36 protein-coding genes and 1 riboswitch (1 of these 37 running past the window's edge) are annotated in these 57,671 nt (G+C 42.9%); of the genes, 3 read left to right on the forward strand and 33 right to left on the reverse strand.

All coding sequences use genetic code 11. The features are described 5' to 3' along the window. The 10 genes from OCV88_RS15070 to OCV88_RS15115 form a co-directional block, all read right to left on the reverse strand. The coding region (locus tag OCV88_RS15070; RefSeq protein ID WP_262591454.1) for a PD-(D/E)XK nuclease family transposase at positions 1-404 on the reverse strand (404 nt) is incomplete at its 3' end. 239 nt (positions 405-643) lie between these two features. After that, positions 644-10,579, reverse strand: coding sequence for a Cna B-type domain-containing protein (locus OCV88_RS15075; RefSeq protein WP_158426271.1), 9,936 nt, complete (start codon positions 10,577-10,579; stop codon positions 644-646). Positions 10,580-10,975: 396 nt separating this feature from the next. Next, on the reverse strand, positions 10,976-11,797 hold the full coding sequence (locus tag OCV88_RS15080; RefSeq protein WP_158426272.1) for a response regulator: 822 nt from the start codon (positions 11,795-11,797) through the stop codon (positions 10,976-10,978). Next, positions 11,778-13,571, reverse strand: a complete 1,794-nt coding sequence (locus OCV88_RS15085) for a sensor histidine kinase (RefSeq protein ID WP_262591456.1) — start codon at positions 13,569-13,571, stop codon at positions 11,778-11,780. Before OCV88_RS15085 ends, OCV88_RS15080 begins: the two co-directional genes overlap by 20 nt. 349 nt (positions 13,572-13,920) lie before the next feature. Beyond that, positions 13,921-14,775, reverse strand: a complete 855-nt coding sequence (locus OCV88_RS15090) for a tyrosine-type recombinase/integrase (protein WP_262591458.1) — start codon at positions 14,773-14,775, stop codon at positions 13,921-13,923. 181 nt (positions 14,776-14,956) lie between these two features. After that, complete coding sequence (locus OCV88_RS15095; protein WP_158426274.1) at positions 14,957-15,937, reverse strand: helix-turn-helix domain-containing protein; 981 nt, start codon at positions 15,935-15,937, stop codon at positions 14,957-14,959. Positions 15,938-16,076: 139 nt separating this feature from the next. Beyond that, a complete protein-coding gene (pdxR, locus tag OCV88_RS15100; RefSeq protein ID WP_158426275.1) occupies positions 16,077-17,507 on the reverse strand; it encodes a MocR-like pyridoxine biosynthesis transcription factor PdxR in 1,431 nt (476 codons plus the stop codon). Between the two features lie 86 nt (positions 17,508-17,593). Beyond that, positions 17,594-19,264, reverse strand: a complete 1,671-nt coding sequence (locus OCV88_RS15105) for a glutamine--tRNA ligase/YqeY domain fusion protein (protein ID WP_262591460.1) — start codon at positions 19,262-19,264, stop codon at positions 17,594-17,596. Positions 19,265-19,340: 76 nt separating this feature from the next. Beyond that, on the reverse strand, positions 19,341-20,186 hold the full coding sequence (locus OCV88_RS15110; protein ID WP_158426277.1) for a rhomboid family protein: 846 nt from the start codon (positions 20,184-20,186) through the stop codon (positions 19,341-19,343). A 151-nt stretch (positions 20,187-20,337) separates the two neighbouring features. Beyond that, positions 20,338-20,583 (reverse strand): LysM peptidoglycan-binding domain-containing protein, encoded by a 246-nt coding sequence (locus OCV88_RS15115; RefSeq protein ID WP_262591461.1) that lies wholly within the window; start codon positions 20,581-20,583, stop codon positions 20,338-20,340. A 169-nt stretch (positions 20,584-20,752) separates the two neighbouring features. Here OCV88_RS15115 and OCV88_RS15120 point away from each other — a divergent pair, with 169 nt between their 5' ends. Then, positions 20,753-25,015 carry a 2-hydroxyacyl-CoA dehydratase gene (locus OCV88_RS15120; RefSeq protein WP_158426278.1) on the forward strand — a complete coding sequence of 1,421 codons (4,263 nt, stop codon included), beginning with the start codon at positions 20,753-20,755 and terminating at the stop codon, positions 25,013-25,015. A 69-nt stretch (positions 25,016-25,084) separates the two neighbouring features. On the opposite strand, the gene OCV88_RS15125 is transcribed toward OCV88_RS15120, so the two are convergent. After that, positions 25,085-26,104, reverse strand: a complete 1,020-nt coding sequence (locus OCV88_RS15125) for an acyltransferase family protein (protein WP_262591462.1) — start codon at positions 26,102-26,104, stop codon at positions 25,085-25,087. 21 nt (positions 26,105-26,125) lie between these two features. Then, positions 26,126-27,304: an aldo/keto reductase gene (locus tag OCV88_RS15130; protein ID WP_158426280.1), complete on the reverse strand. Its 1,179-nt coding sequence runs from the start codon at positions 27,302-27,304 to the stop codon at positions 26,126-26,128. Between the two features lie 260 nt (positions 27,305-27,564). Between OCV88_RS15130 and htpG the strand changes: the two genes are divergently transcribed. After that, positions 27,565-29,625 (forward strand): molecular chaperone HtpG, encoded by a 2,061-nt coding sequence (gene htpG / locus OCV88_RS15135; protein WP_158426281.1) that lies wholly within the window; start codon positions 27,565-27,567, stop codon positions 29,623-29,625. 100 nt (positions 29,626-29,725) lie between these two features. Here the strand turns inward: htpG and OCV88_RS15140 are convergent, their stop codons facing one another. The 6 genes from OCV88_RS15140 to OCV88_RS15165 all read right to left on the reverse strand — a co-directional run bounded on the left by OCV88_RS15140 (position 29,726) and on the right by OCV88_RS15165 (position 35,353). Further along, positions 29,726-30,883 carry a Gfo/Idh/MocA family protein gene (locus OCV88_RS15140; RefSeq protein ID WP_158426282.1) on the reverse strand — a complete coding sequence of 386 codons (1,158 nt, stop codon included), beginning with the start codon at positions 30,881-30,883 and terminating at the stop codon, positions 29,726-29,728. A gap of 28 nt (positions 30,884-30,911) precedes the next feature. Continuing rightward, complete coding sequence (locus OCV88_RS15145; protein WP_158426283.1) at positions 30,912-31,901, reverse strand: sugar phosphate isomerase/epimerase family protein; 990 nt, start codon at positions 31,899-31,901, stop codon at positions 30,912-30,914. A 68-nt stretch (positions 31,902-31,969) separates the two neighbouring features. After that, positions 31,970-32,734 (reverse strand): TIM barrel protein, encoded by a 765-nt coding sequence (locus OCV88_RS15150; RefSeq protein ID WP_158426284.1) that lies wholly within the window; start codon positions 32,732-32,734, stop codon positions 31,970-31,972. 30 nt (positions 32,735-32,764) lie between these two features. Next, positions 32,765-33,697, reverse strand: coding sequence for a sugar phosphate isomerase/epimerase family protein (locus OCV88_RS15155; RefSeq protein WP_262591464.1), 933 nt, complete (start codon positions 33,695-33,697; stop codon positions 32,765-32,767). Positions 33,698-33,713: 16 nt separating this feature from the next. After that, positions 33,714-34,685: a sugar phosphate isomerase/epimerase family protein gene (locus OCV88_RS15160; protein ID WP_158426286.1), complete on the reverse strand. Its 972-nt coding sequence runs from the start codon at positions 34,683-34,685 to the stop codon at positions 33,714-33,716. Beyond that, positions 34,682-35,353 carry a nuclear transport factor 2 family protein gene (locus OCV88_RS15165; RefSeq protein WP_158426287.1) on the reverse strand — a complete coding sequence of 224 codons (672 nt, stop codon included), beginning with the start codon at positions 35,351-35,353 and terminating at the stop codon, positions 34,682-34,684. The genes OCV88_RS15160 and OCV88_RS15165 overlap by 4 nt, the downstream gene beginning before the upstream one ends. A gap of 265 nt (positions 35,354-35,618) precedes the next feature. On the opposite strand from OCV88_RS15165, the gene OCV88_RS15170 reads away from it, so the two are divergent. Beyond that, positions 35,619-36,629, forward strand: a complete 1,011-nt coding sequence (locus OCV88_RS15170; protein WP_262591465.1) for a LacI family DNA-binding transcriptional regulator — start codon at positions 35,619-35,621, stop codon at positions 36,627-36,629. 152 nt (positions 36,630-36,781) lie between these two features. Here the strand turns inward: OCV88_RS15170 and OCV88_RS15175 are convergent, their stop codons facing one another. The 15 genes from OCV88_RS15175 to fliB all read right to left on the reverse strand — a co-directional run. Then, the gene (locus OCV88_RS15175; RefSeq protein WP_158426289.1) at positions 36,782-37,681 is read right to left on the reverse strand and encodes a DAPG hydrolase family protein; all 900 of its coding nucleotides are present in this window, start codon (positions 37,679-37,681) and stop codon (positions 36,782-36,784) included. Positions 37,682-37,696: 15 nt separating this feature from the next. Next, positions 37,697-38,176, reverse strand: a complete 480-nt coding sequence (locus OCV88_RS15180; protein WP_158426290.1) for a VOC family protein — start codon at positions 38,174-38,176, stop codon at positions 37,697-37,699. A gap of 60 nt (positions 38,177-38,236) precedes the next feature. Then, positions 38,237-39,205, reverse strand: coding sequence for a sugar phosphate isomerase/epimerase family protein (locus tag OCV88_RS15185; RefSeq protein ID WP_158426291.1), 969 nt, complete (start codon positions 39,203-39,205; stop codon positions 38,237-38,239). A gap of 14 nt (positions 39,206-39,219) precedes the next feature. After that, entirely contained in the window at positions 39,220-39,636 is a 417-nt protein-coding gene (locus tag OCV88_RS15190) for a C-glycoside deglycosidase beta subunit domain-containing protein (RefSeq protein ID WP_158426292.1), read from the reverse strand. Between the two features lie 22 nt (positions 39,637-39,658). Continuing rightward, complete coding sequence (locus tag OCV88_RS15195; RefSeq protein ID WP_158426293.1) at positions 39,659-41,386, reverse strand: CocE/NonD family hydrolase; 1,728 nt, start codon at positions 41,384-41,386, stop codon at positions 39,659-39,661. Between the two features lie 5 nt (positions 41,387-41,391). Continuing rightward, the gene (locus OCV88_RS15200) at positions 41,392-42,402 is read right to left on the reverse strand and encodes an ABC transporter permease (RefSeq protein ID WP_158426294.1); all 1,011 of its coding nucleotides are present in this window, start codon (positions 42,400-42,402) and stop codon (positions 41,392-41,394) included. A gap of 82 nt (positions 42,403-42,484) precedes the next feature. Further along, positions 42,485-43,501 (reverse strand): sugar ABC transporter substrate-binding protein, encoded by a 1,017-nt coding sequence (locus OCV88_RS15205; protein ID WP_158426295.1) that lies wholly within the window; start codon positions 43,499-43,501, stop codon positions 42,485-42,487. A 23-nt stretch (positions 43,502-43,524) separates the two neighbouring features. Continuing rightward, a complete protein-coding gene (locus tag OCV88_RS15210; RefSeq protein ID WP_158426296.1) occupies positions 43,525-45,072 on the reverse strand; it encodes a sugar ABC transporter ATP-binding protein in 1,548 nt (515 codons plus the stop codon). Positions 45,073-45,518: 446 nt separating this feature from the next. Then, a complete protein-coding gene (locus tag OCV88_RS15215; RefSeq protein WP_262591467.1) occupies positions 45,519-46,490 on the reverse strand; it encodes a peptidyl-prolyl cis-trans isomerase in 972 nt (323 codons plus the stop codon). A gap of 31 nt (positions 46,491-46,521) precedes the next feature. Next, entirely contained in the window at positions 46,522-46,785 is a 264-nt protein-coding gene (locus OCV88_RS15220) for a glyoxalase (RefSeq protein WP_158426299.1), read from the reverse strand. A gap of 91 nt (positions 46,786-46,876) precedes the next feature. Beyond that, positions 46,877-47,503: a Maf family protein gene (locus tag OCV88_RS15225; RefSeq protein ID WP_158426300.1), complete on the reverse strand. Its 627-nt coding sequence runs from the start codon at positions 47,501-47,503 to the stop codon at positions 46,877-46,879. Positions 47,504-47,540: 37 nt separating this feature from the next. Next, positions 47,541-51,134 (reverse strand): helicase-exonuclease AddAB subunit AddA, encoded by a 3,594-nt coding sequence (gene addA, locus OCV88_RS15230; RefSeq protein ID WP_158426301.1) that lies wholly within the window; start codon positions 51,132-51,134, stop codon positions 47,541-47,543. Further along, the gene (addB, locus tag OCV88_RS15235; RefSeq protein WP_158426302.1) at positions 51,125-54,583 is read right to left on the reverse strand and encodes a helicase-exonuclease AddAB subunit AddB; all 3,459 of its coding nucleotides are present in this window, start codon (positions 54,581-54,583) and stop codon (positions 51,125-51,127) included. Before addB ends, addA begins: the two co-directional genes overlap by 10 nt. A 375-nt stretch (positions 54,584-54,958) precedes the next feature. Next, the gene (locus OCV88_RS15240; RefSeq protein ID WP_158426303.1) at positions 54,959-56,377 is read right to left on the reverse strand and encodes an alanine/glycine:cation symporter family protein; all 1,419 of its coding nucleotides are present in this window, start codon (positions 56,375-56,377) and stop codon (positions 54,959-54,961) included. 215 nt (positions 56,378-56,592) lie between these two features. Next, a riboswitch (glycine riboswitch) is annotated at positions 56,593-56,686 on the reverse strand. A gap of 165 nt (positions 56,687-56,851) precedes the next feature. Further along, positions 56,852-57,671, reverse strand: the 3' portion of a protein-coding gene (gene fliB, locus OCV88_RS15245; protein ID WP_158426304.1) for a flagellin lysine-N-methylase. 335 nt of this gene lie beyond the right edge of the window; only the last 820 of its 1,155 coding nucleotides appear in the window; its start codon lies off the right edge, out of view; its stop codon occupies positions 56,852-56,854.

A 57,671-nucleotide genomic window follows, 5' to 3' on the forward strand; every position in this document is an offset into this window, starting at 1 on the left:
GTATACTGATACTTCCCCGCCCCAAACAGGTCAAAAGGTGTAATCATAATTACATACAGCTGATTTAATTTTCTAAAATCAATTTCTCCCGGTTCCAGCAGTTTACTGTCAATCATTCCCTGATAATATCTGCTTCGCCTCGGCAGATTTCCGGTATTTTCCTTTTGGGCCTCTGTATTATATACGACCCCCTCCTCATCCTGGCTCCAGACATCCAGCTTTACAAACCGCTTCAGCGGAGTGGTTCGTATTTCCTTCTCAGACTGCGGGCAGTCCTTTAAATGAACATCTCTTCCAAGAATAATTTCCAGTAAAATCTGCAGATTTCCCGGGTTTTCCATGGCCTCTGCGAATAAAAAGCGATCAAACAGTGTCAATTGTCCCAATGGTTTACTTGGTTTCAAATAACTTCTCCTTTCATTATAAAGAGATTTCAAAAAACTGTAAAGAAAATCTCCTGTTTCTTTTTCATCTTTTATACTTTGATAGATTTTGAGGTGGTTACTTACGGATGTGTAGTAGAAAAAATAGAACTAAAATAAGAAATGTATAATTACTAATATCGTCTTTCATTATACACCATATCAAAAAAAATACAACAGCCCCCGAAACTTTCGTTCCGAGGGCTGCCCGCTATTTCAGATTATCTTGTTTTTCTGCGTCTTAACGCAATGGTAACTACTGCTGCTCCCAGAGCGATGACTGCCGCTGCTGTAAATCCTGCAGCATTTGCCTCATCACCTGTTTTCACAGTTGTTGTCTGTTCCGGTTCCTCCGGCTCTGCCGGTGTTTCCGGTTCTTCTGGTTCTACCGGTGTTTCCGGTTCCTCCGGCTGAGGAATCTTACTCTCATCCAGCTTGTTTGTAAGGTCATAACCATTCAAAATTGTTTCATAGTTTTCAACACTTACTTCTTCAATGGTATAAGTAAGAAGCTCACCGGTTTCCATATTATATTTTGGAAGATCTTTGAATTCATAAGTCCAGTTTCCATCCTGGTCTGCCGTTACTTCTGCAGTTGCTGCGATTTCTGTACCGCACAGCAGATTCACTGTAATAGATTCCGGACGCATACCATACTGATTATCATTATCAACCCAGGTCTTTGTACCGCTGATTGTTACAGCAGTTTTAGTCTCCTCTTTCAGTGAATTAATCAGATTATATCCGTCTAAAACGGCTTCATAATCTGTCTCTTCAATTGGAGTTTCTCCGATCAGAGTTTCTTTGATGGTATAGGTATACATTTTTCCTGATTCATCATACTTATCAAGTGTTCCAAAATCATATTTCCAGTCATTTTCAGCACTCAGTACTTTTGTATAGGCGTCGCCTTCCATCTTTACAGCATCGCTGCCGGGCAGACTTCTCCAAAGCTCAACGGTTACTGATTCCGGACGGTTTTCAGGTGAAATATTCTTCCACTCTTTTGTTCCGCTTACATCCGTTTTACCTTCCAGTGTGTTAGTGATAGTAAATCCGTCAATGGATTTTCTGTAGGAATCGCTTCCCTCTAAAGTTACATCTTTCTCATCCACTGTATACGTATAGATTTTACCATTTTCATCGGCAGCCGGCACATCAAATTTGGCCTGCCACAAGGATCCGGTGATTTCCTGTTCCTTATACACATTTCCATTCTGGAGCAGGGTAACCGTAATGCTTTCCGGTCTGAGTCCTTCTGCATCCTGGTTATCATTCCATGCTTTTTGAACAGTAATAGTTGTATTTCCGGGATCATATACGTTTGTCAGCACAAATCCTGTTTCCACAGATCCTTCTGTTGATTTCAAAGTGTAATTTTCAATCTTATCTTCTGTTACAGCATACTGATAGAGATTTCCTTCTTCATCATACATCGGATAGGTATCTGCAAAAGCTTTCATCCAGTCGTTGCTGTTTTCACCAGCAGTACTCTGTACATCCTCCTGGTCTTCTGCCTCCTGATCTTTTGCTGCATTATCCGCAGGTTTTTGAGCATCTGCTTTTGTAAGTGTCAGACCCTCTACAACTGTTCCATTCTGTGTAAGAGAAACTTTTAAGGTCTCCGGTCTTTGATTCTGACTGTTTTCATCATCCATCCAGTGCTTGGTAACCTTAATAGGATTTACATCCGGGTGATACTCGCCGGTTAATGTGTTAGTAATATTGTAACCGTTCTCAGAATAAGCTACTTTATAGGTATTTCCATTATAAGTAATCTGATTGGATGATTCACCCTTCTCTTTTACAGAATACTGGTATAAGTTACCGTCCTTATCATACTTACTCTGATCAGCAAAGGTAAAGGACCAGTCTGTAGACGTTCCTACTTTCTGCTTTGTTACATATTCACTTTCGCCTGCGGCTTCTCTATAAAGCTCTACTGTAATCTCATCCGGGCGTTCCTCATCTTTTGCAGCATCTTTCCAGATCTTTTCACCGCTGATATCTACAGTTCCGGTAAGTGTATTGGTAATTGCAAGGCCATTTTCTGATACTTTATAATCACCGGCTGTCTGTGTTGTTTGATCAACAGCTTTGCCGTCTACACTATTTTCCTGAACCGTATATACATGTTCTATGATACCTCCAGCTGTGTATTTCTCCAGATCCTTAAAGGTATAAGTCCATGTATTGCCTTTTACTTCCACACCTTCTGTATCGGCTGTCAGTTTCACAATCTTATCTGCCAGTGGTTTTCCATCCTGTACAAGCTGTACCTGAATTTCAGGAATATTGCTTCCGGCAACACCTTCCCATGTTTTTGTGATAGTTGCTGCAGTTGTCAATACTGCTGTATCATCAGTGAGTTTATTGGTAATCTCATTTCCTGCATCATTCACACTCACTTCATAGGAACCTGCTTTTCCGTTTTCCACGTTTACAGAAACACCATTCTGTGTAATTTTTGTTTCTTCTACACTGTAATGATATTTTGTTACGCCATCTTCCTGATATTCCGGCAGATCTTTAAATGTGTGAGACCAGTTATCCTGAATATCTTCTTTTGTAAAGGTATACTCTGCATATACAGCATTATCCTGCTTCAACTGCACTGTAATACTGTCCGGAAGATCTTCTGTCAGTTCACTGCCCTTAGCATCTGTCCACTTCTTAGTAACAGTAAAGGAAGTTGCCGCCTTCTCTGTATCAGATGCATAGCGGTTCTCAATCACTGTAGCATCTTTATCCTGCTGAGTATATGTGGTAAAGAAGTCTCCTGTTCTTCCACCTTCTACTTTTGCTGAACCGATTTTTGTTTCCTTAGCAGTATACGTATATGGTGTGATTCCATTGTCGGCATATTTACGTAAATTTTCATAAGTATATGCCCACTGGGTATCATTTACACCGTTATCTGCAGTGAGAACTACTTCACTTCCTGCATCTTTATTGTCCTGCATTAACTGTATTGTAATGCTTTCCGGTATATTCGCCAAAGTAACATCTGCCCAGTTTTTAGTTACAGGATAATTGATAAGTGCTTTATCATCCTCCTGCTTTAAGGTATTGGTGATGGTAAGGCCATCCAGTTTTACATTATAATCTCCAACAGTTCCCACAGAGCTGTCTGTATCAGAATATGCAGCATCTGCTGTTGTACTGCCGGCTGTCACACTCAGTTCTTTTACCGTATACTGATATTTGTCTACATCCGGAGAATAAACCGGCAGATCCTCAAAAGTATAAGTCCATACATTGGCATCGGCATCAGATGTATTCTCAGCCTTTGTGATGTCAACAGGATCTCCATATTCTATTCCATCTTGATATAACTGAACCTGAATGCTGTCCGGAAGATTGTTTACTTCCACGTCTTTCCAGGTCTTGGTGATGGTGATATCCTCAGCATTTTCAGTAAATTTGTTGGTAATTGTTCCACCAGAAACCGTTACAGCATAATCTCCTGCCTTGCCCTTTACAACATCTGCCGCGCCTACTTTTGTCTCTTCTACAGAATAAGTATATGGCGTAATTCCATCATCCTCATATTTGCGGAGATTTGTAAAGGTATGTTTCCAGTCCTGTATATCATCCGCTGTAAAAGTATACTCTGTTCCATATGCAGTATCGTTCTGATACAGCTGAACAGTGATGTCATCCGGAAGGGTTGTTCCGGCAGGTACATCCCAGATTTTTTCTACTGGAAACTCGGTTGTCTGATCTCTGTCACCTTCAGCCTTTAATGTATTTGTAATATCCATACCGGATAAAGCTACTGTATAATCTCCAACTGTACCGGTTACCGCATCCTGATAAACTACAGATGCTGTCTCCTGGCCTGAGGTAATACTTACTTCCTTTACAGTATATACATACTCATTTCCATCGGAATCATATTTAGGAAGTGTCACTCCGTCAAAATCAAAGCTCCATAAAGCAGCATCCGCCTGCTCTTCTTTGTTTACACTGATTTTTACTTCCTTTTGAGCCGTATCTTCTGCCGGTTCAAGAGTTCCTCCATTTACAGACCGGTAAAGAGCCACACTGATGCTGTCCGGAATGTTACTTTCTTCCACATCCGCCCAGGTCTTTGTTCCTGCAAGGTCTGCTCCATCTACCGTTCCTTCCAGCGTGTTTGTAATATGCAGTCCGGAATTATCATACGTTACCTTATAATCGGTATCAGCAACAGCATTCTGACCAATCTTTGTCTCAACTACATAGTACTCATACTTCTCATCATTCTGATCATAAATGGGAAGATCCTTGAATGTATAATTCCATATGCTGCCAGTCTTGTTCCATTCCAGTTCCAGATTCTGTCCATACAGATCGGTTGTTACAGTTTCGTCCTGATCACCGGCTTTTCTGTGAAGCTCAATGGTAATATCAGAGGGAATGTTGTTACCGGTTACCTTTTCCCAGGTTTTCGTTCCTGTCAGATCCTGAATTAAAGTTACATACGTATTGGTAGCTGTATAGGTGAATGTGCCTCCTGTTCCCTGATTATCACTGATCTCTGATACTATTTTGTAGGTTTCGGTTTCGGAAATCGGATCTTCTTTTACTGTATAGGTGATCACTTCTCCCTCTGCGTTATATTTGGGGAGAGCACCGCTTGTTACAGTAGATTCAGGAGCAGATGCCGGAATGATAAGATGATCAACTGCCGTTGACGGATTTTCTCCATACACATCGAAGTTTACATCCTCAATGGTATAGCTGTCCGGATTGTCCACCCAGTCTTTTGTAACGGAAACCGTGGTACTATCTGTTAATGTATTCGTAACGGTAAAGTCATTTCCTGCCCCGTCATCTGTTACCACAGACTGATACAATCCTGCTTTACCATCCGTTACCGGCTGATCACCAACCATTGTCTCTGTTACCGTATAATCTACCTTCATTCCATTCTGGTACTCCGGCAGATCATCCCAGGTATAAGTCCAAGTTCCGTCTGACAAGATCTGCTCTGCAGTAATGCCAAGGTCTGCTAAATCTACTTTAGCTCCATCCGTTGTAACTGCACTTAATTCAACAGTCACAGTATCAGGACGCTGATCTGCAAGAGCTGCATCTTTCCACACTTTTGTTACAGTCTTACTAATTTCTCCATCAGCAAGCGTATTCGTAAATGAGTACGCTATATTGCCAGCCGTATCTGTATCAGAATCTACCGTATAAGTATAGCCATCGGCCCATTCTACTGGATCATCACCAAGCTGACTAAATTCTTTTACGGAATAATTAATTTTCTGTCCCTGACCATTATATTTTGGAAGATCCGTCCAGTTTCCTGATAAGACATCATCAGTAAATGTAAGGGGACTCTTTGCCGCAGGCGACTGCTGTCCGCCATCTGCCTGACTGTACAATACCATATACAGGTTATCCGGTCTCTTCTGAGCAGCATCATTATCATCTACCCATGTCTTATCTACAGACACATCCACTGTAGTATCTGTACTCAGCTGATTGGTGACAATAAAGTTCTTATCATCATCCGGATCAGCCTGAACCGTTGTTTTGTAAGAATCACCTGGAAGTGTTCCCATGGTCTCTTCTACAGTATAAGCTATCTTTTCACCTGTATCAGGATTATAAACCGGAAGATTCTCCCAGAGTGCCTGAGTTGTTCCATTCCAGATCTCCGGAGTGCCATCCGGGGTGATTACTCTTTCTCCTCCGGATACCGCTGTGCCGTCCGCTTGCAGTGTAAATGTAATCTGATCCGGCCTGGTTGTGTAAGCATTATTGTTATCAATCCAAACTTTTTCGGCCGTTCTTTCAGTCACGCCCAAATCATTGGTAATTGTAAACTGATAATCTGCTGTACTTTCAGTTGACACTTTATACACTTCTGTATCCGATACCTGAATCAGTCCAGTATCCTCATCAACCGGATATTCTTTATATCCGCCTGAAGCAGATGCATCCGGAACAAGCAGCGTTTCTTTTACTGTATATACAATTGGTTCATAGTTACCGGTATCAGGATCTTGTGTAAGCAGCGGAAGATGCCATTCATCATTCTCCCATGTGTAACTCCAGGGCTCGGTCTCTGTGCCGTCTAAAATAACACTGGCTTCTTTCTCTGAAAGATACTTCATGGTAAATGTAACGGTTTTACTGTCGTCTGTTTCTGTACGCTCTGCTTTTGCTGCAGGCAGTATATGTTCCTCAAACTGACCGCTTCCATCCGCTTTTGCTATAGAATATACAGTTTTTGCATCCGAAATACCAAGCTTGCCGCCATAGGTATCTGACACGGTAATCCGCACTTCTACTTTGTCAGCATAACTGCCGCTGCCCGGCGTACCAACAGAACCATAGGTAAATGTGTATTCCTTTGACTTAGAACCTGCAAAGTCTGTAAGGGGGACATCCTGTGTACCCAGATCGTTTCCGCCATATTGTACCTGCAGTACTGCATCTGAACTTTCATCAGCCTGTGTCAACGTGGCAACAACCTGATTCTGCGCATCTACCTGAGCGGAATCTTTCACCACCTGTCCATTGGCCAGAAGCTCTACCTTTAACTTATAGTCTTCGGGAGCATCTGCCGGCTCTCCGTCTTTTGTCCATTCTTTTGTTACACTTGGAGAAAATGTTGCATTTGGAACATTTGTTAATGCAAACGTTACAACTGTATCTGTTTCGGTTCTTTCTACAGTGCCATCTAAAACCCAGCCGCTGGTACCGCTGATTTCTTTTACCGTATAATTTACTTCTACCGGAACAGGATTATTCAGTTCTGTGTAATCCAAGACAATATTTCCGCCGGAGTCTGTCAGATATCTTGGCAGAGATGTTTCACCCCAGGTATGAGAAAAGAGATTTCCCTGATTTAACTCAACGGTTGTAAACGCTCCGCTGCCCTCCTGGGAAGTAATGGTATCTCCATTCTGGTCTACATAAGAATAAGTCTGATAAAGCCCCACTTCGATCTTGGCACTGGAAAGTCCGGCATTATCGTTTGGAATCACATTTCCATTTCCATCCAGCCAGGTCTTATTCACAGTAATGGATTTTCCATATGTATTATCTGCAATCTGAACGGCTACCCGGCCATTGTTGCCAAGATATGCGTCTAATGCCCCAGCTGTTAGTTCTGATGTAAAATATCCCGAATCTGTATGAGTCTTATTGTTTTCATTCTTGGTATCATCTGGGTTATCTATCACAATTGTATAGGAAACATCATACCAGTAAGATCCGTCCTCCTTGACTTCCGGAGTAGTAGATAAATGCATATCTACAGATTTCTGATTCTGACCTGCCGCTTCCCAGTAACTGCTTTCAAGCACCCCATATTTGATTCCGGAATCCGTTCTCTGTGTTTCCACAATAAATTCGAAGTTAACTTCTATACCTTCTTCAGCTTCATTGGTTATTCCGTCAACCAGCACTTTAAAGGTTCCTTCTGCAGGCCGGTTTGCTTCCCCGCTTTCTGTTACAGTTCCCCAGGTACTTCCATCAGAAAACAAAATACCAGTGGCCGAATGTTCAGCTCCGTCTGCAGAATGATACACAAAATAATCTTTGAAGTTAGCTTCTGTAAGCTCATTCTCATTCTCAGGCTGGACAACCTCAAAAGATCCCACATAGGATTTTGTCATCGTCCCTTTATCTAGTTCTTTCTCCTGATACTGCTGGGTCCCTTCTGTATACTTGTAATATACATTGCTGTAATATGTGTTCTTTCCCACTACAATCTCATACGTTCCGTCACTCTGAGCCTCAACATTGATTCTCTTTCCATTGAGATCTTCCACATAAAGCTGACCATCATCATCTGTCTTTAATTCCATATAAACAGAGATAATTTCCTGACCTGTATTTTCTACGGTCTGTTTCGTGGTAATTGGAACATTATTAGCTGTAGCTGTAGTATTGCTCAGGCTAGCAGTCTTACCATTTACAGTTACAGAATCAATTTCATAAGAATAGCTTCCACTTCCCCAGTTTCTATGGCGGGACACATCAAATGATATTACAGCATTTGCTATCATTTCACTTCCGTTATCTGCTTTTCCTGTAACCAGAATAGTTGTACTGCCTTGATAACTACCAGAACTACCGGTTAAATCTGCAGAATATGTCCTTCCATCGTATGAAAAACTTACTCTGCTATTATTTGCTGACAGATTTGTCAGGGTAACATCCGCCGTACCATTTACAGTCACCGTCTGCGTTTTGCTGGCTTCCATATCTACTTTCAGATATTTTGCACTTCCTTCAATCACCTCTGAGGTATACCCGGTTTTATAGTAATAGGGGTTTTCCAAAGAAGGATTAAATTCAACGGTTGTCTTTGCCTGCTTATTCTTAAAATCATAAAGATTGGTGTAGAATGCATAATCATGAAACTCAGCTGCATCTTTATCCAACAGATTTCCAGCCTCATCAATCTTTAATCCGTCAGAGGAAAGATCCGCAGTTTCCTCAAGCCCCACTTCATAGAGCATACGAATAGGCTCAAGATTAGAATCATTATAATCATTGGCACGGCTGTACATCGGAAGCAGCGCACTTGGGAAGCTCCAGGTCACCTTCCAGTAACCTTTCTGGCCGTTTACCGTCAGATCACTATCAAATTCTGCCTGAAAATCCACATCATACAAGTCATAGCTTTTACCATCTTCTGTAACAACAGGACCTGTAACGCTGTCTCCGTCCTGATTTGTTCCATTAAATCTGTATGAGCCGTCCGTCTGTTTTTCGAAAACATAGTTCACACCCCTATAGCGGAGATACTGCTTTTCACCTTTTAATTCCATCTTGTATCCAAGATAATCTGAAAAAGTGATCTTGCTTCCTGCTGCCGCACCGCCGCCGGATTCACTCACCGGGTTATTGACACTGGTTGTTACCTGTGGCTCCACTTCCATGTCTGCAAGAATATCCGCAAAAATCTGTTTTAACTGCTCTTCTGTAATAGAACCGCCAAAATACTTATCTGCGTAATTATAATTACTGCCATATGTGGAATCCCGTGCCAGAATCTGTTTTATACTCGTTACAGTACTATCCCTATCTGCATCCGTTGTGGAGGGCTCCAGGGTAAAATGAGTCCATTCACTGTTCGTTATGCCAAGACCAATGGTATAAAACTTAGATATAGCTGTCTCATCTGTATAATCGGAAAAGATCTCACTGTATCTGTCCCCATAAATCTCTTTATATTCTTGATTGAGCTTGTCCTTGGCATAATTGGCAGTCAGCATTGTGTAAGCACCTACTTCTGCATCCTTGGCAGGTCTGCCATTACCTGCTGTACCAGTATAACTGCTGCCATTCAAATTCTGATATCCATCATAAGCATATCCTGCAGCTCCATCCGTCAATAATACTAGAATGGGGATTCTTGCAACATCTTCGGATTTAGAAGCTTTATCCAGCATATCCATTCCTTTATAGATACCTGCCTGGGTAGGTGTCCCGCCGGTTACGCTTTTACTGCTGGTTACATTGTTTCCCTGGCTGTTTTGGACATAATAACCACTATTATTACTACGTCTTGCAGACCGGATAGAGCTGCTGCTGTACTGCAGATACTCTCCGTCAGACGATGTTGTATAATGGTCAAGACTGAACAGTTCTGTCGCATTGCTGGTCGAACCGCTGCTGCCACTGTAAGCTACAATTCCGATCCGGTTATTCTCATTTTCCATCAACGTTGTAATGGCCGGATTTACGGCATCTACCATTGCCTGAGCCTTGCTGTTGCTGCCCCATGAAGAAGAGATTCCGTCTGTCATACTTCCGGAAAAGTCCAGCACAAATACAACGTCATAAGCTACAAGCTCTTCTGTGGCTTCCATACTGGTAGTTACCGTACTGTAAGTCTGTCCCATAGCTGACAGGGCTATATTAAAATTATCCTCCCCGGCAGCTGCTCCATAAATGGTCCCTGTTGTAACCGATTTATCTGTCCAGATCTTACCATCCTCTGAGGGGCTTCCATTAAAAATGGTTTCACTCTGAGATGTATCAGGGTCTGCTATCAGAGTTGCTGAGAATCCTTCCATATTTGAATTCTTATCCTCTGATGCATACACTGTTTTTTGTGGCACCAGTGAAATACCCATCGCTACCGCCAGAATCAGAGCCACTATAGCTGTCAGAATCCTGACCCTTCTTTTTCTTATCATAACCTTTTTCCTTTCTACCTCCTCTGGTGCGAGCTATGTCATCTTCGATAGCGTATTTCAATGATTGTTCCACTTTTTCACCCCTTATTTTTCTAAATTTCCTTCAAAAAAGGATAAAATACCACTATCTTCGTAAAGTATATAAAAGCCACTGTGACCAATCCGTTACTTAAAAAAGAATGTACAAAGCACATTCTTTGCCTGCGGCGGGTGGCTTTTGCGACATGATTCCACTCCGCCGCAGTGCGATCATCAGCGGAGCGTTTTTTGCTCTATAGGAATCGGTACTTTTCAGCTTTATCACAACACGGTATTTCCTATAGAGTAAAAGGCCTCCGGACATTGTCATATAAAAGACATTGTCCAAAGGCCCGTATTTTATAAATCAAATTTTTTTCAGAATTTTATCGCTTTTCTGCCAAATCCATGGTGCTGTTCTAACACCGCCGCCGTCTCCTCCGCCCAGGAATATTCCGACAAATAAGAACCCATCAGCAAAAGCTCCGTATTCTGACTGTCAGTACCATCCATATACTGAAAATAGTCGCACTCTACAGCTTCATAATCAATGCTGCAGGCTCCCCGGGTACTGACAAACACATCACCCAGAGAATTTTCTTTAAAAACATTTCGGATCACCATCACTGCTTTCCGGTACAGGTTCTTTACCTTTTCATCATATACCCGCTCTCCCCAGAGTTTGTCTATCGCCTCCTCCATAGTTACAGTACCGCCCCTGTGGTCCACACAGAGGGCCAGCAGCTCTTTTGCCTTTACATTGGGTATATACACAACCTTTCCGTCAATAAACAAATCAAACCTGCCAAAAGTCCGGATGCGGACTCTCTTTTTCATTGCTTTTGCCAAAAGCTTCGCACGTTTTAAAACATATACAATCTCCTCATAATTGTAGGGCTTTAACAGGTAATAATCTGCTTTTATTTTAAAGGCATCCATGGCGTACTGCTCATATCCGGTAATAATAATAAATACAATATCCGGATACAGTTCTCTGACCCGTTTCCCAAAAATAATCCCGTTCATTCCGGGCATTTCTATGTCTGATAATACCACTTCTACAGGATGATCTTTCAAATAATCCAAAGCCTGCAAAGGATTTGTAAACACCGCCTCCAATTGAAAGCCCGGAATTCCCCGGCTTTCAATTTCAAATTGTTTCAACGCAAGCTTTTCATCATCAACTATTATTGCCTTCACACAAACCCCTCTCTTCCATCTTTGGTAACTCAATAACTGCCTTTGTACCTCTGCCGCATTCGCTGCCGATTGTTAACTGTCCATGAAAAAGTTCTTTTAGTCGAAATGAAATATTCTGTATTCCGGCAGACACCTGACTTTTATCATCCCCTCCAATTATCTGGGATCTGTCAAACCCGATACCATTATCTTCCACTTCAATTACATAACACTTATCTGTTTCATAGCTTCTAATCCAGACACAGCCGCCAGCCTCTTTTTTGCAGATGCCATGCTTAATAGCATTTTCCACTAATGCCTGAACACACAGAGGCGGCACATAAAAAGCCTCCGCACAAATATCAAACTGGACTGACAATCGCTGCTCAAACCGGACTTTTTCTATATTAATATAGGCTTTGATATGTTTTAGTTCTTCCGAAAACAAAATTTTTGTTCTGTTTCCAATGGAATCAATATTGGCTCTCAAATAAGTTGAAAAATCATAAACCATCCGATAAGCATCATCAGGGGATGTTTTAATTAGTACCCGGATAGTGCCAAGAGTATTATAGATAAAGTGAGGTTTAATCTGACTCATCATCAATGCGATTTTACTGTCATGAAGCTGAACGTTCAGCCTTTTGTTTTCCATTAATTTTAAATAGACTTTTCGTATACTAGAAACCAGCAGACTGACAGCATAAATCAACAACGACAGCCGCACATACATACCTATATTCTGATAGTTATTCTGATAAAACCGTATTATCTCTATTACAACCGCTCCGCAGATCAGCAAAAGACAGTAAAACTCTCCCCGGCTGCACTTTGGTCCTTTTTTTAAAATCTGCTTTCCATACATACAGACACCATAAAGCAGGGCGGCCCCCAGCACCAAATGCATCAAACCAATCTGCTGAATCAGACTTAAGATTCCAAATACCTGTAATATGACATACATCAAATGCAGGCACACTGTAAAACACAAAAACCAAAATGCCAGCGTTTCTGCCCGTCCTTTGATTTTTTCTCTAATATAAGCCAGAAAAAAAACCGGGCACAAAGAAAGAGACAACAGCGTCAGAAAATATTGAGCCTGAGAACTAACAAGCATCAACGGCATTTTAGACTCTCCGCACATCCACACAGATACAAATGCCAAAAGACAGCCCAGAATCAGTTCACTTTCATAAATTTTATATTTATGAAAAATAACTGACAAAAAAATCATAATGATTCCGATCATTCCAACAGCCAGGCTTATACCATAGGAAACAATATGGCTTCCCCGGACAAAATCTATCAGCGCATTATAATTACCATAATAAATTTTACTGACTCTCCCGGAAAAATGATCATATGGAGAACTGAGGTATATCTGAATGGTCTTTCCCCCGCTGTCCTGGGGCAGCTTAATAAAATTCCAGGTACTTGGCAAAATCCCCTGAAAATACTCCTGTCCCGGATATTGATATATCTGACGTCCGTCCACAAAGACCTTTACTTCCTGCTGCTGACTGCGAAACACAATGGCGCTGCCATCTGCTGCCTCCTTTGGCAGTACATGTTCTATGATAAGCTCTTTCCCGGTCTGTGTATCTAGTACCCCCGGCAGACGAACCGGCAGACGCTGTCCGTCTTTTAGCATATACCAGCCGTCATTATAGGTAAGAATCCGGTCATATTTTACAGAACTTCCGGGATCCGCAGTTTTAACTATAATAAGAAGAAACAAAATGAGGATTATAATCCCCATAATTCCTGTCCCTTTGTTTTTTCGTATTGTTTTCATTGGCTGCTTCATGATTTATCACCAAAATTATGCTGCCATTTTCTAACTGCTTTTGGCACATAATAATAGTTATGTTGTATTTGGCTAAAAATATAGAAAAAAATGCCCAGAAACAGGCTGATAGAACAAAAATTTTGAAACTTAGATAAGCTCTTCCAGCCGAAAAGAATTCTAACTTTTCCACCGGAGAATTTATACACCTAAAGAAGCCATAAACAAACATTAAAATTGTTAATTTACAGCTTAAATTATGTGATTTATTGACTTCTTAAAATATGTATAATAAAATAAACAAAAAAATAAGTAACTTTTATTAATTTATAAATACAACATAACTATTATTATGTCGTCATTCTTCGATAATTCCAATGGTCTCCAGATTTCTCTTCCATTCCCAAATCCCTTCCGATGCATAGAGCCTTGTCACATCCAGATTGCTGTGTCCTAGTATATCTGCCAGATTGATCAGATTTTTTGTAGCTTTGTAAAATGTCCTGGCAAACAGATGTCTTAAATTATGTGGAAATATTTTGTCCGGATGAATCCCGGAAGCTGCAGCCAGCTGTTTCATCTCTCTCCATATATTAGATCTGTTTTTTGCCCTTCCTGATCTGGTAACAAAAACAGGACCTTTGGTGATTCCGTTTTTCCCAATATAAATCAGCAGTTTCTTTCTCAAGGCCTCAGGAATAATAACATGACGATACTTTCCTTTATTCCATACTTTTACCATTCCGCTCCTTATGGTTTCTACTCTGAAAAATTTCAATTCACTGACTCTGATACCTGTGGCACACATAGTCTCCATCATCATGGCAAGCTGTTCCCTCCCCTGCTTCCTGGCAACCCTTACAAGATGCCGAAATTCTTTCAAGGCAAGTTCTCTGCCCATGGACTCAAAATTCTGTTTCTGTACCCGGACTCTTTTTAATCGAAGACGCCCCTGTTCCATAAATATTAAAAACTGATTCAGTGCTACAATCATAGAATTTGCACTGCTGACCGAATAGTGCTCCAGCAGCCATTGTTTATACCTCAGCAAATGTTCTTTTGTGATGCCCTGGCTGACACCTGAGAATTTAATAAAGGCTTTTACATCCCTAACATATTTCTCTATGGTGGCAGATGCGTTTTCCCGTTCTGTCAGATAAGCTTTAAATTCCTCAACCATACCATAGGTTATTAAAATTGTCTCTCTTTGCATTATTTTTCCTCTCAATTTGAATTTAATTTCTATTATAATTTTATATTTCACATTTTTCATGCAAACATACTTGAATTTACTGAAAAATACGCAAAAAAAATTTCCGGATGACAAAAATATACAACAAAATCTCTGTCTACCGGAAATTATGAAACATTCCTCTAAACTTTATTTTATACTTTTACGCTTCCTTCCACCCGCAGACAGCCTCGATAATCCCGCTTGCCACCGCGGCTGCCGGCCAAATGACCCAGCTGATCCACCATTCACCGGATATAAAACTGTAAAGCAGATAAATAACGGTAATCACAGGCCAGTAAATTCCCATAATCTTTTCGGCTCTCTTTTTTCCTCTTTTCTTTTTTCTGGAAAAGTCCCCTTCCTGCAGCAGCCTGTCAAAGGAAGAATTTATCATGCCTGCAGTAATAAACAAAAAAACAGCGGCTGAAACAATTACCAGCAAAAGCACAGTAAACACACTTTCTGTCATCAGAGAAACTCCCAGACTATCTCCCATAATTAATGGAAGAGGACTTAAAATACAAAGTGTCACTCCCAGCACAATATAAATCCGGTTTGCTGCTTCCCTGCGCCTTTTCTCTTCCTTTACAATACCCGAAACCCCATATTCCAGCTCTATCTGATTTTCTTCCAGATAATCATAGGGTTTCATTTTAAGACCTCCGGTTACAAACAGCGCTGTGGCGCAGGCCACCATGGGCAGCAGCACGCAGATTCCAATACTTCCGGCAAAATCCTCTGACATTCTGATAACTCCAAACTCACTCATATCGCCTAACAGAATCAGTAAAAATGGCGATAAGATACAGAGCACCACCCCCAGCCGGACCTGTTTCATAAAATGCGTTGACGCCTTAAGATAATCTTTTGCTTCCTGTATAGACACCCGGTACACCTGAGATTCCTCCTGGGAAATATCCTCATCCCAAGTTTCCCCCTCTTCTATTTCATCCTTTAACAGAAAATCTGTACTTACAGAAAATATCCGGCTCAGCATTAAGATCTTATTTAAGTCTGGAATAGAATTACCGCTTTCCCACTTTGAAACAGACTGTCTGGAAACGTTCATTTTTTCTGCCAGTTCTTCCTGTGACCATCCTTTTTTCTTGCGCAGCATCATAATTTTGTCTGCCAGTATCATAATAATATCCTCCTAACCTTGCAGCAGAATCTTTCAACTGCATTTTTGCTTTCTTTGTGTACACATTGTAACAATAACTGGCGTTGCACACTATATAAAAGCCTTGGAAATTGCGCAACTGACAGTTGCATCCGGCCGTTTAGTGCAGAATTTTCCCTGTTTTTTTCAGACCATCCATCAGCTCATCCTCTTTCATGCCTCCAAAACCAAAAATCAGCACAGGCTTTTGGGTGAGACATTTTCCCCCGATATTATACTCTGATAATCCATACACTCTGATTCCCTCTCTGGCAAGCTTTGCAATTACTTCCTGTTCTGTACAGTTTAAATTTGTCTGCACCAGCAGATGAAGTCCTGAATGCTCCCCTCTGATTTTATCACACCAGCCGCAGCCCTTCAGATAATCAATCAGAAGCTCATGACGCTTTTTATAAATCACCCGCATTTTATTCAAATTCCGCTCAAAATACCCCTCCTGAATAAAGTGGAATATGGTACTCTGCATCAATCTTGGCACGGTAGAAGCATAAAATCCACATGCTTTTTTGTACTGCTCCAACAGCGGCAGAGGCAGAACCATATAGCTGACTCTGGTGGCAGGAGCAATACTTCTAGAAAACGTGCCAAGATAAATCACTCTCCCAAATCTGTCGCTGCCCTGGAGAGAGGGAATCGGTTTCCCCCTGTAGCGGAATTCACTGTCATAGTCGTCTTCTATAATATAACGGTCCGGCTCCCCTGCTGCCCAGGCCAGAAGCTCAAGTCTCCGCTTCATGGGCATAACTGTCCCTGTGGGAAACTGATGGGATGGCATTACATATGCGATGTCAGCCCCGGAGTTCTCTAGCTGATCCACTCTCATTCCTTCCCGGTCAAGCTCCACAGGAGATACGAAAAAACCCAGATTGCGGAATGTATAATATGCCGGCAGATAGGCAGGACTTTCCATGGCAATCCGAAACTTCCCTTCAAGAATCTGTGCCAGCAGCATCTGCAGGTATTCGTTTCCGGCTCCTACAATAATCTGCTCCGGGCTGCAGTTTACCCCTCTGGCCTGATGCAGATAATTTGCAATGGCACATCTAAAAGACAGATCTCCCCTGGCCTCTCCACTGACAAACAGTTCCTCTCCCTGATCCAAAAGCAGGGTTCTTGTAATATTACTCCAGGTCTTAAAGGGAAAAACAGAAAGGTCCACGCCGTTGGGAGAAAAATCATACAAGTATTTTTTTGTATGTTTCTCCCAGTGATTCTCATTTGTTTTCATGGACATCTGCAGCTGTCCTTCAGACATGCGCTCAGCCCTTAAATCATAGACTTCCGTTACATCACAGACAAAAAATCCCCGGTACGGTTCTGCCTCAATATACCCCTCCGACGTCAGCTGATCGTACGCAAGCTCCACTGTACTCCTGCTGACTTCTAAATATTCTGACAGAAAACGGGTGGAAGGCAGTTTTTCCCCCTGCTTTATATTCTGCTTTATAATCTCTGCCCTGATGTATTCATAGATCTGCTGATACAACGGCTTTGCGCCATCGGCCTTCAATTCCATAGATAACTCTTTCATATGTTCCTGGGTCTCCCTTGTAAAAAGAATCCTGCCACAGCGGGCATAAAAACAGGCCACGACACCCGGTCATGACCTGAAATATGCTATGCCTGTGAGGGCAGTTTATAAGAACTCTTTAAAGATACAATACGATTAAATACCAGCGCATCCCCGGAAGAATCTTTCGCATCCACACAGAAAAATCCCTGGCGTACAAACTGAAAGCTGTCATATTTTTCTGCCTGTCCCAAAGAAGGTTCTACATAACACTCCGTCTTTACAATCAGTGAATTTGGATTTAAGTTCAGACTTCCGTCTTCATTATATACGCCTTTTTCTTCATCTATAATATTTTCATAGAGACGTATCTCTGCTTTTTTCGCATGTTCTGCGGAAACCCAGTGAATGGTTCCCCGCACTTTTCTGCCGTCGGGACTGTTTCCGCCGCGGCTTTCCGGATCATAGGTACAGTGAATCTTTATAATATTTCCCTGTTCATCCTTTTCAAATCCCGTACAGATCACGAAATAAGCGTTCATAAGACGTACTTCATTTCCCGGATAAAGACGGCGGTATTTCTTAGGCGGCTCCTCCATAAAATCTTCCCGCTCAATATAAAGTTCCCGGGAGAACGGTACTGTACGCTGGCCCAGAGCCGGATTTTCAAGGTTATTATCCACAAGAAGCTCCTCTGTCTGACCTTCCGGATAATTGTCAATCACCAGTTTTACCGGGTCCAAAACAGCCATAACTCTTGGACGCTTCAGCTTCAGATCCTCACGGATGCAATACTCCAGCATCGCGTAATCTACAGAGCTGTTGCTTTTTGACACACCGCAGAGCTCTACGAACCTTTTGATAGACTCCGGCGTAAATCCCCGGCGTCTTAAGGCGGCAATGGAAACCAGACGGGGATCATCCCAGCCGTCTACAATACCGTCTTCCACCAGCTTTTTAATATAACGCTTCCCGGTAACTACATTGGTCAGATACAGCTTTGCAAATTCAATCTGTTTTGGAGGATGCTCATAACCAAGCTCTCTTACCACCCAGTCATACAGCGGCCGGTGATCCTCAAACTCCAGTGTACAGATAGAATGTGTCACACCTTCAATGGCGTCCTCAATGGGATGCGCAAAATCATACATGGGATAAATGCACCATGCATCCCCGGTATTGTGATGGGTCATATGAGCCACACGATAAATAATGGGATCTCTCATATTGATATTGGGAGATGCCATATCTATTTTTGCACGGAGCACCTTTTCACCATCTTTATATATTCCGGCCCTCATTTCTTCAAACAGCTTCAGGTTTTCCTCTATGCTTCTGTTTCTGCAGGGACTCTCCTTACCGGCTTCGGTCAGTGTTCCTCTGTATTCCCGGATTTCCTCCGGCGTCAGATCGCAGACATAAGCCTTGCCCTTTTGTATCAGTTTCACTGCGGCCTCGTACATCTGCTGGAAATAACCGGACGCAAAAAACAGACGGTCTTCCCAGTCCGCTCCCAGCCATTCCACATCTGCTTTAATAGACTCCACAAACTCAAACTTTTCTTTGGTGGGATTTGTGTCATCGAAACGCAGATTAAATTTCCCGTTATATTTCTGAGCCAGTCCATAATTTAAAAGGATAGACTTTGCATGTCCGATATGCAGATATCCGTTTGGCTCAGGAGGAAAACGTGTGCAGATGGCCTCACAGTTTCCCTCCTCTATATCTTTTTCAATGATCTGTTCTATAAAATTTCTGGAAACAGTTTCGTTATCCACTCTCTCAAACCTCCCGCGTTTTTTTCCATACATAAAAATGTAACACAGCAGCCTGACAACGTCAATCTTTTCCAGTCTATTTATGCTTTACATGCTCATGTGTAAAGAGATGGTCCTGACAGTATTCATAATTTCCGTCACACTTGGAACAAAAACGGAACTCCAGATCCGGATGGTCGATCTCCGTGCGTCCGCATACCGCACATTTATGCTTGCTTACTCCGCCGGTTCTAGGATTGGTCTTTGCCTGATGCACCTGCCTTTTAAAATCCCGCTTTCTTTTATATTCATGAGGTGAATATGCTTTATAATTCCTGGTGGATAAAAAGAAAATCAGAAAATTCAGCAGGGATGCAATAATCGCCACTCGTCCCGCCCAGCCGCTGTTGACTGCACTGTAAGCCGCAAGTGCCGCATATACAAGAGCCAGCCATTTCATCTTAATTGGAATCACAAAATACAGCATAACCTGCATATTCGGATAACATACTGCAAATGCCAGGAAAATTGACAGGTTAATATAGTATGTGCTGAACAATCCGCCCATGAGCACATTCTGTCCCATGACAAAATACAAAATCAAAGCCCCGATCACAGTAAAAATCATGCCGCCGAAAATATAAACATTAAAGCGGAAGGCTCCCCAGGTCCGCTCCAGATTCATTCCAAGCTGATAGTAAAAGAACATCATAATAATCGCAAAGATAATCCCGGTCTGAGGGGGTATCAAAACCCAGCTTACTAGACGCCAAACCTGGCTATAATGAAAAATCATATATGGCTCCAGTGTCAAAAACCCCAGAATCTGCGGGTTTATAAACTGAAAAATATATCCCGCCACATAACATAATATAACGTACTTCATTAAGCCGGGAATCGCAAAACGTCCCACTTTTCTTTCCAGTTTATTTAAAAAATTCATCTCAGATTTCCCTCATTTCCAGACACAGCCTGTAAAATCTGTTTTTCAGGCCGTATCTATGCATTTTCATTATAATTACAGCTATTGCCATTATAAATTTTAGGGTTCTGTTTGTCAACGAAGGGCTCTATTGTTCACAAAGTGTTTAGAATTACAGATTCTGCGGATTAGATACCGGAACGCAGATCTCATCTCCCGGCTGCAGCTGGTAGACATTTACATATGGATTGACATACATCAGCTCGGATACCGAAACATGATGCATCCGGGCTATTTTATATAAGGTATCCCCCTTCTTTACTACATGAATCATTCCGTGACACTGATCACTTCCCCTGTTTTCTTCCACGGGCATAACTTCCCTTTGCTGATTTTCCTGGCTCTGATAAAATTCCATCTCTTTCCTCCGCCTGTTTTTATATTACTCTATGCGCATAACTCATTTTTGTGAAAAATCTATTAAATGGGATTAAAGTCATGGACTTTTCTATTTTACTGTTGTATAATGTCGATTGTTTATAGTTTGAAACATATTAACATTATAATAGGAAATAACAGGTGAAATTATGGAAAATTTAAAACTGCATAAGCTTGGTATAGACATCGGTTCTACTACTGTAAAAATTGCAATTTTAGATGATACTAACACAATCTTATTCTCGGATTATGAAAGACATTTCGCAAATATCCGCGAAACATTATCCGATTTATTAAACAAAGCCCATAAAAAACTGGGTAATATTAAAATTGCTCCGATGATTACAGGTTCCGGCGGTCTGACTTTAGCCAACCATCTGGAAGTACCTTTTGTACAGGAGGTTATTTCTGTATCTACAGCACTTCAAAATTATGCGCCCAAAACGGACGTTGCCATTGAGCTTGGGGGCGAGGATGCCAAAATCATCTATTTTGAAGGCGGTAATGTAGAGCAGCGGATGAATGGCATCTGTGCCGGAGGGACCGGTTCTTTTATTGACCAGATGGCATCTTTAATTCAGACAGACGCCAGCGGCTTAAATGAATATGCAAAAAATTACAAGGCTCTTTATCCCATTGCTGCCCGCTGCGGGGTATTTGCAAAATCAGATATTCAGCCATTGATCAATGAAGGCGCCACCCGGGAAGACTTATCTGCTTCCATTTTCCAGGCAGTTGTAAACCAGACCATCAGTGGTCTGGCCTGCGGCAAGCCCATCCGGGGACATGTAGCCTTTTTAGGCGGTCCTCTGCACTTCCTTTCAGAACTGAAAGAAGCTTTTATCCGTACACTGAAATTGGATGATGAACATATTATTGCACCGGATAACTCTCATTTATTTGCAGCAATCGGATCTGCTTTAAACTATAAAGAAGACGTACAGATTCAGCTGGATGATATGCTTAAAAAGCTTTCTTCTGACATACATATGGAATTTGAAGTAGAACGTATGGATCCGCTGTTTCAGACCGATTCTGATTATGAAGAGTTTACATCCCGCCATAACGGACACTGCGTAACAAGAAGTGATCTTTCCTCCTATGAAGGAAACTGCTATCTGGGCATTGACGCCGGTTCTACCACAACGAAGGTAGCCCTTGTGGCAGAAGACGGTTCTCTTTTGTACTCCTTCTACAGCAGCAACAACGGAAGTCCTCTTGCAACTTCCTTAAAATCCATAAAGGAGATTTATTCTCTTTTACCAGAAAAAGCCCGCATTGTGTATTCCTGTTCCACAGGATACGGAGAAGCCCTGATTAAAGCGGCTCTGATGCTGGATGAAGGGGAGGTTGAAACCATTGCCCACTATACGGCGGCGGCTTTCTTTAATCCTGAGGTAGACTGCATCCTTGATATCGGCGGCCAGGATATGAAATGCATTAAGATCAAAGACCAGACCGTTGACAGCGTTCAGTTAAATGAAGCATGTTCCTCCGGCTGTGGTTCTTTCATTGAGACATTTGCCAAATCCTTAAACTACAGTGTGGAAAATTTTGCAAAGGAAGCCCTTTTTGCGAAAAATCCCATTGACCTTGGAACCAGATGTACTGTTTTTATGAACTCCAAGGTAAAACAGGCACAGAAGGAAGGAGCCTCTGTTGCAGATATTTCAGCAGGCCTTGCCTACTCTGTTATTAAAAACGCACTGTTTAAAGTTATTAAACTGTCAGATCCTTCGGAGCTGGGCAGCAATATTGTTGTGCAGGGCGGTACTTTCTACAACGACGCAGTACTCAGAAGCTTTGAGACAATCTCCGGCTGTCAGGCCATCCGGCCGGACATTGCGGGAATCATGGGAGCCTTTGGCGCCGCTCTGATTGCCAGAGAACGTTTTGAAGAGGGACATCAGACCCAGATGCTTACCATTGATCAGATCAATGATCTAACCTTTGAGACAAAGCTTGCAAGATGCGGCGGCTGTACCAACAACTGTCTTTTGACCATTAATAAATTTTCCGGCAACCGTCAGTATATTACCGGCAACCGCTGTGAAAAGGGAATTGGAAAAGAAAAAAATAAAGAGCAGATTCCAAATCTGTTTGAATATAAATATAACCGGATTTTTAACTATGAACCGCTGTCTGAATCGGAAGCGGTACGCGGCACTATGGGAATGCCCCGTGTTCTGAATATGTATGAAAACTTCCCCTTCTGGGCTGTTTTCTTCCAGAAGCTTGGTTTCCGGCTGGTGCTCTCTCCTACTTCCACCAGAAGCATTTATGAGCTTGGCATTGAATCTATTCCAAGTGAATCGGAATGCTATCCGGCAAAACTGGCCCACGGACATATTTCCTGGCTGATCAAAGAGGGCATCGAGACAATTTTTTATCCGTGTATCCCATACGAGCGAAACGAGTTTGAAGAGGCAAATAATCATTATAACTGCCCCATCGTTACTTCTTATGCGGAAAACATTAAAAACAATGTGGATGAAATCACCAGCGGGCAGGTAAAGCTGTTAAATCCGTTTATGTCTTTTGCGTCTTTAGAAACACTGACAGAACGGCTGACAGAAGAATTTGCAAAGGAGTATCAGATTCCCGCCGGGGAAGTAGCTGCCGCTGCCGCTGCCGGCTGGGAGGAACTGGCCGCTGCCCGGGAGGATATGCGCAAAAAAGGAGAAGAGACCTTAAAATATCTGGAAGAAACCGGAAAACGGGGAATTGTTCTTGCCGGACGTCCGTACCATATTGATCCGGAAATCAACCACGGAATTCCGGAACTGATTACCTCTTACGGCTTTGCAGTGCTGACTGAGGACTCTATCTCTCATTTAAAACAGGTGGAGCGCCCGCTGATTGTTATGGACCAGTGGATGTACCACTCCCGGTTATATGCCGCCGCAAACTATGTAAAAACCACAGACAATCTGGATTTAATTCAGTTAAATTCCTTTGGCTGCGGACTGGATGCCGTTACTACAGACTGTGTCAGCGACATTCTCACAAACTCAGGGAAAATCTATACCTGTTTAAAAATTGATGAGGTCAATAACCTGGGGGCTGCCCGCATTCGTATCCGTTCACTGATTTCAGCCATCCGGGTACGGGAAAAACATCCAAAGGAGCGCTGTATTGCTCCCGCAAACCATAATCGGGTGATCTTCACCGAAGAAATGCGGGAAAACTACACTATTATCGCTCCCCAGATGTCACCAATGCACTTTGAGCTGCTGCAGCCGGCTTTCCAGGCTGCCGGATATAATCTAGAGGTGCTGGATAATGATAACAAATCCGCCGTTAATATCGGTTTGAAATTTGTAAATAACGACGCCTGCTACCCTTCTTTGATTGTAGTGGGACAGATTATGGAAGCAGTAACTTCCGGCCGATACAATCCGGATAAGCTGGCCATTATGGTATCCCAGACCGGGGGCGGCTGTCGTGCCTCCAACTATATCGGCTTTGTGCGCCGTGCACTGGAAAAGGCCGGTTATCCTCAGATTCCGGTTATTTCCTTAAACTTAAGCAGTCTGGAATCCAATCCCGGATTTAAGTTTACACTGCCCCTGATTCAGAAAGGATTATACTGCCTTGTATTCGGTGATATTTTCATGCGCTGTGTATACGCCACAAGACCATATGAGGCCGTTTCAGGGTCCACAAACGCTCTTCACGAGAAATGGAAAAAGACTATTATTGAATGGATTACCAGTAAGAAATTCCTTTCCCACAGAAAGTTCAAGCGCTTCTGCCGTGAAATCATCCGTGATTTCGATCAACTGGAGCGTCTGGACATTCAAAAACCAAAGGTTGGTGTTGTAGGTGAGATTTTGGTAAAATTCCTTCCTATGGCCAACAATTATCTTGTAGACCTGTTAGAAGCGGAAGGCGCCGAAGCCGTTGTTCCGGACTTATTAGACTTCTTCCTCTACTGCTTCTACAATAACAATTTCAAAGCGGAAAAGCTTGGCATGAATAAATCCTCAGCCCGCAAATCAAATCTTGGTATCTGGGCTCTGGAAAAACTGCGGGGAGCCGCAAGAAAAGCCTTCGTGGAAAGTAAACACTTTACACCTCCCGCAAGTATTTATGATACAGCCAAGTACGCAGAAACTATTGTTTCTCACGGAAACCAGACCGGTGAGGGATGGTTTTTAACAGGGGAAATGCTGGAACTGATTCACTCCGGCACAAACAATATTGTCTGCACCCAGCCCTTTGGCTGTCTGCCAAACCACATTGTGGGCAAGGGTGTAATCAAAGAGCTGCGGCATCAGTATCCAATGTCCAACATTGTTGCCATTGACTTTGATCCGGGCGCAAGTGAAGTAAACCAGTTAAACCGTATTAAACTGATGCTGTCCACAGCTCAGAAAAATCTGAACAAGGAATTGTCAGCATCATCATAAACTGCAAAAAAAAGAATCCTTATCCTGTTTTTACACAGAATGAGGATTCTTTTTTATATCATAGAATCGTTACTCCTGAGACAATTTTCTTTTATACTGGAATTTATCCAGAAATACTGCTACAGGATCTCTTGACAGCACCCAGGTTATCAGCACAGAAAGCAAAATGCTCCATACAATCGTGTTTTCCATTTTACCGGAAAACCCTGGAATTTCCCGAAGAATAATGATAACAATACTGTGAAACAGATAAATTCCAAGGGTATTTCTCCCGATTTTCGTAAGAAATCCGATTCTTCTTTTGGGCATCAAAATCAAAAACACAAACAGCCAGATGTATGCCAGCACGTAAGTAAGGAGTTTAATCCACGGAGTAAGGCCTGTCCCAATATAAGAGTCCGTTCCATACAGCCAGTCCTTGTGCCATAAATCACGAGTCTGCCAGAACAGCAGCAGCATCCCGGCTACAAGGGCTGCGGCGGCAATTTTTCTGCCAGCCATCTCCCGGCTTTTGATCTTTTTTCTGTTTTTTAAGTAGTTGTCGATATTTCCGTTAATTTTCCCATAATATCCAGTGAGGTAAAAAGGCAGGAAGGTCACTACCCTGTTTGCCGCAAGAAAATTATCCGTGTTTGTGCTGTAGCTGATGAGCATCCCCATGGCAAAGGCAATCACCAGATTGCGGATCTGCTTTTTGGGATCATCCGTATCAAAGGTAGGAAGTAATATGTTGTAAAGAATCAGCGCCAGCAGATACCACAGCGTCCACAGGGGGAAAAACAGCTGAAACTCAAAGGCCGCCTCCGATGGATGTTTTACAAAGTCGATCATATACTGAACCGCCTCCTGAAGCACCTGAAAGATAAGATATAAGATCAGAAGACGTGCAATCACTTTTTTGGGATCCGGTTTTGCAAAATATCCGGATACAAACAGAAAAACAGGCATATGAAAGCTGAAAATCATCAGATACAGCCAGCGGGCAAGACTGCCCTCTCCGCCGAAATTGCTTAATACATGCCCAAGAACCACCAGAAAAATCAGCATTGCCTTCATATTATCAAAGTAAGCATTTCTCTTTTTTATCATTACAGCCATCCGCCTCCGGTTTTACCAAAGTTTTAATAATTGAATTATCCTCCGAAATACTCTGTATTTAACAGTCTCCAGTTCCCGGGCCGCACACTTTAACTCTTTTCTGATTTCAATTCCCTGGGGACAGTGAATTTCACACTTTCCGCATTCTACACACAAAGACGCGCTTGTTGGAGTATGCCGCATAATGGTGCACTGCATATATCCTTTTCTGGCTGCGGTTCTGCTTTCACTGTAAATCAGATTATAGGAGGAAAATGCCATGGGAATATCCACGCCCTTTGGACAGGGCATACAATACCCGCATCCGGTGCATCCCACTTTCATGCTGGAGTTAATTTCCCTTTTAATGTCTTCTATAAATGCTTGATCTGCCTGACTGAAACTTCCCGGGCGGGCATCTGAGGCAACCTTTAAGTTTTCCTTTATCATCTCTATAGAATTCATTCCGGATAACACAGTGGTGACCTGGGGCTGGTCAAAAAGCCACCGAAGGGCCCACTCTGCGGCCGACCGCCCCGAAGGATGCAGTGCGATTTTCTCCTTTGCCTTTTCCGGCAGCAGATTTACCAGTTTACCTCCCCGCAGAGGCTCCATAATCATCACAGGAAGCCCTTTTTCTGAAGCATACATAAGCCCCCGTCTGCCGGCCTGACTGTGTTCATCTAAATAATTATACTGTATCATGCAGAAATCCCAGGGATAGGCATCCACAAGCTCACAGAACTTCTCTGTACTCCCGTGATAGGAAAATCCAATATTCCGAATCTGTCCTTTTTCCAGCTTTTCCTGTATCCACTCCTCAATTCCAAGACCTTTTAATTTCTCCCAGGTTTTTAAATCTGTAAGCATATGCATCAGATAGTAATCAATATAGGTGGTGCGCAGCCGCTTTAACTGCTCCTGAAAGGTTTTCTCAAGTCCGGCTTTTGATTTAATCAGATAGTGTGGAAGCTTATCTGCAATATATATCTGCTCCCGGCAGTGGTTTCTCTCAAAAATCACGCCTAAAGCATCCTCACTGCCGCTGTATATGTATGCAGTATCAAAATAATTAATACCGCCCTTTACTGCTTCCATGACTTCTGCTTCCGCTTTATCAATATCTATTTTTCCATTCTTCTTTGCAAAACGCATACATCCGTATGCCAGCACAGAAACCGGGTCTGCATGTTTATCATATCTATACTGCATAAAATTCTCCTGATTTTCCCTGATCTATGTTTTTGGGTTCCCTGTTAGTTTAATATGTTTTACTTTGTTTCGCAAGAATAATGTATGACGCTCTTTCTAAGCTTCATCGTCTGTTGGTTATAAAATTTTCTTTTTTGTTAGCACTCATTCAAAAAGAGTGCTGATTTTCTATTGACTTTTATTTTTAGACGTATTATAGTTTTTATTAGTAAAAAAACAAAAGGTAAATCAAAATTATTTTTTATAAGGAGTGATAACTAATGAGCAGCAAACATGGAAATCTTTCTATTAACAGTGACAATATTTTTCCTATTATTAAAAAATGGCTGTATTCCGATCATGATATTTTCTACAGAGAACTGATCTCAAACGGCTGTGATGCAATTACAAAACTAAAAAAACTGGATATGATGGGGGAATATTCCCTGCCGGAAGATTATAAGCCAAAGATTCAGGTGCTGGTAAATCCGGAAGAAAAAACACTGAAATTTATTGATAACGGACTTGGCATGACTGCTGATGAGGTGGAAGAATACATTAATCAGATCGCTTTTTCCGGAGCTTCTGATTTTCTGGAAAAATATAAAGATAAAGCAAATGAAGATCAGATTATCGGTCATTTCGGACTTGGCTTTTATTCTGCTTTCATGGTAGCTGATGAGGTTCATATTGATTCCCTTTCCTATAAAGACGGCGCTGAGGCTGTTCACTGGGAATGCGACGGCGGCACTGAATTTGATATGTCTGACGGCAGTAAGGAAACTGTTGGTACTGAGATCACACTGTTTTTAAATGAAGACTGCCTTGAATTTGCAAACGAATACCGGGCAAGAGAGGTCATTACAAAATACTGCTCTTTTATGCCTACAGAAATTTATCTTGCAAAAGAGAATGCAGCGCCGGAATACGAAACAATTCCTTCTGATGAAGTAAAAGAAACAGATACCGTTGTAGAAACAATTATTGAAGAAGCCAAAACAGAAGAAAAAGAAAATGAAAACGGTGAAAAGGAAGTTGTTGAGGTTTCCCCCCGTCAGGAAAAAACAAAGATCATCAAACGTCCGGTTCCTTTAAATGACATTCACCCGCTGTGGACCAAACATCCCAACGAGTGCACCGATGAAGAATACAAAACCTTCTACCGAAACGTATTTCATGATTATAAAGAACCGCTTTTCTGGATTCACTTAAACATGGATTATCCCTTTAATCTGAAAGGTATTTTATACTTCCCGAAAATCAATACGGAATACGATTCCATCGAAGGAACCATTAAGCTTTACAACAACCAGGTATTTATCGCCGATAATATTAAAGAAGTGATTCCGGAATTTCTGATGCTGTTAAAAGGCGTGATCGACTGCCCGGATCTGCCGCTAAATGTTTCTAGAAGTGCCCTTCAAAATGACGGTTTTGTGAAAAAAATCTCTGATTATATTACTAAAAAAGTGGCAGACAAGCTCACTGGAATGTGTAAAACCGATAAAGAAAATTATGAAAAATACTGGGATGATATCAGTCCGTTTATTAAATTCGGCTGTCTGAAAGATGAAAAGTTCTGTGACAAAATGAATGACTCCATTCTTTTCAAAAATCTTGATGACAAATATCTCACACTTCCGGAAATCTTAAAGGCAAAAGAAGAAGCCAACGATCACACATCAGACGCAGATGCTGCTGATACCGATACAGCAGAAAATCCGGAAGAACAAAAGGATAACCGGGAAACCATTTACTATGTTACAGACCCCGCACAGCAGGGACAGTACATTAAAATGTTTAAAGAACAGGGTATGGATGCTGTTATTTTAAATCACAACATCGACACCTCCTTTATCTCACAGTTAGAACAGCGGAATCAGAATTACAAATTCATGAGAATTGATGCCGATGTAACCGATGCTCTGAAAGAGGATGTTTCTGAGGAAGAATTAAAAGATGCTTTAGACAGCCTTACTGCTACCTTTAAAAAGGCTTTAAACAAAGAGAACCTGGAAGTCAAGGTAGAAAAACTGAAAGATACTTCTATTGCTTCTGTGATTACAGTCAGCGAAGAGAGCAGACGTATGCAGGATATGATGAAAATGTACAATATGTACGGTATGGATCCTTCTATGTTCGGCTCTAATGAAACTCTGACCCTGAATGTAAGCAACCCTCTTGTAACCTACATTTTAGAGCATGGCGATTCTGAGCAGGTTCCCGTATTCTGCGAACAGATTTACGATCTTGCCAAACTCTCTAACCATCCGCTGACACCGGAAGAAATGAGCAGATTTGTAGAAAGAAGCAATGAGATTATGATGCTTCTGGCCAAATAATAATAAAAAATAATTCCAGGATCCGGCAGAAAATTTTAAAGGTATCCCAAACAAAGGGCAAAGCCAAAAACGGCTTTGCCCTTTTGCAGCTAGACATATTTTATAATTCTGTCCATGCTGCATGATGATTGCTGCTGGTAAGACATGCCTGTATAAATTTCACTCCTTCTGCTCCCATAGCAAGATCCGGAAAATCCATATCCTCATCTGTTATTTCTTCCCCATTGATCTTTTTCAGCAGGGTATTTTGAAAGGCAGCATAAATATTTGCAAATGCCATCGTAAGCCCTTCCGGATGTCCTGACGGCAGATGGCTTCTCTTTGCAGCTGTGCCGGTGACACAATTACTTCCCCGGGTATAAATCTGAACAGGACCTCCCTTTTTCGTAACCTTCAACAAATCCGGCTCTTCCTGCACCCATTCAATGGCTCCCTCTGAGCCAAAGATACGTACCGCAAGACCATTATAATGACCACAGCACACCTGTGAACAGTGGTAGACTCCATGTACGCCATGTTCCAGCTCCACTAAGATTCCCGCATTCAAATCCAGGGCTTTTCCAAAGGTATCTAAAACTGCCGCTGCTTTTTTGGTTTTCAGTCCTGTCATATAGGAAACTACAGCCTCAATATGGATTCCAATATCTCCGACACAATTGCTTTTCCCGGAATATTCAGGATTCATGCGCCACACACTCAGGTTCTTTTTCCCGGCTTCTTCCGGCTCTTCCTTTAGTTCATCCAGCAGCCAGTCCTGAAGATATTCCGCATTTACGCTGACTACTTTTCCAATGTATCCTTGTCCAATAAGCTCCCGGGCAAATTTTACCATGGCATATCCGGTGTATGTGTAAGTAACTGCAAATAAAACTTTGTGTTTCTCTGCAAGTTCCTTTAGTTCCTCCGCCTGGCTGATTTCAAAACACAACGGCTTTTCACATACCACATGAATACCGGCTTCTATAAATGTTTTGGCTATCTCATAGTGCAGAAAGTTAGGCGTACAGATGCAGACAAAGTCAATCTTATCTTCCCTTCTGCTTTCCTTTTCTGCCATCTCTTTATAATCCTTATAGATCCGCTCTTCCTGCAGGCCGTAAAACTGTCCAGTTTTTTGATTCTGTTCCCAGCGGCTGTCAAAACAGCCGGCTTTTAAAACAGCCCTCTCCTCTATGGCGATTGCTCTTCTGTGTACGCCTCCTATAAAAGCTCCAAGGCTTCCGCCCACCTGTCCGTACCGCAGTTTTTCCCGTTTCATAGTCTTCTCCTTTTTCATTCATGATTCTTTAATTTGCTATAGATGCATCAAAGGCTATAGATGAGGGAGGAAAGTTTATTTTTTTCACATAAGCTGCAGCTTCAGTGGCTCCGTAAACCCGGTCCATACCGGAATCTTCCCATTCCACAGACAAAGGGCCGTCATATCCGATATCATTTAAAACCCTGATGATCTCCTCAAACTTCACATCACCATGGCCCAGTGACCTGAAATTCCATCCTCTTTTGGCACTGCCAAAATCAATATGGGAACCTAGAATACCGCTTCTTCCATCCAGTGTTACCGCAGCATCTTTCATATGTACATGGTAAATTTTTTCCGAAAAATCCCGCAAAAACAATTCCGGCTTTATCCCCTGCCAGATCAGATGACTGGGATCAAAGTTCAGTCCGAAACAATCAAAAGGACGCATAATTTCCAGCAGACGTTTCGTAGAATAATAATCAAATGCAATTTCTCCCGGATGTACTTCCAGAGCAAATTTTATACCATTTTCCTGAAATTCCGTTAATATAGGCGCCCACAAATCATAAATTTCCCGGTAGCCCTTTTCTATCATCTCTTCTGTTGTCTGAGGAAATGAATAGAAATATTTCCAAATAGGAGAACCGGTAAAACCGGTTACAACAGAACACCCCAGTTTTTTAGCCGCCAGGGCCGACGCCTTCATGGTCCCAACTGCCCAGGCCCGGATTTTGTCCGGCTGGTCTGCAAGTTCTGCCGGCGCAAAGTTATTTAATCTCGGATCATGATCATCCCCTACACACTGCCCTATGATGTGAGCGGCAAGGGCCCTGCACTCCAGTCCGTATTGAGCCAGCAGGCTCTTTACTTCATCAATATAGCTGTCATCTTCTGCCGCCCGTTTTACATCCAGATGTTTCCCCCAGCAGGCCAGCTCCACCCCTTCATATCCCATCTCTTTGGCCAGCCGAAACATTTCCTCTAATTCCAGATCAGCCCACTGGCTGGTCATTAACGTTACGATTCTTCCCATGAAACTCTCCTTTCACCACTGAACTTTTATTTGCCGCAGACTTTTTCTGGCATCTGCCTCACTGCAGATCACATAAATTTCTGATACATTTCATACAGCTTCATAAGTCCTTCTCTTGGAGTGACAACAGGGGTATATTCAATTCCAACTGCTCCGTTATACCCGCCTTCTGAAACCCTCCTTAAAATTTCCGGATAATTAAGCTCTCCCATATAAGGCTCGTTCCTGCCCGGATTTCCCGCACAGTGCAGATGGGAAATAAGATCCAGATTATTTAAAATAGTTCTTGTCACATCCCCTTCCATCACCTGCATATGATAAATATCATACAATACCCGGACTGCCGGATGATTGATTCTTCTCACCATTTCAAAGCTTTCTTTGGAACTCCACAGCCCGGTCTTTGGATGATTTACCTTTTTATTAATGGGTTCTATCAGCATCTGCATCCCGGTCTTCTCAAACATGGGAATCATTTCGATACATCCACGCTCAATATTCTTAAGCTGTTCCCCGTGATCAATTCCCTGAATATCATCCCCTGCCGCTACAATAATTTTTTTACATCCCAGAGCAGATGCCTGCCTGATTTTTCCCTCCATAGCTTTTATAAAATCATTCTTTTTTTCTGCCTCCGTAAGATTTATGAAATCTGACAGCATCAGTTCTACACCCAGTCCAGTCTGCTTTTGGGCCTCAACCAACGCATCCAGACTTTTATTCTGCATAAAACAGATTTCAATCTGTTCAAACCCGATTTCCCGGATTTCGTACATTGCCTTTACATAGTCTTCTCCTTCATATACAAAATCCAGATTAACTGAAAATCTCACCCACTCTTCTCCTTTCCATATCCGGAACTGTTATTGATAAATCGGAAACAGCTCACGGCTGATGTAATATTTTGACAGCAGCATAGTTGCCATAGGATCCGGTGTTCCGTCAGTCTCAAGGCTCATAAAGCCTTCATACCGATACTTCTTTAACAGCTTCCACAGGCCTTTAAAGTCAATATCTCCTGCCCCAAGCTCCCAGAACCACCGGTCCCCGGAATCTTGAAACTCTGCTCCTGCACAAAACCGCATTTCATCCTCTGCTCCCAGCCGGTTCGTATCTTTCAAATGAAAAAATTTCACAAAATCATGATACTTATCATAAAAATCCACTACATCAAATCCAAGAATCCCCACCTGGGCGGTATCCAGACAAAAGCCTGTCACCTTATGATCAAGCAGCTCTATATAGCGTTCCAGATCATATTTATTAATGGCACACCAGAACTCCGAATGTACACATGGAATAATATCCATCTGACTGCAGTGTTTTCCAAATTCATTCATCAGACCTGCCGCATGTTTTAACTGTTCCGCTGAAAGGGGGCCGTTCCCGAAATAACCACTGCATGGCATCACTGTCATCCGATGTCCTCCCAGTTTTTTCGTAAATTCAGCCATGGACAATAAATGATTCATGGTTTTCTCATAGCATTCCGGTCTATGGGAATCCATCGCTATGGCAAAGGTGGCGGTAATCTCTTCAATTCCCCGTTCCCTGGCAAAAGCCGCGAAATTTTCTCCGGTTTCAAAAAACTGCTCAATGTAGGGCTTCATATGAAACATCAGCTCCACCCCGGTAAAACCGGCGCCCACGTGGTATTTAAGAATCTGATCCCAGTCCAGGTAATACACACTGTTTCCAAAATCCCCCTGATACCATTCCTTCCAGTGATTCAGCTTTGGAAACGGAACCTTCAGTCCCCACATATTTGTCTGGTAAGATAGTTTTATATGTTCCATTTCTCTACACCTCCCCCTACACATTTTTCAATCTGTTATTCACAAACCAGCCAAGCTTTAACAGCCCCTTATATACATCCAGTGTATTTTTGTTTTCACAGATCACCCAGCCGTCAAACCCATTTCTTTTCAGCTGCTCTGCAGCTTTTATTAAATCTGCATCTCCTTCTCCACAGTCACAGAATACTTTCTGGGCCCCCTCTACCGGAAGCTCTGCATTGATTCTTTCAGCATTTCCCACCAGGTCTTTGAAGGCTGTATCGTTAAACTTTATAAATTTCAGATTATCTCTGTATTCATCCAGGATATCTGCTGCAGACACACCTGCAATTTTTAAATGCGCCAGATCAGGACAAAAAGAAATTCCTTCTGCCTGTTCTGTCAGCCATCTGATTTTTTCCTGATGAAAATAACTCCAGAATTCATTTTTACATGCAAAAAGTATCTGCTTTTCTCTGGCACATTTCGCCGTCCTCTGCAAAATGTCAACGGTTCTTTGCTCAAATTCTTCGAAATCATCACCAAAATACCGATACAGCCATCCCAGTTCCGGAGAAGGAGAAACAATCAGCCCTTCTGCTTTTAAAGAACAAGCGTGTTCCAGCCCTTCCATGCAGAGCTGTTCTAACAGTGAATAATAGGTATCCGTATCCCCCTGCAGGGCTGCCAGCTCCAGCATGGCGTCATTGGCATTGACATGAACGCTGACTACAGTTTCAATTCCCGCTTCCCTTAAAAACTCCAGAAAACCTTCCGGGGAACTGTACTTTTCCTTTATGGCCGTCTGATTGCAGGGAATCCCGCTTCTCCCCGTTTCAAAGGCCATGGCATCCGATGAAAAACACCAAAAAGGCAGCTCAATCCCCTGAAATCCCACTGCTGATATATATTTGATATAATCTGTCCAGAATTTTTTTGACTGCCTGTTAAAAGCTCCGGGACCGCTGACAAGTACATTTACCATTTCAAGACTGCATCCAAATTTCATACTGCCCCCTCCTGTTCCTGACGCTCCGTCAATGTATTTCTCTCATAAGTTTTGTATGGCACAGGGGGCTTGGGCCACAAAACCGGCACTGTATCTTTTGTATAAACATAGCTTTTATCTGCGCTGATTGTTTCATCTGGAGCCAGCATATCATCGGTAGCAGAAGTGGTATAAGGCACATCTACCCAGGCAGTATAATAATCACAAAAGAAATCTGAATAAATCGTAAAATGCCAGAATTTCCAGGTTCCGCAATCCTCTATAAAATCAACTGCGTACTTTACCCAGCACCAGTACGAGGTCAGCTTTCCGGTCTTTGGATCTCTTCTGGTCTCCACCCCCGGAGACAGCCAGACTGCTTTGCAGGTTTTCAGATCATCTGCAGCTTCCATAATTTCTGTTGTAAGATCATGCTGGCAAAAGGACCCCCGCAGATCATCCCCATCCATTTTCTTGTGAAAATCAACAAAAAAACGCCTGATTCCATCGGGGCCCCTGAAAAATCCCAAATCATTGTTCTCAATCCAGCAGTCATCTCTGTTGGCAAACAGTTCCGCTGTCTTTTGATGCATTTTAGCCGAATGAAAGAACTGATATCTTCCCATCTGATTCCGGCACTGCTGCATAATCCACATTTTTCTTGTGATAATTTCTAAATCTCGTTCCATCCTCTCCTCCTTTATGTAAATTTGTTGTAAATTTTCTTAATAAATTATATTATTTTTCTTACAAAAAGTCAATAAAAGATCAATTTATTTACAATTTAATAAGATATATGCTTATTTTATGCATTTTTATATTATGAAAGTCTTTACAAATATCGACACAAGAAATTTTATTTATGGTAAAAAAAGAAAATTATTTACATTTTTTCCACTAAACTATATAATAAAGTGTATAATAAAAGAAAAAACGAAAGTCATTGAGGTTACTATGAAAACATCCAATAAAATAACTATCACAAAAATTGCCAGTGAATCCGGTGTTTCTATTGCAACCGTATCAAGAATTTTAAGCGGAAAAGGAATCGTAAAACCAGAAACCAAAGACCGGGTTCTTTCTACTATTGAACGGCTGGAAAATGAATACGGTACAACCGCAAGCTTAAGGAATCAGACCAGGAATTCTATTATTTTATTAGTAGCGGAATCTGACAGTCCTATCTTAACGGAATTTTCCACAGGCCTGCATGAAGCAGCTTACGCAAAAGGATATCAGATCGTGATCCTTGATTACCTGCAGATTAAAAATAATTTTCTGGAAACCTTTCAGTCTCTTGCCAAAACCATGCCGGTAGCGGGACTGATTATGCATAACTGTTATGAAAGCCAGGAAGTTATGGAATCCATTGCTGTAAAATATCCGGTAATCATCGCCTTTAATTCACAATTTAAAAGCGACGCCATCTCTACTTTGTATAATGATAACTACGCGGCATGTCAGATGCTTACCCAGTACCTTCTTTCCATAGGGAAACGCAGCTTCGCCATTATGTCTCTAAATGATGATTTCCGCTTTTCCACGGACAGAGAACAGGGAATTCTGGATACCCTCCATGAAAATAACCTGGATATCCCCGAAGAATGGATGATACATCTTCCAACACTTAATATTGAGCTGGCAGCAAATGAAATGGATATGCTGCTGTCCCGAAAGGAAAGACCGGACGCTGTTATCGCAATTAACGATGTGCTGGCGGCCGCCTGCATGAAAGTTGCGCTGGACCACAAGTTAAGGATTCCTCAGGATATCGCCATTACCGGCTTTGACAATGCGCCAATCTCATCTATGGTGATTCCAAATATTACTACTATGGCTCAGCCCGCCAGAGAGATCGGCATTCAGTCCGTGAATCTGCTTGTGGAAAAACTGAACAATCCCAATCTTCCCACAAAACATCTTGCCTTTAAAAACGAATTTCTTGTTCGTCAGAGTACACAGTAAATGAAAAACAAAAAATGGGGAAATCAGTTAATAGATAGTCATGAATAAAGAAGGGGAAATCGTCTCATCAGCCGATTTCCCCGTAATTGTATAAATCAGTGCCAGCATCCGCCAATTCCCCTTATTGACATTGCTCTTAAAACGCTTCCTTTTTACTGTACTTCTCTGTGCAGAGATTTCTTTCTCCGCTCCCAGAACTGATTGACGAGTCTTGCTTCATTGCCGTATTCCATCATAAGATGCTTCATATGCAGTCTTGCACACTCCAGTTTGTCAAACATTTCAGGCATTTTCGTGCGGACAATTCTCCCATTCTCAATGGCAGCCCCGCCAAACATACGAATCCTTAACTCTCTTCCATATTCCGTCTTTCTTAAATAATTTACAATAATCATATCAATGGGCTGATCAGAAATACCATTTGCAAGAATCGGATAATTTTTCCAGTAATTTCCCCCTATCCACAGACAGTCCGGATCATTGTTCTCCACATCCTCCAGACAGATTCCCAATTTCGTAATATCAATACCATTGCAGTAATTTTCTTCATCCAGCATATTTTTCATATTCAGCAGGCCATATCCAAAATCCTCCACAGCCCCGTCACTGTAATGATAATAATGAGAGCCCGGACACCAGATCTTATATGCCAGCGCCCCCTCCACAGCAAATTCCCGATTATAGGCTTCCATTTTTTCATTGGTACGCCCTGGCTGGCGTATCAGCACAGCTGAATATGCAATCCCGCTCTCAAGAATACAATATCCGTTTTCTGCCTGACAGTGCCCGGGACGGTTCATAAATATGCCGTAATCCTCCGGTTCAAAGGCATCTGCCCTATTCATAGGAGGTCCTTCAATCACTCTTTCCTGCTCCTTGCTAAGGGCATTTTCCTGCTCATACAGATCCGCATAGGGGGACTGCTTTTCTTCTTCTGTGAGTCTGGTTGTCAGCTTTTGTATCTCCGCAAAAGACAGTTCTCCAAATTTTCTGGCTGGATGGCTGGCCCTTGGAATTAAAGTTACTACATCTTTCCTGAATTCTGTACCCATATGTTCTCCTTCTATTTATGCAGGATCATACATTCTCTGCTTTGTCTCCCCCACCTGCTCCATCAGCTCAATGGGCGTACCGTCCGGATCCACAATCCAGCACACATAACATCCGTCACCACTTAGAAAAATGTCATCTATGGAATATACCCGCTCTGCATCCGGCTCCGGAGATTTTACCACCTCGATGCCCCTTTCATTTAAAACCTGTATCATCTGCGCCATATCCTCTGTTTCCAGTGCAAAATGCCATGCGGTCTGATTGTCATAATATGCGGCCGTATCCGGATGAGGATGTGGATTATCTCCTTTTACAGGCTGCAGTTCTATGTATTGTCCATGTGCAACTTTAATGTAATAATCCCAGGGCTCATCCCCTTCCTTTTCCTGTAGGTAAAACAACACTTCAAATCCCAGCTTTTCATAAAACTCTATTGATTTTTTCACATCATTGCAAAAAAGGCTGACATGAAACAGACTTTTAAATAATTTCATTGTTTTTACTTCCTTTCCCTTCCTCCAGGCATAAAATGCTGCCAATTTTCTGTTCTGTCATCAGCTTTCCTCCAGCAGCCCCTGAACCATCTCCCGGTATCTTGTCATCTGCACTCTTTCATCTTCTTTAATACTGAAATGGTGTCCTTCGTATTCTGCCGCAATATATCCTTCGTATCCCGATTCCTTAATATATTTCATCAGTACATCCTGAGGGATACAGCTGTCTTTTTTATCCTCCCCCAGATAATAAAACTTTCCATGAATCATATGAGCGTATGGGAGCATCTTAAGGAGATCTTCGGGGTCTGACGGACAGCCGTTTTTCTCATAAAATTCTTCCGCATACATGTTTTCCCTCTCATTTAATTCCAGGTCCTTTACCGTATCCATCTTAAGTTTCAGATCCCACCGCGCCAGAATCTGTTCTATTTTTTCCCGCCGGCATTCTTTATCGTTCACCGCCTGTTCAATATGCAGTGGATGGGGATACCTCTGAAAGATACTCATATCCGGCACGATTCCAAGCCAGCCTTCTGATGATTTCATAATCTCCAGATAGTTCTGCCAGAGGGGGAGATGAATATTGTGTGGAAAATGAATTTCAATGGCAAGCTTTACCCCCATCTTCTTACAGAAGGGCTGCATTTTGGCAAAGATTTCCGGGGAGATGGACTGCTGGGTCTTTACACAGGAAAACCCGGCCTTTTTGGCATAAACAATATCGTTTCTGGTAAATTCAATAATTTCTTCCCGATTCAAGTCCCGGTCATGGCGCATTCCCATATCAATATAGGCCTCCCAGCTCACCGGATCCATCTCATATTTTTTCATACTGTCCCGGAGGGCAGACAGCCATTCATCCGGAATATCCGGATATCCTCTGGCAAACTGCGACGCTACCACAGTAACCCCGGTAAAACCATTATCTTTTGCCTCTTTGATCAGCGCATCCATATTTTTTTCCTTTGTAAAAAACAATTTTGCATAACTGTAAAGACACGCTCCGATCTTAATTTTCTGACTCATTTTGTTACACCTCCTTATCTCAGCGCCAGCCGCCTTACACAATCCCTGGTATTTACCATATAGTTTCCAAAGTATCCTGTATAAGGTACTTTATAGGTCATTTCTACCCGGACCTGATACTCCCCTGCCTTTGGGGGGGCTTCTGTCAGCACCCTTAAAACCGCCTTATCCCCGGTAAACCAGTATTCCTTATATGCATACGAAACCTCCTCCATCCGGTACCAGGTTCCGTTTACCAGAATCCTTAACCAGCTTTCCGGAATTTCAGCTCCATCCAAAAACACCCGCAGTTTTTCTACATTGCACAGAAAGCTTCCCCGGTAGGTAGGAAAGGTCAGCTTCATTTCATACCCCAGTTTCTGATCTTCTGTGCCGTAATACTGCATGTCTTCGTTACAGATCATATATTCGCTAAAGGCTGTAAAATCCATAATATCTCCTCCTTTTTTTCTATCACGATTTCCTTCCCGGAACCCATGGAACAGTGAGATAAGAAGCCTTATCTCCGCCTGTGTAAATAAATGCCTTTCCACGATTTACACTGGCCGCCGGTTCAAGATCCGGCCATTCCTCTTTATTTATCTCATAACCAGAAATTATGCACTGCATTTTCTGGCCCTTTTCGTAAATCATCCCCACAGGCCAGAGAGGAATATCTACTCTCACCGGCCGGCCCGGCACTAATTTTTCAGTGTGGCGAAAGGTTAAATACGGCTTGCTTTCCGTTGAAAGCTCTGCGTCTGTTTCCCTTAAGGATGCCCGCAGTCTTCCGCAGGGCGTGTACTGGGGAGAGCCTTCAAATCCGCTGAAGGGAGCCCCGTACACAACCGGAGGCATCAGGTTATCATGCGCATCTGCTTTCAGCACGTAAACAAACAAATCCAGATCATGGGCCGACTCTGTTTCCACCCAGAGATGAGCGGCAAAATATCCTGTTGTTTCTGTTGTTGCATCCATAGTCATAGAAAATACCAGCTGATCTTTTCGATTATCACTTCTGTATCCCTGCTTTGTTTCTGATACAGGCTTTTCCTCTGTAAGACAGTGCTTCTCATTGTCCAGATATATCTTTTTATATTCTGTATCCGGCAGTGGAAACTTTTCTTCCGGACGATTGACAATATCCTTTCCCCCCGGATTTAATACGCTTAAACGAACCGGCGGCGTTTTAATCCACTTGTTATCTATGGATTTCAGATAGCAGTCAAAAAAGAGTTTCAGATCTTCCTGATATTCATACAAATCAGACCATTCATGGGTATTATGTATCCTCAGCCATTTAGCAGAAGAACCAATCCGCTCAAAGGCTTCCAGAGTTCCATAGGTATGAAACTTGCTGATATAGCTTCCCACAATATATGCCGGTACGGTAATGTCTTCCAGCCTGATCCGCTTATCCTCCCAATATGCATTCATCAGAGGATATTTCTCTGACATGGCCGCCATGTTTTCATAATAGGTAAAGCCTTCTTTTTCCCGGTCAATCCGCTGCTGAAATCCAAAATTGGGAATTCCGCCGCACATACTGGTCTGCCGGTACACATCATTAAATCCTTCCCAGGGTGCAATGGCCGCTAAATGGGGAGGTCTCACAGAGGCTGTCAGAAACTGCGCAACTGCAAGATAAGAGTTTCCGGACATTCCAACTTTTCCGCTGCACCAGGGCTGCTTGGCTGCCCATTCTATAATGTCATATCCGTCTAACGCCTCAGCCGTGCCAAAGGAAACATTATCCCCGCCGCTGTAATAAGTCCCTCTGGCGTCAGGCTGTACTACCGCATACCCGGCCGGCACCCAGAAACCCGGATCTGGCCCCTCCTGCTTTTGCAGCCCGGAAAGAGCTCCATCGGGCACGCCCCAGGGCAGATGCAGACTGTGCACATGTTTTCCATAGGGGCTGTATGCTACAACCGCCGGAACCGCTTCTTTACCGGCGGGCCGGATTACATCAGTGAATATCACTGTTCCGTCTCTTAATTCCACAGGGAGATCCTTTTCCAGTATCATATCGCAGGCAAGAGGCTTTGATTCCTTCGTAATACGGCTTCCTTTTTTTAAGAATACAGTCTCCCGCTTTACCCCCGGATGCTGTTCCTTAGGATAAACCTGATGAGGATCAAAAATCACCTCTATCTGCTCTTTTCCAAATTGCTTTTTTACATATTTCCGTTTTCTAATCATGAAAATTATTTCACCTTCTGCGCTTTATTTTTCAGCATTTTATTTCTGATATGAGAACTCTGGACATCTATAAATACAGCGATGATAATCAGAAGTCCTTTTGCAATCAGCTGCCAGTTGGAATCTACATTTAAAAGATTCAGGCCGTTATTGATACATCCTACAATCAGACATCCCACAAAGGTTCCAACCATGCTTCCCTTCCCCCCGGAAAGCGGGGTGCCGCCAATAACTACAGCTGCAATGGCATCCATTTCCATGCCCTGTCCGGCGGAAGTCTGGGCGGAAGCGGCTCTTCCTGTGAGAATCAGCGCTGTTACAGCCGCGCAGATTCCCATAAAAATAAAAACTCCCATTTCCACCCGTTTGGTGTTTACGCCGCAGACCCTGGCGGCTTCTTTATTCCCTCCAATGGCAAGGGCATTTCTGCCAAAGGTTGTCTTTTTAATCAGAAGGGTTCCAAAGGCTACCATAACCAGCATCATAATCACCGGCACCGGTATCGGTCCCGCATGACCCTGTCCAATGGATTTAAACCATTCCGGAATCCCGGTTACCGAAGAATTGTTGCAGGCCAGATAATTGACTCCCTCGAAAATAGACATAGTAGCAATTGTGGCGATAAAAAACGGCAGTCCCACTTTGCTGATCAGCAGACCATTTAAAAGCCCGGCTAAAAGTCCGATTCCAAGTGCAAGCACTACAATGAAAACCGCCGGCATGGCTGTTTTTGTAGCTAAAAGAGCCGCGAAAGTTCCTATCATGCCAACCATAGTACCTACTGACAAATCAATGCTTCCACTGGCCACTACCAGTGTAAATCCGATTCCAAGTGTAGTAGACGCACAGATCTGCCGCAGAACATTTGTGAGATTTCTTGTGGTTAAAAACGCATCGGAAACGCAGCTTAATACAATAAAAATTCCCAGAAAGATTAAAATACATTTATAATCTCCAACCAATGCCCGCCAGACAATATTTATTTTCTGTGAAAATGTACTTTTTGTATCTGTCATTCTTTTATACTCCTATACAGTTACAGCGACAGGATTCCTGCCGCTGTAAACATCATCCCGCAATACAAACTGATTTTTGCATTTATTTTACATACTCATCAATATTGCTGCTGTCCACAATATAAGTTACTTCTTTTGATATATCAGTTGTTTTCTCAAATGTTTTGTCAGAAGCAACGGCAATTGCCAGATTCAGGCCATTCTCGGCAATAATATCAAAATCAAATCCGATGGTTGCTGATTCCAGCCCGTCTTTGATTCCCTGAAGTCCTGTCTGTGTGGCATCCATGCCAAGAGATACCATTTTTACATTGGCTGATGCACATGCCTGCATAGCCCCCATTACCATTTCATCATTTGCGCTGACTACACAGTTCATTTCCGGATATGTCTGCATCCAGTCTTCCATCTGAGACAGCGCTGTATCCGCAGAAAAATTGCAATACTGCATTTCCAGTAACTTTGCCCGGTCTTTATAAGCTTCATCCTCAAATAATGTACAAAGTCCTTCGTAGCGCTCTGTCATCTGTTTCACACCCTGGGCGCCGTTAATATAACCAACATTTAAAGTAACATCCTTATTCTCATCCAGATACTTTTTCAGCCAGTCTGCCTGTGCCACACCAGCTCCATAATGATCAATAGTAAGCAGGCTTGCGGTATAGTCTTCATAATTAATGCCAAATCCGAAATCAATCACAGGAATTTCAGCTGATGTACAGGCTTCAAAAGCCGGAACAGAGCCGTCAGAATCCACTGCCTGTATGCAGATAACATCCGGATTTCTGGCAATCAGGCTGTCAACGTCGGATAACTGTGTATCCACATCCAGATTAGCATTGGTAAAGAAATACTCAATGGTATACGGATTGCTGTCATCTTTATTATAGGCTTCAATTAGTTCTTCTGTTTTTTCCCACCATCCGGTCATAGCCTCATCCAGAGAACGAAAAGCAAAACCAATGGTGAGGGCTTCTTTTCCGGCCCCGCCTTCTTTCGACGAACCATTGCCGCCTTCCTGTTTCCCACAGGCTGCCATAGATAAAATCAATACTGCCGCCAGTCCCACACACAATAATTTCTTTAATACCTTCTTCATTTTTTTCCTCCTTATTTGTTGTTTTATTCATCACATGCCTTATAGTTCAGACACTTTTGACCTGTTTTAACCCGTTCCTCAGAAACACCAAATGCATACTGGAGCAGATCATCTGCCGAAAGTCCCTCACGGTTTTCTTCCATATGTACAATCTGTCCATTTCTGACTACTGCAATGGTGTCGCTCATACCCAGGATTTCCGGCATCTCAGAGGATACCATAAGAATAGCAAGCCCCTCATTTCTGGCCAGATCATTCATAATTTTGTAAATTTCTGACTTCGCACCCACATCTATCCCTCTTGTAGGTTCATCCAGAATCAGAATTTCAGGATTATTTAACAGCCACCTGGCCAGAATTACTTTCTGCTGGTTTCCTCCGGATAAAGAAGCAATAGGGTCTGAAAATGAGGCTTTTTTTACATGCAGCTTTTCTGATATCTGCTCACAATCCCAAAGCTCCTTCCTGCTGTTCATAAAACCGGCCCTGGCATACTCTTTAATTCTGGGCAGCGTAATATTTGTGGATATGCTCATGGACTGTAAGATTCCCATTCTGAGCCGGTCCTCCGTTACCATGGCAATTCCCTGGGCAATGGCATCTTTGGGACTGGTAATTTTTATTTCCTGATCATTGATATATATCTTCCCGGACCGGATGGGATCAATCCCGAAAATGGCCCGCATAATCTCGGAACGTCCCGCTCCCATCAGTCCGCAGAGCCCTAAGATTTCTCCTGCCCGCACCTCAAAAGATACATTTGAAAATCCGTCTCCGCAGAGGTTTTCCACCCGGATTTTAACTTTTCCTTTTTCGAACTGATCCTTTATGTAAACATCATCTATTTCTCTGCCGGCAATAAGTCCGATCAGTTGATCCATAGTGATCTCTCTACAGGATTTCGTGGCCACAAACTGTCCGTTTCTCATAATTGTCATGTTGTCACAGATTTCAAACAGTTCCTCTAATTTGTGGGATATAAAAATAACCGCGGTTCCTTTTTTTACAAGATCCCGGACAATGCCATGAAGCAGCAAAATCTCCTGGTCGGCCAGAGCGGATGTGGGCTCATCCATTACGATAATATCAGCGTCATAGGATACCGCTCTTGCCAGCTCGATCAGCTGCATATTTGCCACCGACAGACTGCTGACATAGGCAGAAGGATCCACTGAAATATTCAGCCGTTCCAGCAGCTCTTTTGTCTTCCGGTTCATCAATCCGGTGTCAATGACTCCGGCCTTTGCAAACTTTCCTTCCCTTCCCATCCAGATATTCTCTGCAACAGTAAATGTCTGAACAAGATTCAGTTCCTGATGGATCATGGAAATTCCCGCATTTAAAGCATCGTGTGGAGATTTAAACGCCGTTTCCCTGCCTTTGTAAATAATCTCACCTTCATCCTTCTGATAAATACCTAGCAGACATTTCATCAGGGTAGATTTTCCTGCTCCGTTTTCGCCAATCAGCGCATGAATTTCTCCTCTATGCACAGTCAGACTGACCTGATCAAGAGCTACCACTCCCGGAAAACGCTTTGTAATTTTTTTCATCTCCAATACAGCTTCCATGTCATCCCTCTTTCATTTTTATGATTATTTACTGTAAATTTTCATATCATTATTATAACACAAATCTTGTTTTGGTCAATAAGATTTGTGTTTTTTGTAAATATAGTCTATTATTTTCAATATTTTTTATATAATTTAAATAATTTTTCTTTCACATCATTGCTTTATTAAAGGGTTTTAAAATGTAAATTTACATTTTCTGGTATTTCAAACATTTGATTTAGAAAGCACAAAAAAGAATCCTGCCACGGCAGGATTCTCCGCCTGCGGCGGGTTGCGCAAGCAACATGATTCCACTCTGCCGCAGTGCGATCATCAGCGGAGCGTTTTTTTGCTCTATAGGAATCGCTACTTTTCAGCTTTATCACAACACGGTATTTCCTAAAGAGCAAAAAAAGAAGCCAAATAACTTCAGCTCCTTTTTCATTTCTTTCACTTTTTACTTTTTATTCTTCTAGAGTATTCTCTCCGCCAAAATATTTTTCAAAGACAGTAAAAAAACTTCCGGTTTTTAACTCTCCGCTGGTGTCAAGCTCTACATTCTTCCAGATCTCCTCATTGAATCTGGAATCCGCTTCCTTTACATATGTATCATAGGTGCTGTTCACCGCAGCTTCCATTCTGCTCTTTAATACTTTCTCTTTATTCTTTTCGGTAAGCTCTGCGTCATAACTTTTCACACATCGGAAAATATAATAACCGTTATCTTCCGCTGTAATCCCACTGATTTGATTGTCCTTTAATGCAAAAATATCTTCCTGGTTTTCTTCCTCTAACTGGCTTTTGTCCAGATTAATATCTGTTTTTGCAGCCTCATTGTAAGAAGACGCCAGCTGCGCAAAATCCTCTCCGTTATCCAGCTGCTGCTTTATTTTCTTTGCGGTGTCCTCCGATTTTACAAAAATCTGCTGGGCTTTCATAACCTGTGCCTCTGCGTCGCTGACTTCCTGATCTATGTTTTCTGTCAGCGACTGATAGGTCATCTGGGCAGCGGCATATCTTTCATACAAATCCGTCAGTTCCTTTTCTGAAATACCAAAATATTTCTTTTCCGCATCATTCAGCGTTTTATAATACTCCTTTGCCGCATCCTCTGCCTGGCTCATCTGCGCTTCCGTAAGCGTAAGCCCCTTATCTTTGGCAATCAGATCCATAGTATAAATCTCCGCCAGCTTTGTCACCGTGAGATTTTTTATGTAAACCTCCAGTTTTTCCTTCTGATCAGATTCCCATAGATTCACCCCGTACAGGTCCGCATACTGATTCTGATAATTTACCAGAAATACTTTGGCTTCCGACACTGTACAGGCCTCTTTATCAATCTTAAATACATTCTTTTTTCCAATACCGCATCCCGTCAGCGCTGCTGCAGTTAAAACCGCCGCAGCGCCCCATGTAATCCATTGTTTTACTTTCATTTCAGCAATTCCTTTTCTAACTCTGCTGTTATCACGCATCCACTACCAGATAACGTCCGTCCGGCAGAGCAAATACTTCCTGGGCTTCTTCCAGGTCTTCTTTGGTCATTCCGGCAATATCCGCACCTGCCTCCTCCAGATATTCCCGCACCTCTTTTATATTTTTGCAGACCACTGCCATACACATTTCTAAAAAATCTTCTGCTTCCTCCTGTGTTTTTGCAACTTTTTTTGGAAACAACTTCAGCTGTTGTTCCAGAAAAACCTGAATACACATTTCATCATATTCGTACATCACATACTCCTTTATTTTGTCATTCAAGTCTCGCTCTTGTGAGACTTAGTGCACCATTCGGGTCAGCTTTGCTGACAATATTCTGTTACTATCATAAAGGCAAAACCCCGTCTGTGCAATGATTTTTAAATATTTCCGGGTGCCATTTTTTCAGTTCCTGATACAGTCGTGAAACAGGAAGACCTACTACATTATTATAATCCCCGTGGATCTTTTTAATAAACACGGCTCCCTTTCCCTGTATCCCATAAGAACCAGCCTTGTCCATAGGTTCTTTCGTCTGGATATAGTCCCGTATTTCCTCCGGACTGATATCGTACATCGTCACATCTGCAGCTTCATAAAAGGTATGAACCTGTTTTTTTCCGGTATACAAAAGAATAACAGATACCCCGGTATACACCTGATGTGTCTGCCCGGACAGCATGGATAATACCCGAAATGCATCCTGCTCATCCCCGGGCTTTCCCAGAATCTGTTCCTTAAATACCACCACCGTATCAGCGCCTACTATCACATAATTCCCCGGAGAATCTGACAGCTGAGACGCAATCTCTTCTGCCTTCCGCCGGGCAAGTTCCATGACAACCTGATCCGGACTTGATTTGCTGATGCTTTCCTCACCTGCGGCCGGCATCACCCGAAAGGAAAGCCCCACCTGGTTCAGCAGATCTCTTCTTCTAGGAGATGCCGACGCTAAAATCCATTGATATTCCATTCTAAAATTCCCCCTTGATTCTTTCAAGTCTTGCTCTTTATTCAACGGATATCACAGACCCAAGGCGGAAGGAATACAGAAAAATTTTCTCTACCTTCATCTGCGGAAACACCTTTTCTAACGCCTGTCCGTAAAGCAGAAGCTGCTTTCGGTATCTTCCCGCCAGCTCCCCGCCATTTGATACCGCATCTGTTTTATAATCCAGCAGTGTTATGCCTTTTTCTCCGGTCCAGAATACATCTATAATTCCCTGCACAAGCACCGGCTCTTCTCCCTTGGCCTCTTCCCATACCTGACACGCCGGCAGAGCCATCACAAAAGGACGCTCCCGGTAGAGTCTTTCTTCCTTCTGGGCCTTAGCCATCTCAAAGGCCAGATCAGATGAGGCAAAAGCCGTCAGCTGCTTTATGTCCAGACGAACTGCCAGCGCTTCATCTATCAGATGCATATGCCGCATCCTGTCAAACTCTGCCTCCACCCAGTCACCGGCCTGTAAACCTTTGCAGTTTAATAGTCCCGCAAAGTCAAAGCACTCCAGGAAGCGATGCATGGCCGTCCCTTTAAGAGCTCCTGCATTCTCTTCCTCTTTTCTGTCTGCGAATTTCGGAAGATACGGAATCACGTCCTGTTTCGGATAAAACTCTGCCGCCTGGGCAGCTATCTGCTCTTCCATATATCTGTGCTTTAATTCAGAGACTGACACTTTCTGCTTTATAATTCCAAAGGCTTCATAAGGATATTTCCAGGACATCCTCTCATCCCACAAACTCAACGCTTTGGAATCTGTCTGTGACAAGGCCGCAAGTATTTTCTCCCGGCTGTTAAAAAGCTCCGCTTTCTTATCCGCTTCCATCTCAGCCCGCTCATAGTCTCTAATTATCTCAAGCTCCCAGGGCTGTTCGTTGGACAGAATAACCGGAAGCACCCAGTCCCAGAAACACCTGGCTTCTGTCCGCTGCACAAAGGGAAGCTTTTCTCCTTTTTTCAGAGGACATGGCGTAAAGGATTTCTTCTCATCTATGATTCCTGTCAAAATGAGTTTTTCTCTGGCTCTGGTCAGGGCCACATACAAAAGACGCAGCTCTTCTCCCAGAAGCTCCTTACGTTCCAGCATTCCAAATACCTGCCGGGAAATACCAGAACACTTCACCCTGTATTGTCCGTTCATCCAGCGCATCCCCACGCCATACTGAGGATGAAAAATCATGGGAGCATTTAAGCTCATCAGATTAAATTCCTTTCCCATGCCGCACAAGAATACTACCGGAAACTCCAGCCCCTTGCTTTTATGTATGGTCATAAGATGTACCGCATGGTCCCGGCTGCTGACAAGCTCCGCCTCTCCGTAATCCATCTCGTATTTGAGCATCTGTTCAATATACCGTATAAAATGAAACAGCCCCTGATAACTGGTGTTTTCATAGGCAATGGCCCGCTCTAAAAACATATCCAGATTCGCCTTTCTCTGCCGCCCTCCGGGCAGCGCCGTTACATAGTTCAGATATCCCGTCTCCCGGTAAATCTGCTGAATCAGCTCATGAACAGGGGTATATGGAACTAACTCCCGGAGTTTTTCAATAAGCTCCCAGAAAGTTGTTATCTTCTGCTGAATTCTCTGAACATCTGCACCTCTGTCTTTACTGCTTTCCAGCAGTTTTTCCCATTCCTCCTTATTGAGCGACTTCCAGGCCAGAACACTTTCTGAGAAAGATTTCTCCGGAAATGCTGCTTTAAGATCTGCCATCTCTTCTGCTGAAAATCCGCCGATTGCCGATGACATAACCCCCGCCAGAGGGATATCCTGTCTTGGATTATCCAGGATTTTCAAAAACTGAATTACAGTCTGTACTTCTATAGCTGAAAAATATCCCGACTTTGATGTGGTCACAAGAGGAATCCCCTCTTCTGAAAATACCCGCACAAAAGTTTCGCTAAAGCCTTTTAGAGCGTGCACCAGTATTACAATATCCTGATAGTCAAACTCTGTACTCTGCACCAGCTTACGTATCCTTGCGGCTGTATACCGGGCCTCTGCTTCGACTTTATCCTTCTGGTCCAGAGAGAGAACAATCCCCGCCAGCTCCGCCTGGTATTGTTTTGGATCTTTCGTCTCTTCATAAGCCGCCCCCGGATATAATGCCGCCTTTTCATCATAAGCGATATTTCCCATATCCACATCCATAATATGATCAAAAATCTCATTGGTAAAATCCAGCACTTCCTGTCTGCTCCGGAAGTTCTTATGCAGATCAATTCTCTGATACTTTCCATCTTCAATGGTATACTGGTTATATTTTTCCATAAAAAGCTCGGGTCTGGCCAGACGAAACCGATAAATACTCTGCTTTACATCTCCAACCATGAAAATATTCGGTTCCCCATTCTCTTCTCTTGAAACAGCACGGATCAGGGCTTCCTGCACATAATTGCTGTCCTGGTATTCATCTACCATAACTTCCGCAAACCTTTGCTGATACTCCCCTGCTGCTGCCGTGGGCTTTTTAGTTTCAGAATCCACCAGAATATTCAGGGTAAAATGTTCAATATCCGAAAAATCCAGAATATTCCGGTCCCCTTTCTCCTGAGCAAACTTCTTCCTGAATAATTTTACCAAACGTACCAGCTCTTCCATAGGAATCTTCTCATCCTGAAGCATCTGAAGCTGCTGAGCCGGCGGATAAGCAAAATAACTGTTCTTTAAAACTGTCAGCTGTTTTTTTACTTTGTCCCTGAGATCCTGAACCTTTTTTTTCTTTTCCGGATCACAAGTCTGCTTTTTTCTAGAGAGAGCCTGAAAAGAGAAATCCTGCAGCGCCTTATACCAGTCTTTATAACTTTTCTGTCCCTCTAACTGTTCCAGCCTGTGGATGTCATCATATATTGCTTCCAGATAGAGGACCGGGCCATCCTCCTGCTGTGCAATATTTAACATCTGATTTTCCGTCTGAAGCAAAGACTGTATCATTTGATTCAGCCATGCAAACAATTCCCCCATAAAGGGCAGTGCATCCATTTCCTCCAGAGAACTGCACTGATACATGGAAAGACTCTCATCCAGCCACTCTTCGGGCCAGGGATAACTGTCTGAATATTCAAACAGGCTTCCTAGCATCTGACGGATATTATGATCGTTCTTTGTATTGCTGTAATTCTCTATAAGATACAGAAAAGTTTCTCTCTTTTCCTCATAAGCCTCATGAAGCACCTCATCAAGCACATCCTCTTTAAGCATACTGATCTCCCGCTCATCGGCAATCCGAAAACCGGGATCCAGACCAATCTCATAAAAATGATTGCGTATGACACTCAGCCCAAAGCTGTGAATGGTTGATATCTGTGCATTGTGAACCAAAGTTACCTGTCTTTGCAGATGCAGATTATCTGGCTGTTCCTTTAATGCGGTGTCAAGGGCTGCGCCGATGCGTTCACGCATTTCAGATGCCGCCGCATTGGTAAAAGTCACCACTAAAAGCCGGTCAATATCTATGGGATGCTCCTGATTCAGTATCATCTGGATAATCCGTTCCACAAGCACGGCTGTCTTTCCGGATCCGGCTGCCGCCGAAACAAGAAGGTTACGCTGATGCAGTCCTATCACCTGCTTCTGCTCTGCTGTCCATCTCATTTCCATTCCGTTTCCTCCTCATCCATCCGTCTCCAGATCTCTTCCTCTGCCAGATTTTCAAGCTGTTTTTTTTCGTACCCCGGTATCCGTAAATCAAACTGGCAGACACCGGCAAAGGGACAGTACTGACATCCATCCTGATCATTTAAAACCACAGGTTTGGGGCTGATTTCTCCTTTCAGAATCTGCCTTGCACTTTCTTTGATTTTTGCTTCTGTAAATCTTCCCAGCTTTTCAAACTGGTCCCTGCTGGCCACAGAGCATCCTCTAGAACTTAATGTCCCGTCCTTTTTCAGTGTAACGGGTATAACTCTTGATTTTCCTTCCAGATCTTTGTCCAGTTTTTCAATCACAGCAGGATCCTGATTAATAAGCCCCTCGGGTCTTAATTCTTCCAGAACGGCTTTTTCTATGTCTTCCGAAGAGGCCTGCGCGGACAGCTCCACCATAGGATTTTCCAGATGATAATAAAGTACTCCCGCCGGAATCACATCTTTATCCGGCGTCTTTTTTCTTTCTCCTGCAAGGGCCTCATTCATATAGGTCATCAGCTGCAGCTGAAGCCCATAATATAGGTTCAACAGCTGAAACTTTTTCTTGCCGGACTTGTAATCTAAGACTTTCAGATAAATCTGATCTTCATTTTCAAAGGTATCAATCCGGTCAATTCTTCCCCGGATTATGATTTTCTCCTGCTCATTTAACCTTTCTTGACCCTGAGACAGCTCCAGTTCCCGCCGGAATAATGTCTCATATTCTCCAGGATGAAAAACACCCCTTCGTATCTGTGCAGTAAGGGCCCATACGCTTCTTTCCAGAATTTTATGAATCCGCTCTATCATATAACGCCCCCGGCTGCTGTCCTCCAAAACACTGGTATCCATGGAAAGAACCGTTTCTGTAACAGCCTCTTTTAACAGCCGCTTCTGCTGCTCTTTTGTAATATCAAACCAGCTTAAGTTTTCATTTTTTACTTTCCGGCTGTAGCATTCAAGGGCCCCATGAAACACGTTTCCCATATCCGCTGTCTCAAATGTAAACTCCGGCCGTTCTTTCAGCTTCAGACCATATTCCAGAAAGTGGGCGTAAGCACACCTTGCAAAGGACTCAAACCTGGAAACAGAAGTTTGAAGTGTGGTTCCATAGAGCCGTTTCGCTGTTTCTGTATTCAAACCTTCTCCGTCAAAGCAGGCAAACGCAGCATCAAACAGCCGGCGTGTCTGGTCCGCCCACACAGGCTGAGCTAAAAGCCAGTGATGAAACCCCTTCCACTCGCCTGTAATCTGTCCTTCCCTGGCAAGTATCAGTCCCTTTACATACTGCTTCATAACATCTCCGGCCGTCAGGTATCTGTCTGAATCCTCCGGTGTTAATTCCTGTACCTGTAAAAAAGGAAACATCCTGCAGATAGCTCCCACCAGGTAAGAGGGCTTCCTGGCATTTCCAAGACTGTCCATTCTGCCGCAGGTCATAATCAGCGCGTCAGAGGGCTTGGTCATATTCAGATATAGATAAAACTTCTGCAGAAAAACCTGTTCCCGGGCAGTGGAAGCCAGCTCTATGTTTCTGTCTGCCAGCAGCTCCCTGTCATACTGGGAAAGCAGACTTCCCCGGTCTGCCTGTTTTGGGACAACACCGTCATTAAGCCCCAGAAAAATAACTACCTTCACGCGGTCTAGACGTGTTCTCTCAATATCTCCAAGAATCACGCAGTCTGCACCGGGAGGGATAGTTCCTATTTTTGCCGCAGTAAATCCGGCATCCAGTATATCCGCATACTCCCGGACAGTGGTGGTCTCCTCTCCCAGCAGATCTACAATCTTATCCAGCAGGTCAATAACTACCCGGTAAATCTGAGCATACACCGCCGCCTGGACTTCCTGACCTTCCGCCTCAAACTGCTCCTGTTTTTCCTTTAACTGTTCCTGCATATGAAGGGACAGCATCAGCTGATACAGCGCCTCCGACATACTGCGCACTGTACGTTTTCTTCCCTTTAGCGCAGTTCGAAAATCCATAATCTGCGTTACAAATCGTTCTCTGAAGCTATTGAGCTTACAAAGCTTTTGCAGCCCGTCCTCCTGGCTTTTTAGCACAGATGTCTTTGTTCCCGGCAGATGGACCCATTTCTCCTTCCACCGCCGAAATCCCCGGATTCCCCGTTCCAGCACATAATTTTCCACCACATCAATTTCATCGGGTTCAAAACCGGAAAGTCCTGTTCTGAGATAACGGAATACACTTTCGTAACTGAAATCCTTTTCCACCATCCAAAGCGCAGCCCGGACCCACTCCGTAAAGGGGTGAAACAGCACGTTTTCTTTCTCATCAGAAAAGTACGGAATACCGCTGGTTTCAAATACTTCTTTTGCATATTTCTCATACACATCTGCACAGCCGCTGACAATGGCAATATCCTGATACCGGTAATTATAACACTCTAACAGCTCCCGAATCTTTGCCGCAGCAAAAATCAGCTCCTCCTTCGGGCTGGCCAGGCTGTACACGGACAATGCCGGACATCTGTCTCTTTCCTCCGGGGCATGTTCCATAACATAATACCCAGGACGGAACAGATGCTCTTCTAGAAATCCCAGCACCTGATTTTTTGAAAACCGCCCCAGGCGTCCGTCCAGCAGCTTTGGCTGTTCTATGGTAATTCCCAGCCTTCCGGCCATGCCTGTCAGGCTTCGGACCATTTTACGGCTCATATAAAACAGTTCCTGAATTCCCCTGTCATTGTAGAGCTCCCCCTGGATATCCATACAGGCAGTTACATAAAACTCCCCGGACACCTTCATAAGTTCACGCATCAGATTCATCTGTACCGGAGTAAAGCCAGTGAAACAGTCAAAAGCAAATACTGCCCCTTTTAAAAGCTCAGATTCTCCCACACAATCTGCCAGCACAGAAAGCAGTGTCTCCGATGTCACAAAACGATCTTTTAAATACCGGTCAAATTCCCGGTACAAAAGCAGCATGTCCTTTAACTTATAGTACAATGCTCCATTCTTGGATAATGCCAAAAGCTCATCCTCAAGATCTTTTGGAGTCAAACCATACTGCATAAACTCCGAAATCAGAGACTTCATCTGATCAATATAACCCATTCTGCTGATATTTTGTTTTAAAGCTGTCAGGCTGTTTTTATGATCTTCCGCCAGTTTCCGAAGCACCAGATTCTTTCCGGTATCTTCCAGCACAGAAAGACTGCCTTTTCCAAGCTCATCAAAAATACGGTAGGCCAGCCGGTCAAAGCTCACCACATCCACATTCATAATGGCCTGCTCCGGCTGTCTTAACACTAGCTCTTTTTGTGTCTGCATGGTAAACTGTTCCGGAACAACCACATAAAACATGCGCCTGGGATCCTTTTTCGCCTGCTGTAAAATTGTCTGATGCAGAGTATATGTTTTTCCGCTTCCTGAATTTCCTATCAAAAAATGCAGCGCCATAAATCTCTCCTTTATAAAAAAGAAACCTGCCACAGCAGGATTCTCCGCCTGCGGCGGGTTGTGTAAACAACATGATTCCACTCCGCCGCAGTGCGATCCACAGCGGAGCGTTTTTTGCTCTATAGGAATCGGCACTTTTCAGCTTTATCACAACACAGTATTTCCTATAGAGTAAAAAAGAATGTGCAAAGCACATTCATCTACACTAATTTTTATTATACACTATTTATCCGTCCTGTTCAAAATATGGATTCAGAACAATCTGAAGCGTTTTTTGCTCTATAGGAATCGGTACTTTTCAGCTTTATCACAACACGGTATTTCCGATAGAGAGACAAAAAGGTCCCCACAGACAGGGGACCTCTCAAAATGCTATCACTTCATTTTATGTTTTTTCGCTTGAAAGAATTTTCTTGTTTCCTTTGCAACAACACCGCTTAATGCGAAGATTGCAATCATATTTGGAATTGCCATAAGACCATTAAAGATATCCGCAATGGTCCACACCGCAGACACTGTCATATATGGCCCGATAAATACTGCCAGAATATAAATCCAGCGGAAAACCGTAATAGCTTTTGTTCTTCCTCCGGTGAGATACTCCAGACATCTCTCAGAATAATAATCCCAGCCCAGAATTGTCGTAAAGGCAAAAAATACAAGACACAGCATCAGAATAAAGGAAGCTACTTCCGTTGGGAAGGGAAGCCCCTGCTGGAACGCATAAGTGGTGACCTGAACTCCTTCCATGCCTTCCATCTTCCAGGCGCCAGTCATGACAATAGAAAGTCCTGTCATGGTACAGATTATAATTGTATCAATAAAGGTACCTGTCATGGACACAAGTCCCTGACGAACCGGCTCCTTTGTCTGTGCCGCTGCCGCTGCAATGGGTGCGGAACCAAGACCTGCTTCGTTGGAAAAAATTCCCCTTGCAACACCTTTCTGCATGGCAATAAACATAGTTCCCACAACGCCTCCAGTAACCGCTTTGGGATTAAAGGCTCCCTCTATAACAGTTCCAATTGCCGCAGGTACAGCAGAAATGTTGCAAACTACTAAAATCACACAGAACAGTACATAAACCACTGCCATAAACGGTACAACAATCTGTGAAACATTTGCAATTCTCTTAATACCGCCGATCAAAACAAGCGCTACGCAGAAGGTCAGAATTAAAGATGCAATTACAACAACCCAGGAATAAGTTCCAATGCCAGGAATGGTGATAGTATGTAAGCCGCCAGGATCAAAAAAGTTCTTAATGGCAGATGCGATTCCGTTCACCTGAGTAAAGGTTCCGATTCCAAATAATCCAACGCAGATTCCAAAAAACGCAAACAGCTTAGCCAGCCATTTCCATTTTTTTCCCATTCCACGCTCAATATAGTAGAAGGGCCCTCCAAGAGAATGTCCGTCTTTGGCTACCACACGGTATTTAACAGCCAGAAGTCCTTCCGCATATTTTGTAGCCATTCCAAAAAATGCCGCCACCAGCATCCAGAATAAAGCTCCCGGACCTCCGGCACAGACAGCCGTGGCAACGCCGACAATATTTCCGGTACCTATGGTAGCGGAAAGTGCCGTGCACAGCGCGCCAAAAGAAGTTACCTCACCTTCGCCGCCTTCTTCATTTTTTACCATCCATTTCAGAGCCAGCGGCAGGCGTCTTACCTGCAGGATGCCCATCCGGACAGTCAGCAGTATTCCTCCGGCAAGAATTAACACCATCAGTGGAACACCCCAGACAAAATCATCAACGGATTGCAGTACATTGTTAATTGTTTCCCACATAATTTCAATTCCCCTTTTATTTTATTTATAAAAAGAATCCTGCTGTGGCAGGATACTCCGCCTGCGGCGGGTTGCTTTTGCGACATGACTCCATTCCGCCGCAGTGCGAGCCACAGCGGAGCGTTTTTATGTCATAGGACGTTCCTTTGACATAAAAAAACCGGAGTTTCTACTCCGGTTTTACACTCATAAAAAGAACAGTCTTCATCCACTGCTATTCTTTCTCTGTCCTTTTGCCTGAGAGATTAAGCAATAAAGCCTTGCACCTTCGGCACTCAAATACGTCTGAGATTCTCCAGAGTCACAATCCATTTGCAGTCCTCATCCAAAATCTTCTAATTTTGGACACCTGAGAGTTTTGCTCCTTCGGATGATATTACATCAATTTCCTGCAAACTTCTTCTTGTTTCTATTCAATACTTTACTACGATACAGATATTTCTATAAAAAGTCAAGGATTTTTTTTAATTCCTTTTATCCCAGCGTACAAACCAGCAGGTGGTCCAGATCAAAAAAAGGATCTTCCGACATCATCTTATCTATTTTATGAAGATTCAAATCCGAATGTTCAATTTCTCTGGCATATCTATGGGAAATCTCAATCTGATCTTCGAAAGAATACGCTTCTTTCTTTATCATCCAGGAAGCCAGATTCAGTTCCCTGATCAGCAGTGTATGAACCACTGCCAGTTTCAATTTCCCAAAAGCATTTCCATCATACACCGCCCCGCAGAAATAACTGAAAATAAAATATTCCAGCAGTCTTTCATATTCATAATTCCGGTCAGCATAAGCGGTACAAAACTCCTCTCTCCTGCTTATATAGATGCCTGGCGGCGTTTCTTCATACAAAAGCCCTTCACACTTTTTCAGCCAGCTCTCCCACTCCGGATCCAGCACTTCCAGCTGATGAAGCCGGTACATCATTCCATGCATCAGATAGCACCTGACTTCACCGCGGTTTTCGTATCTTCTCCACTTCTTTTGAATTTTTTCGGGAAAATCCGGCTGCCGGTAACGCTTTAATAAATCATCCACCGCAAACAGCTCCTGGCGGCTCAGCCGGTTCTGCAGATCATGGACTGCTGCCAGCATCAGAGCTGTTTTTATCTCAAAAGACATATCCTCTCTTCGGATCGTCTCAAAAAGAAATTCCCGTATTTCCTGAAGCTTTGTAAATAAAAAGAAATCAAATACATCATATTCTTCTGTATCACTTTCCTGCTCCCGGGTCTTAAAAGAAATTGGCCGTTTTGTTCCAAGTATCAACCTTGCGGCCTCCGGGCAGGATAAT

It is taken from the genome of Brotonthovivens ammoniilytica (assembly GCF_025566885.1).
Classification (GTDB): domain Bacteria; phylum Bacillota; class Clostridia; order Lachnospirales; family Lachnospiraceae; genus Brotonthovivens; species Brotonthovivens ammoniilytica.

Coding starts and splice junctions, on each gene's coding strand:
- OCV88_RS15195 (WP_158426293.1), bottom strand. CDS start 41,386: ATGATTAGAAAACGGAAATATGTAAAAAAGCAATTTGGAAAAGAGCAG.
- OCV88_RS15140 (WP_158426282.1), bottom strand. CDS start 30,883: ATGAAACGGGAAAAACTGCGGTACGGACAGGTGGGCGGAAGCCTTGGA.
- OCV88_RS15170 (WP_262591465.1), top strand. CDS start 35,619: ATGAAAACATCCAATAAAATAACTATCACAAAAATTGCCAGTGAATCC.
- OCV88_RS15175 (WP_158426289.1), bottom strand. CDS start 37,681: ATGGGTACAGAATTCAGGAAAGATGTAGTAACTTTAATTCCAAGGGCC.
- OCV88_RS15115 (WP_262591461.1), bottom strand. CDS start 20,583: ATGGAATTTTATCAGAGCCAGGAAAATCAGCAAAGGGAAGTTATGCCC.
- OCV88_RS15110 (WP_158426277.1), bottom strand. CDS start 20,186: ATGAATTTTTTAAATAAACTGGAAAGAAAAGTGGGACGTTTTGCGATT.
- OCV88_RS15090 (WP_262591458.1), bottom strand. CDS start 14,775: ATGCAAAGAGAGACAATTTTAATAACCTATGGTATGGTTGAGGAATTT.
- OCV88_RS15220 (WP_158426299.1), bottom strand. CDS start 46,785: ATGTACGAATATGATGAAATGTGTATTCAGGTTTTTCTGGAACAACAG.
- OCV88_RS15130 (WP_158426280.1), bottom strand. CDS start 27,304: ATGCAGTATAGATATGATAAACATGCAGACCCGGTTTCTGTGCTGGCA.
- addB (WP_158426302.1), bottom strand. CDS start 54,583: ATGGCGCTGCATTTTTTGATAGGAAATTCAGGAAGCGGAAAAACATAT.
- OCV88_RS15215 (WP_262591467.1), bottom strand. CDS start 46,490: ATGAAAGTAAAACAATGGATTACATGGGGCGCTGCGGCGGTTTTAACT.
- OCV88_RS15125 (WP_262591462.1), bottom strand. CDS start 26,104: ATGATAAAAAAGAGAAATGCTTACTTTGATAATATGAAGGCAATGCTG.
- OCV88_RS15145 (WP_158426283.1), bottom strand. CDS start 31,901: ATGGGAAGAATCGTAACGTTAATGACCAGCCAGTGGGCTGATCTGGAA.
- OCV88_RS15085 (WP_262591456.1), bottom strand. CDS start 13,571: ATGAAAACAATACGAAAAAACAAAGGGACAGGAATTATGGGGATTATA.
- OCV88_RS15165 (WP_158426287.1), bottom strand. CDS start 35,353: ATGGAACGAGATTTAGAAATTATCACAAGAAAAATGTGGATTATGCAG.
- addA (WP_158426301.1), bottom strand. CDS start 51,134: ATGGAAATGAGATGGACAGCAGAGCAGAAGCAGGTGATAGGACTGCAT.
- OCV88_RS15095 (WP_158426274.1), bottom strand. CDS start 15,937: ATGATACTGGCAGACAAAATTATGATGCTGCGCAAGAAAAAAGGATGG.
- OCV88_RS15225 (WP_158426300.1), bottom strand. CDS start 47,503: ATGGAATATCAATGGATTTTAGCGTCGGCATCTCCTAGAAGAAGAGAT.
- OCV88_RS15185 (WP_158426291.1), bottom strand. CDS start 39,205: ATGAGTCAGAAAATTAAGATCGGAGCGTGTCTTTACAGTTATGCAAAA.
- OCV88_RS15120 (WP_158426278.1), top strand. CDS start 20,753: ATGGAAAATTTAAAACTGCATAAGCTTGGTATAGACATCGGTTCTACT.
- pdxR (WP_158426275.1), bottom strand. CDS start 17,507: ATGAAAGAGTTATCTATGGAATTGAAGGCCGATGGCGCAAAGCCGTTG.
- OCV88_RS15200 (WP_158426294.1), bottom strand. CDS start 42,402: ATGACAGATACAAAAAGTACATTTTCACAGAAAATAAATATTGTCTGG.
- OCV88_RS15190 (WP_158426292.1), bottom strand. CDS start 39,636: ATGGATTTTACAGCCTTTAGCGAATATATGATCTGTAACGAAGACATG.
- OCV88_RS15180 (WP_158426290.1), bottom strand. CDS start 38,176: ATGAAATTATTTAAAAGTCTGTTTCATGTCAGCCTTTTTTGCAATGAT.
- OCV88_RS15205 (WP_158426295.1), bottom strand. CDS start 43,501: ATGAAGAAGGTATTAAAGAAATTATTGTGTGTGGGACTGGCGGCAGTA.
- OCV88_RS15075 (WP_158426271.1), bottom strand. CDS start 10,579: ATGATAAGAAAAAGAAGGGTCAGGATTCTGACAGCTATAGTGGCTCTG.
- OCV88_RS15210 (WP_158426296.1), bottom strand. CDS start 45,072: ATGGAAGCTGTATTGGAGATGAAAAAAATTACAAAGCGTTTTCCGGGA.
- OCV88_RS15155 (WP_262591464.1), bottom strand. CDS start 33,697: ATGGAACATATAAAACTATCTTACCAGACAAATATGTGGGGACTGAAG.
- OCV88_RS15240 (WP_158426303.1), bottom strand. CDS start 56,377: ATGTGGGAAACAATTAACAATGTACTGCAATCCGTTGATGATTTTGTC.
- htpG (WP_158426281.1), top strand. CDS start 27,565: ATGAGCAGCAAACATGGAAATCTTTCTATTAACAGTGACAATATTTTT.
- OCV88_RS15160 (WP_158426286.1), bottom strand. CDS start 34,685: ATGAAATTTGGATGCAGTCTTGAAATGGTAAATGTACTTGTCAGCGGT.